Origin of the sequence: Bacillus sp. ISL-57 (assembly GCF_018613135.1) — a bacterium.
Taxonomy (GTDB): Bacteria; Bacillota; Bacilli; order Bacillales; family DSM-1321; genus Peribacillus; species Peribacillus frigoritolerans.
This window is the reverse complement of the sequence record NZ_JAGGQV010000004.1, coordinates 12,642-70,312: the sequence shown is the minus strand read 5'-3', so window position 1 is coordinate 70,312 and position 57,671 is coordinate 12,642. Positions and strand designations below refer to the sequence as shown.

Sequence of the window (57,671 nt, the reverse complement as noted above, 5' to 3'; positions counted from 1 at the left end):
TATCCTTTCCTTCCCTTTTGTATTTATCAGGAGGAAGCTCATCATTCTTTTGGGGGTTGACATTTTTGTGCAGTTGCAAGAATCTATTCAGCTTTTCTTCAAACGTTATTCCGTCAGAGTATTGAAATGTAGCACCCATTCTACCCATCCCATAATTGAGTAATTTGTTTCCTCTTAGGTTTTTTCTTGATTGAATATGGATTTCAGGATTATTTGTATCTTCATAAATATAGGTACCTGGTTCTAAAACGAGCATTTGCATGACATCGATGCCAATTTTATCTTGATTTTTAAGTAAAAATTCCTCAGAACACTTAATTTCATCCTCGGTTTCACCAGGTAAGCCGCCAATTATAGACATTCGCAGCGTAATGTTGGCATTATGTAAATTATCTATTATCTGTTGATAATTATTAGATTGCACTCCTTTATCCAAGGAATCTAAAATTCTTTGAGAATTGGTTTCATAGCCAACAGACATTAAAATACAACCTAAATTACTTAGTTCAAAACAAAATTCAGCGTCTAACAACACATTCTCAAGACGGTTTCGTGTACTGAATGTAATTTCATAACCTCTAGATTTAAGTATTTTGACTGCATGGACGACAAGCCGCAAATTAGTATTCTCATCTATGAAATTAATTCTATTAACCCCGTAATTGTTAATGATATCCTCACACTCGTTTGCTACTTGCCTTGCCGTTTTCTGCTGATAACTTTTTTCTTTTCTTGATCTATTACCATATGAACAAAAAGTACATCGTCCCCAGTAACACCCCACACATGTAATCAAAGACATATGCACTTCTTCATCTAAATAGTTTTTGTACGGTAAATCAGAAAAATCAGGCGGTAAGGCATCCGTGATCCTATATGCAGACTTGGATGGGGCATTTTCACCATTTTTTTCATTAAGCCAAACAATATCCGGCACCTCGCCGATTTGGCAATCGTTTTTCAAATACCTGTCTAACATGAATAATGTTTCTTCACCTGCCGATATTCCTAATGAATCCACAAATTGATTTAATCCATTTAGGCTAAAGAAAGATGATTGACGAATCATGATTTGTTGTCCACCCAGAATAATGTGGGTATTAGGGGAAAGTTCTCTAATCCACTTGCATATTAAAAAGGAAGGTAATATTTGGCTATAGTATGCAATAGAAATCGCGAAGATTTTGGGCTTATCGTTAAGAATTTTTTCTTTGATATTTTCGTATAAAACCTTTGTGGCAATATCACTTTTTTTCCAACCAAAATCCCTTACCAATTCAAGGATTTCTTCCAATGAGGTAATCTCAAGTTTTAAAAACGAATTTACTAGTAATAATTCTATGCCTTGTCTCACCAACCGAACGTCATACTTCAATGAATCAGAAGATCTTTTCTCTATAAATACATTATTGTAAAGTTGCTTTTGTTCTTTGAATAAGTATTTAGCCATTTCGACTTTATATATCAATTTCAAGTCTTTACTTCCGTTTTCATTGATGCTCACATATTCAGCTAAACAATCTTCACTAAAAAGGGTATGGCATAATTCAATATTTAAATCAATTTGGCTTACACCCATTCCCTTGTTCCTCAAAAAACTAGTAATCATAGGTAAACTTAAATATGGAAAGAGCCTGGCTTCAGTTAGAGGCGGAAAAACTATCATAGCATCTGAATTTTCCATCTAAAGAAATTCTCCTTTAATTTATCCAAAGAGAGTGTTAGTTTCATTAAAAGCTAACACTCTCTTTGAATCACCATTATGGATTTAGGATCTAACTTATTTTTCTACATCCGATACTGTACTGAAACGGAATGCATGAAATGCACTGCCCACTTCCAGCTCTTTAGCTTCGATTACTTCAAGGTTTTCCACTAGCTTTTCCGCTTGTGTATTTTCCACTTGCTTCGTCATATGTTTCACCCCTTAACCTTTAAAATGATTGCCTGTATCTGCCCTGATCTATTTTTCTGTGTCCGACACTGTACTGAAACGGAATGCATGAAATGCATTGCCCACTTCCAGCTCTTTAGCTTCGATTACTTCAAGGTTTTCCACTAGCTTTTCCGCTTGTGTATTTTCCACTTGCTTCGTCATATGTTTCACCTCCTTAACCTTTAAAATGATTGCCTGTAACTCTGCCCTAATCTATTTTTCTGTGTCCGACACTGTACTGAAACGGAATGCATGAAATGCACTGCCCACTTCCAGCTCTTTAGCTTCGATTATTTCAAGGTTTTCCACTAGCTTTTCCGCTTGTGTATTTTCCACTTGCTTCGTCATATGTTTCACCTCCTTTCGATCACTTCAAAACTGTTGTATATATCACTTTCAGCTAAACGAGAATTATACTTCTTCTTTCAAAGACAATTTCATATTGCTCTTTAGAAGCCTTTTATCATAAACGACTGTTCCTATAGCTACCAAATATAACCCCATACAAATGAATAACACGTATGAAAAGCCAACTTGGGAAAAGTCACCTTGGTCAGTGCCATAGTCCAATAAAGTGTTGAATATCCCCGCCGCGAAAGCCCCAGTTCCAAACTGTACCATTTGGAACAAACCCATATAAACCCCTGTTTCTTCCTCAGGAACTGCCATCATGGCAATCTTATTTTGTGTGGGCATGGAAATGACACCGGCCAATCCAAAAAGGAGAAACGCAAATATAAAGAAAATTAAGCTGCCATTAAACATTGTCAAAGTGAGGTTCACCATTCCAATTATGGAAATCGAAATAGATAAAAGTAAAAGGTTTCTATTGTCTTTTAAATCTGCAAGTTTACCCGCATACCCAGATAACAAAACCGCCAGTATCGAATCTGCCATAATGATATAGCCAACAATATCCGGTTGAATATTGTGTATATCCCGCATGTAACTTGGAATGTAAAGCACTATTACATTTGTAATGAGGAAGAGAACGAATATTCTAATAATTGAAGAGACAAAAATAGTGTTTTTTATTGCCTTTCTTGGAAGCAAAGAAGTATTTCCGCGGTTAGCCCGTTCATAATAAATAAATAAAATTAAACTCAATATCGTAACCGCAATAGAAAGTGACCGTTCCACTATACTAATTTCATCCTTGAATATGAATTGAAAACTGATTACCATGACGAGTAAAGCCAAACTGTTTTTTAAAGGTAAATGAAGGTTTGCCGTGATTCTTTTTTTTGATTTGGGAGTTACCATTAATACAAGAACTAAAGATATGCAACTTATGATAATCAATACTCCAAATATCATTTGCCAAGAGTAATGCTTTATTACCAAACCACCAGCAGCTGGTCCAATAAGTGTGGCAGTCGCTAAAACTCCGGAAAACCATCCAAAAGCCCACCCTAATTTATTATCCTTAAAACTTTGCCTAATCAATAATACCTGTGCCGGTACTACCATTGCGTCTGCAATTGCCTGAAGTGTCTGATAGACCAAAAACAAATTCCAACTATTTGTGGTTCCACTAAGAGCCGTAGATGCGATAAATAGCGATAGGCCAAATATCAGCAATTTTCTTGCTCCTAATATATCCGCCACTTTACCAAAAAGCGGAATGAGAAATGCGAAAAAAGAAAAGAATAGAATATTTCTAATCTGAAGTGTGGAATAAGAAATATTAAAAAAGTCTACAAGATTAGGGAACGCAATCGTCAACATGGACGTAGACATCACACTAGCTATAACACATGAAGAAATGGTTATAATCAATAATTGATCTTTATTTATTTTCATATAAATAATCCTTTTTTTATTTATTTTATTTAAATTTGCCTTTAGGCTTCCTTTTTTAACATAGGTTCATATTGGTAATTAAATCTTAATGCTGATTCGGCAGATCATTAAATATGGGCCGATCATCTACAGCCAAATTGACGCTTGAATCGAATTGTAAAACCATCGCTAGCGTAAACAGAATGGAGAACCCAGATACTAATATTTTTTTCATATACCCCAACCTCCTGATATTGATCGATACAACTAGTATAAACCATCCAGATATGGTACATTTTTCTTGTACGGCTGCTACAGAGTATTTTTTTTGATATTTTTTTGGTGTTTCCAATGAAATATATAAAAAAATATAAAAGTATTTATATTTTTAGGAGTTGATAAAATGGATGAAAGCATTCCTTTTAAGCTTGGAAATGTACTCTACACTTTAAGAAAAAGGTCAGGCATAACACAAAAAGTCATGGCAGAGGGAATCATTTCTCAAGCACAACTAAGCAATATAGAGAAGGGGAAAGTCATTCCATTAGCGACTACTTTATATGAGCTCTCATTACGTTTAGGTATCAGCATTGAAGATATACTTTTAGAAACTTATTCAGACCGAATGGAATATAGTGAGGAAGTGAAATCACAAGTCAGGGTTTCTATTAGAAATAGAGAGTATCGGCAGGTAAAACGGATTCTCGAAGCAGAAAAATACCATGCAGACTTCCAGTCACCCATCAATAAACAATTCATCCTCTGGCATTTGGGGATCGTAGCATATTATTGTGATAATGATATATTGAAATCCCTGGATTTTTTAAATCAAGCATTGGACCTATCTACTCATTTTCATATTTTTTCCGCTCAAAAAATAGAAATTTTGAATAGCAAAGCCATTATTTATAACGAAATTACTGAATATAAAAAGTCAATTGCCTCTTATAAAGATGCCCTTAAGCAATTTCAACAACTTCCAAAAACCTCAATGAATTATAAAATTAAAGTCCGGATTCATTACGGATTGACAAAATCCTTACATAAGGACGCACAATATTATGAATCTATAAAAATTTGCTCTGATGCTATTCAAATTTTAATCCGGGAAGAATCCATGTACCTTATGGGAGAAGTTTTATATCAGCGTGCCCAATCCCTGCAGTCATTGAACAACATGGAAAGTGCCACAAAAGGGTATGAAGAGGCAAGGAATATATTCTTATTGCAGCAGAATTACGAATTTGAGAAAGTCGTTCAGGAAAGACTGGATGAGATAAAGAAATCGCTTAAAGTTTATAAAGATTGAAGAATTACCTTAGCAAAACATGCTGTACTTTTTTGGTTAGTATAATGACACTGATACATTCTTGGAACGTAAACAGGCTGCCTATTGGAGTTAAGGAAAACGTTTATTCATATTTTCAATTAGTTCAATCACCTGTTAAAAATTCCTGAAAACGACCTTTTCCAAACCATTCAAATAGACGTCATGAACAGGACTAATAAAAGAAACCTAGCTTATTCAAGCTGGAAAGCAAAGGAAAGCATAGGGGGTCCCTATCTATATTCCCCGATGTCATGAATTTTGAAAGGCCCCCTACCCTCCTGGGTCCAGATCCTTTTTGAAACCAACTCCATCATTCTATTTTTTCAAATTCTGTCATCAATGATACAATAACATGGTCTGAAATCAATCCATTCTATAGAACACGCGAGGTATCATATTTTTTATGAAAGCAATACGATTATTAAAGAGTTTTAACTTTTTATATTTTGGACTGCTTGCCATTTTCATTCCGTTTCTCCCAGTCTATCTGGCTGATCAAGGTTTGCGTCCAGCCCAAATCGGATTCATCATCGGTACAGGAGGTTTTGTCACCCTCATTACCCAGCCTTTATGGGGAATGATCAGCGACAAAACAAGGACTATACGAAAAGTCCTGTTATTACTCATCTTTTTCTCGAGCGTAATCGGTTATTTCCTCTATGATTCAAGCAGTTATCTTCAGCTCATCCTGTTTGCCATGCTGCTATATTTCTTTCTGATGCCGATCGATCCCCTGACGGAAAGCCTCAATTTTACGATGGCTGAGAAATCCGGGATCAGCTACGGCTCCATCCGGACATATGGTGCATTGGGTTATGCGGTCATATCGCTGATCACCGGCTATGTTATGTCATATTTCGGAGCGAACAGCCTTGCGTTACTTTTTGCAGGCATAGGTTTGATCAGCTTCATTGTCAGCTGGATGATGCCTGATGCTCCCGTTTCAGGGAAACCTGTCACCTTAAGCAGCCTTAAGCATTTTTTCAGCAATAAAGAGACGCTTCTCTTTCTGTTATTGGTCTTTATCTGTGCTGTTCCAGCAAGGATGAACGATACCTTCCTTGGGGTATATATCAGGGAACTTGGAGGAAGTGCCAAGCTTGTAGGCTTGACCTGGTTCTTGGCGGCGGGAAGTGAAATCGTTGTATTCGCCCTAAGCTTTTGGTGGCTGCGCAAAGGTAAGGAAATCATCATCATTTCGTTTGCAGCAGCGTTTTTCTTTATCCGTTATTTCGTCTCTGCATGGATTACCGATCCACAGCTATTGGCTTATTTGCAAGTCATGCAGCTATTGACTTTCCCGATTTTCTACTCGGCGGCCATCCAATATCTTTACCGGATCGTTCCGGTGGAATGGCGTGCCACAGGCCAGACCGTACTGGCGCTGCTATTCTTCGGGGTTTCGGGAATCATTGCTTCTTATATAGGCGGAGCCATATATGGAGCATATGGCGGGAAGACCCTTTACTTGTTCATTTCCTTCATCTCCTTTATAGGAATGGTATTCGCTTTCTTTCTTTATCGGATATACGGAACGAGGCTCGATACCGCAGAGGAAGCTGTATAAACTAAAAAACGGTATAAAAAAGAGCATGTTTTGATTAAAACATGCTCTTTTTACATTCCGTTAGCGAAATAAAGGGGCAACCGTCAACATTAACACAGACAAGCAAAGCAGAATAGTAGTTGTCCTGTTTGAGAGTTTTACTTGTTTGCCATTTTTATAGAAACCTGAAAATTGAAGCCGGTTTTTATAGAGTACATAAAGTAATGGGAAAATTGCCATACCAACAATCCATCCGCCCGTGGTATTCTCTACGGTTATTCCAAAAATCGCATAGATTGAATGAATGATGAGGCCCATTATCATTCCAATAACGAAAATAATGGTGATTATACGAAATAATTCTAAAATCACTCTTAACATCATTTCACCTGCTTTTTTCCTGTTATCCGTAAAAAAGGCTGCAATCAGCAACCTTGAATGAACTTTACAGGATGGGATATTTCCCTAAATATAACAAACTTTCCTCTATTGGTAAATAGACGCTCTTTACTCTTCTTCTTGAACGAGCGAATGCTTAAATGCGTAAATCACTGCTTGCGTGCGGTCCTGCACGGCAAGCTTGCTTAATATATTGCTGACATGCACTTTGGCGGTTTTCAGGGCTATGTATAGTTCATCGGCAATTTCCTGATTCGTTTTCCCTTGTGTCATCAGCAGTAAAATTTCCATTTCACGGTTTGTCAATTGATCATGAAGCTGGGTGATTTTTGGGCGACGCAGCTTTTCCATCATTTTTCCCGTCACTTCAGGTTCAAGTACGCTTTGACCCTGGAAAGTGGAACGGACGGCTCTCGCAATCTCGCTGGCCTTGGATGTTTTCAGCATATAGCTCGTCGCTCCGGCTTCCAATGCCGGGTACACCTTTTCATCATCCAGGAAGCTTGTCACAATGATGATTTTTGCTTCTGGCCATTTTTCAATGATTCGTTTCGTCGCTTCTATGCCGTCCATTTCCGGCATCACCAAATCCATCAAAATGATATCCGGACGCAATTGCATTGCCAGTTCGACAGCTTTCAAACCATTGTCCGCTTCCCCGACCACTTCGATATCCGACTGTGCGGATAAATAAGCCGATACCCCTATCCTTACCATTTCATGGTCATCGACAAATAATACTTTAATCATGATGATCACCTCCAGCATTCAATAATGGGATTTTCACTTCAAGTTTCGTTCCTTTACTCGGAACACTTACAATTTGCATCGTCCCGCCTAATTCAACAGCCCGTTCATGCATGTTTTGCAGACCATATGATCCCGTTTTCGACTCCTCGACGTTAAAACCGATGCCGTCATCCGTTATTCGTAAAATGATCATTCCATCACGGACGATCAATAGCACTTCAAGCGAATTCGCTTTTGCATGTCTCAGCGTATTGGAAATCGATTCTTGTAAAATCCGAAACAGATGGTCCTCAATCCCCTTATCCAGAGTGACAGGCTCCATCTTCCAATTTATATCCATCGTCACTTTTTGGGCCAATTCCACAAGAAGCTCCTTCATTCCTTCATGTAAAGATTTTCCCTTTAATGCAACAGGCCTCAAGTGAAGCAATAGCGCCCTCATCTCAAGCTGGGATTGATGGATCATTTCTTCCACTACCTTGAATTGTTTCATTTCCGTTTTTTCCATATCGGATTGTGATTCGGTGATGGCCGACATGAACATCGAAGCGGCAAACAATTGCTGGCTCACCGAATCATGCAGCTCCCGCGCTAAACGGTTTCGTTCCTGGGAAACGATTTCCTGGATCTGTTTCTCCTGATCAATGGCCTTTTCATTCGCCATTTTTTGCGATAATTTAGTCTGCTCATTGATTTGCTTATGGATCAGTTGCATCCGTTCCGCCATTTTAGCCATCTCTTGGATTGGATACGTTTCCTGTTGCGAGGGTATGCGGCCCTGTTCAAGGAAATGCAGACCTTCATCCACCCTTTCAAGCTGTCTCTTCCAAAACATCCCCGAAACGACTCCATAAATAAGCCCTACCGTCATGACCAGGCTTGGCAAAAATATGACGAAGGGTAATCCCATGACCACTTTCTCCCATAATAAGCTCCAATCGGATAAAGGAAAGATGAAGAAAACCATCGCCGGCAAAGCAAGGGAAAGAACGAAAGCAACACCAAGGGCAGTCAATATCTGCCGTGTCAGTATGCTCATATCCGCTTCACCTCTAAATCGCCAACTAAGATTGAAGTGATGATATGAACCTTGTGATCCGTTTCATTGAACCCTTCCGTTTGGTAGGAATAAATTTGATTAAAGACCCTGGATTCAGCCTTATTTTCAAAAATCCGCGCTCTGCCTGCAATGACAGAATGATGGACCCTGATTTCGATGCCATACGGTACAAGGACGGTGATATTGCCAATGATATTCCTGATGGAAATGACAGCATCGCCTTTCGGTAAAATCGTTTTGCTTAAATCGATAACCGTATCACCGACCCCGCCCTGAACATTCACGGAATTCCATTCATATACATGTTCGGTCGTTTGTTGATGACCAAACAACTTATTTTTAAATAGATAATCGGTTTTCAGCAGTCGTTCCTTATTGATCTTTTCTTCGTTCGAATCATCATTGGTTAAAATGGGACTGACCCAATCAGGATTCTTTTTGGACTGATAATATAAAAGCAAAAGATAAATGAGGATCGCCATTAGGAAAAATCTAAAGACGAACATATTCAAGACTGTGATGATAAGGGAAATCAGCCCTATAAAAAATAGGATTTTCCCGATTGTCCGTTTTGCGAATTTCCTGCCTAAATAGATGCATCCTATTGAAAAAGCGATGGAAAAAAGGAGACCCCCACCCGTAAATGAAATCTCTAAAAAAAGCAGGACGACTCCGATGAGAAGTATCCATCCCATATAGTCCGTCTTCATCTTGTTCAACATCGGCTCGCCTCCCCTGTATATGATCATGATATTCTTAAAAGGCACAGAAACCCGTGCCTTTTAAGAATACCATGAAATTGTCACGTTCTGACAGCCTGTTTTCCCCCGCCCTCCATTCCAAAAGGCGAGGGGATGACAGCGATGCCTTGAAAAAACTTTACGCTTCTTTCTGTTCCAATTCTTTTTCAAGCTGAACAATCCTGGCATCGATCGTATGCCGATTATAATCTGTATGGACCTGGTGCTCGATGCGATCGATATAATGCTCCATTTCTTCAAACATCGCTACCGGTTTAGCTTCGGAACTGCCTCCGTCCAAAACCCGATTGATCCGGTTGTTTGCCCGGGCAATATTTTCCCTGCCCATCAGTTCCAACCGCTTTAGATGCATATCCTTCAGCTTATGTTTCATTTCTTCATATTTCCGCTCCAGCTCAGCCAACTGAACCTCTGCACTTTTATGCGCCTCTTTCAAACTTTGCGCCCGCTCTTCATAGTGCAGGCTTTCCTTTAAAGCAAATTCCATTAGATCGGTTTCTCCCGACTGCTTGGCAATCTCAGCCTGATGCTTACGTTTTTCAGCTAGATTTTGCGCTTGATTATATTCACGCGTAAACTCTTCTTTCAGAAGATATTGACGTTCAAGCAACTTACCGACCTTTTCCGTCTCCTGCTCACATTGACGTAAATATTGATTTAACATCCCAATTGGATTTTTTTGCTCCTTTTTATCCAACAGATCGTGAAAATCAGCCGAAATCGTTTGTTTCATTCTAGAAAATAAATTACCCATTCCAATTACATCCCTTCTATTAGTTCTTATTCAACTCTTTCCACTCTCTTTCAAAATTTGAGAATGGGTCACTTTCTTTCGATGAAGCACTTTCATCATTTTCATTCCATTTTTTATAAACCAGGTAAAGAACATAAGCTGCCACCAGTCCCAATATTGCCGGGATATGGGAAATAGAAACGATCAGCACGATAATGGAGACTGATCCCCACGCAATCTTCGCCCCTGTCGATTCGGACTTCATGAACTGCTTGAACCCAAAGTATAGGATCGCCAAGCAAATCGCCAGGCTGATCAGTGGGCCAACGTTCGCCAGCAACAGGAAAAGTGCGATCAGTCCTACAATAAATAAACCAAATTTCTTCATTGTTTTCGTCCTCCTTTCTATGTTTATATCTTATCTACTTTTACAAGTTCGTATAATGAGCCTTAGCTATATTTTCTAGTAAGACTTAAGGCGTAGACGCTGTAAGTCCGATGCTAATGAAGCGTTTGGGTTTACTCGTGAGTTTGCATTTACTCCCGAGTTTTCGCACTTTACTCGTGAGTTTTGCTGTTTTACTCGTGAGTTTGCATTTACTCCCGAGTTTTCGCACTTTACTCGTGAGTTTGCGCTATTTACTCGTGAGTTTTCGCACTTTACTCGTGAATTTGGCCACTTTACTCGTGAGTTTGCGCTATTTACTCGTGAGTTTTGCTGTTTTACTCGTGAATTTGCACTTTACTCGCGAATTCCGCGGTTTTACTCGTGAATTTCGGGGCTTTACTCGTGAGTTTTGAAAATAAAAAAATCTTCCGATTGTTTATAACCGGAAGATTGGTGAGCTGCCATTATCATTATACATATAAGCCTTCGACGTAGACTGAGGTGATGGTTTGAGCAATTTCTTCTACTGAACTTTGATGTTCGTTTCGGACGATTTCCCATAGGTACATCTCATTTGTGAAAAACCATCCTCTTGCGACAAGCTCATGGTTAAGTTCAGTTCTTGCCAGCCCATTTTGCTGTGCATAGGCGACGTCCTGTGATATTCGCTGAATGAACTTCATGCGGATCGCTTTCCATTTATCTGAAATAATGGTTGATATCCCAATGGCCTGTTCGAAAACTTGCATCATGTTGCGTTCAGCTTCTGCCATTTTCAAAAATGCATTAGCTTGTCTGTTGATGATATGTTTTGCTTCATCTTTTGATTTCGGAAAGAAAGAGGTCTCGGCAATTTCATAGAATTGCTCCATTACATTTTCCATTAATACAATTAACAGATCCTCTTTCCCTTTAAAATGAACATAGGCCGTCCCGTATCCGATGTTTGCCCTTTTGATCATTTGGGAAATAAGCGCAGCTTGATAACCTTCTTCAAGAAATATTTCCTTTGCAGCTTCCAATAGCTTTTGTCGTGTCATGATCGAGCGTAAATGCCGTTTATCCCCTGTTTTGCCATTCTCCATGCTTATTCCTCCCTTTATCTTCTAGCATAAAGGATTTCCATGAAATAAAAAACATTTGTTGGAATGACAGCTTGAATGTTTATAATTTTCTGAATTAACTTATTGACACTATGTCATATTCTTTGGTACGATTCTCCTAGAATTTAAAAAAACTAATATAGGAGGATGATTATGGTTTCTGAATATACATTGGATCACGCTAAACAAATGGATGAGAATGATACGCTAAAAGGTTTTCGAGAAGAGTTTTATTTAAAGCCGGATTCCATCTATATGGATGGAAACTCATTGGGGCTTCTTTCGAAAAGGGCTGAACGCACTCTTCTGGAGTCTTTGGAAGATTGGAAAGAGCATGGGATTGATGGATGGACGCAAGGGAATCACCCATGGTTTTTCATGGCTGAGAAATTGGGCGCGAAGATGTCCCAATTGGTCGGAGCTTCTCCAGAGGAAGTTATTGTAACCGGCTCCACAACTGTAAATCTGCATCAGCTTGTAGCCACTTTTTATAAGCCTGAAGGAATTCGCAGAAAAATTTTGGCTGATGAATTAACCTTCCCGACTGATATTTATGCTCTTCAAAGTCAGCTGCGTACACATGGATACGATCCGGAAACCGATCTCATCCGCGTGAAAAGCCATGATGGCCGATTTCTTGAAGAGGATGACATCATCGAAGCAATGACCGATGACATCGCTTTGATCATCTTGCCAACGGTCCTGTATCGCAGCGGTCAAATACTGGATATGAAACGATTGACTGATGAAGCTCATAAAAGAGGCATTATAATCGGATTTGACGGATGTCATTCCATCGGTGCCATCCCGCATTCATTCAGCGAATGGGATGTGGATTTTGCGTATTGGTGCAATTATAAACATTTAAATGGCGGCCCTGGCGGTGTTGGCGGTTTATATGTAAATCGAAAACATTTCGGGACGATGCCTGGATTGGCTGGATGGTTCGGCTCCAAAAAAGAGAAACAATTCGATATGGAACATACCTTAACACCAGCTGAATCAGCAGGAGCGTATCAAATTGGCACGCCGCATGTGTTAAGTTGTGCACCTTTGATTGGGTCTTTGGACATTTTTATAGAAGCTGGAATTGAAAATATTCGTGAAAAATCCCTGAAAATCAATCAATATTTAATGGATTTAGTCGAATTTGAATTGGAAGACATGGGATTTTTCATTGGAACTCCAAGAGAAGACATCCGCCGCGGTGGTCATGTAAGCCTCGAGCATAAAGAAGCTGCACGGATATGCAAGGCATTGAAAGCGAACGGTGTCATTCCCGATTTCCGTGCACCTAACATCATTCGCCTCGCCCCGGTTGCACTCTATACTTCTTATGCGGAAGTTTGGGAAGTTGTACAAATACTCAAGAAAATCATGTCAGAAAAACAATATGAAAAATACAAGAATGAGCGTGAAGTGGTCGCATAACCCGGAGTTCCGCCAGACGGGGCTCATCCCTCAAAGGGTTAATTAATTGGGGCAGGATAAAATCTTTTTGATAAAAAGGAGATGAACTATGGAGAAAAACAATACTCAATTGAACTTTAAAGATGAGCCAGAAAAAGGATTGAAGCGAGAGCTGAAAACAAGTCAGCTTTCCATGATCGCGATGGGCTGTGCCATCGGGACGGGGCTATTTCTTGGCAGCGGACTTGCGATTCAAGCGGCAGGGCCAAGTGTATTGCTCAGCTATGCTCTTGGGGCGTTCATTGTCTTACTATTGATGGGCTGTTTAGCCGAAATGACGGTTGCCCACCCTACTTCCGGATCTTTTGGGGCCATTGCGGAAAAGTACATGAGTCCAATGGCAGGCTATCTTGTCCGCTATTCCTATTGGATTGGCAATGTTTTGGCTGTTGGGGTTGAAGTGAGTGCAGTCAGCGTATATATGAATTATTGGTTTCCGAACGTGCCGGGAATCGTATGGATATTGTTGTTTGCAGGTGTCCTGATTTATGTGAATGCTACCAGCGTGAATACATTCGCGACATTTGAGTATTGGTTCTCCTTCATTAAAATAAGTGCCATTGTTGGTTTTATCCTCCTTGGAGCCTATGTACTGTTTGGTTCATCCGAACAGCCGCATATAGGACCGGAAAACTTCGTGAATGAAGGCGGTTTTTTCCCATTTGGTTTGAAGGGGATGTGGATAGCCGTATTTATTTCTTTATTCAGCTTTCTTGGGACTGAATTGATAGCGGTTACATCAGGGGAAGCAAAAGATCCGGATGCTGCTGTCCCAAAAGCATTAAAAGCGACCGTGTTCCGTTTATCCACTTTCTATGTGCTGACAATCGGCATCATGCTGATGATCGTTCCTTGGAAAACGGCTGGGATCGAGGTAAGCCCATTCGTAAAAGTTATGGAAATCCTGAACATTCCAGGTGCATCCGGAATCATGAACTTTATCATTCTAACGGCTGCCATATCTGCCATGAACGCTCAGCTCTATGCTTCAACACGGATGATGTTTTCGTTGGCACGCGGAAAACATGCACCTAGCTTTTTAGGAAAGTTAAACAAAAGCGGTGTCCCTACAAAAGCACTTGCTGTCTCTTCAACGGGGATTTTCATCGCTGCAGGCGTTCATGCGTTACTTCCTGGTTCATCCTATGCTTTCATGATGGGGATTTCCATGTTCGGTGCCATGTTCACATGGCTCATGATCTTCATTTCCCATTTGTTTTTCAGGGTGAAATGGGAGAAAACAGGCGGACGCAAATTACCGGTAAGGATGATCGGTTTCCCCTATTTAACGATACTCGGGGCCGTTCTTCTATTCAGTTTGATGATTACATCATGGTTTACGGATTTCAAGATCATGCTTCAATTCGGGATTCCTTGGTTACTATTTTTAGCTGTAGCTTATTTTATTTCAAAAGGAAGAAATATTAACCATAATGTAATGGAAGAATCTCTGAAAAAGAAGATAGAATAGAATGGCGGAATAAATAGTTTTTTCGAAAAGTGAGGAGATTGCGGAATGAAGAATATAGATAAAAATGAACAAACAATAACGGGTTTGGAGAAAGAAATTCAAACCGACTTTCAAAAATCGATGTCTTACGGAGATTACCTCCACCTTGATAAAATTTTAACCAGTCAGCATAGATGCTCCGATCATCATGATGAAATGCTATTTATCGTTATCCATCAAGCGAGTGAGCTATGGATGAAGCTCATTTTACATGAATTGACAGCAGCAACTGAGTCCATCCGCCAAAACAAGTTGGAACCCTCGTTTAAAATGCTGTCGCGGGTTTCGAGGATTCAGCAGCAATTGATCCAGTCATGGAATGTCCTTTCAACCTTAACGCCGGCTGAATACATGGAGTTCAGGGATAAATTGGGACAATCTTCCGGATTCCAATCTTATCAGAATCGTTTGATTGAATTTGCATTAGGAAACAAGAATGTCCATACGCTATCCGTCTATCAGCACCAAACGGATTTATACGAGCAAATGCAGCAGGCCCTTCATGAGCCAAGTATTTATGACGCGGCGATCAATGCTCTTGTGGCACGCGGATTACCTATTGATCAAGAAGCCCTCAGCAGGGATTGGTCCCAAAGATATGAACCAAATGCCAGTGTAGAAGAGGCATGGCTGACAGTTTACCGCGATGTTGAGCAATATTGGGACTTATATGAGCTGGGCGAGAAGTTAGTGGACATCGGCCATCAACAGCAATTATGGCGTTTTAATCATATGACTACAGTGGAAAGAATTATTGGTAATAAACAAGGAACGGGCGGATCATCAGGTGTAACGTATTTAAAAAGAGCACTGGATCAACACTTTTTCCCAGAACTATGGAGTCTAAGAACGAAGCTATAAGATATACAAGAAACAGCCAGTAGAGACGGAGGTAAATGCATGGGGACATGGATTGATATTTCACAACGTCTGGATGATAAGGTTGCAGTCTGGCCTGGAGATACACCTTTCTCTTATAAAGTCAATTGGAGTAAAGAAGAAAGCGGATCTGTCAATGTAGGTCAAATCAATATGAGTATCCATACCGGTACCCATATTGATGCACCTTTTCATTTTGATGATGATGGAAAAAGAGTGATTGATTTGGATCTCGACTTATATATGGGAAATGCCCGAGTTATCCATTTACCAAACAAGACAAGCATCGGAATCGATGAATTATCCCATATAGATCTACAAGGCGTTACCCGTCTGTTAATTCGCACGGATGCATGGAAGGATCGAAGTGTGTTTCCACAAACCATTCCACATATCCAGCCAGAATTAGCGGCATACCTTTCAGAAAACGGCGTCCGTCTGATTGGACTTGATTTACCATCAGTAGATCCACTGGATAGTAAAGAGCTGTCTGCCCACCATGAACTTGCCGATCATGGCATTCACATTTTGGAAGGACTTGTATTAGACGGTATCGGACCGGGTAATTATGAGTTGGCGGCCCTCCCTCTTCCTTTGGTTGAAGCAGATGGAAGTCCGGTACGTGCTGTGTTGAGAAAGTCGCCCTGACAAAATGTTTTTAAAAAAACACGCCAGATCAAAACTGATTTGGCTTGTTTTTTTTTTGTAATCATTAACTTTCAAATTTATCTCCCTAAACCACTTGCATCTATGTTATAATTTTCAGAATTCATCACCAAGAGTGGAGGTCCGAATATGGAAAACTTTTATCTGTTCATCATCATGTGCATCCTTCTCATCATCTTACCTGGTCCAGATACAGCAATAGCAACAAGGAACACCGTTACCGTGGGGACATCGGGAGGTTTTAAAACGATGTTCGGCACATGCTGTGCCCTGCTCATTCATACATCAGCTGCCGTGTTCGGGCTTTCAGCAATCATTGTGAAATCCGCTTTATTATTTTCCATCTTCAAATATGTCGGTGCCGTTTACTTGGTATATCTAGGCTTCAAGACTCTATGGGGATTAAGGAATAAGCAAGTGGCCGCAGCGGCGGAAACGTCGGTCAAAAGTAAGTACGAAAACCAGTCATGCTTTAAGCAAGGGTTCCTTACCAATCTGCTGAACCCTAAAGTGGCCGTCTTCTTTTTAACGTTTCTGCCTCAGTTCGTGAATCCGGGGAATGATACGTTTTTACCGTTCCTGATCATGGGCATGACGTATACCGTTTTAACTGCGTTGTGGTTTGTATTTTATATCTATCTGCTGAACCAGATCAGTGCTTTCATGAAAAAGCCTAGAACCCAAGCGATATTCGAGGGGATAACCGGGACGGTCTTGATTGGTTTCGGGTTAAAGCTAGCTCTAGAAAAAGCTCATAATTAATTTGAACTGCACCTTTAGACAATTGGAGGTGCATTTTTTTATTGGGGTTCTGGTATAGGTGTATGGATTTAAGTACTTGCTGAGTTATGTTACAATAAAAACCATAATTGGTTTTTATTACAAGGAGAAAAAGAACATGATAACCATTGAAGCTAAGAAAACAAAAGATATCGGATTAGGTTCACTTTCTTTCGTGCTATGTTTATTGGGAATATTGTTTACGTTTGAATTTGGAGATAAATCTTGCATGGGAGATCATATTTTACATACTATCGGACTTAGCCCCTGGTCAAATGGAAATTCAGGTATTCATTATACCGTGTTCTATTCGGCTATATTTTTCATCCCCTCCTTCATTATTGGTCATATATATCCCGATAATAGAGGAGCAAAAGCAGGGAAAATCATATCAGGTATCCTATCAGTTCTTATCGTTTCAGCACTATTAACGTTAATTATCTCTTTTGTATAGGCCTGGGTGTGAGCCCAATAATGCCGAGCTCACACCCCACTTTAGTTCAGTCACTCAACATACCCATTCACGAAAAATCCAATCGTTTCGAGCTCGTCCTCAGTTAAATCCCGCTTTAATCCTTTTGCCAATTCCTGCTCCATTAAAGCCCGGTTTCCCCGATGTTCGACCACCGCTCTGGCACATTCTTTCATTAGCTTAAGCTCCGCTTCCATCTCCAGTCTCGTTCGAGGCTGAACATGATGGGAAAGAATATATGTTTCGGCATCATAGGCTTCAATTTTCTTAAGAAGAAGCAAAGCTTGTTCAGCCGTATAATTCCACTTTTCCGCATAAAGATTGGCATACAGGCAGTCTCCCAGAAATAAGGTCTTTTCCTCCTGTATATAAATGATGCAGGAATCATTGGCATGGTCACCGCCAACATGCTCGATGACACAGGTTATATTGCCGAGATCGATCGTCATCGTTTTCTCAAAGATGATATCGGGCAGGGGGAGGGAAATCTCTCTATTCGTCCCATGTTCCAATTTGATTGCATCGGCACAAAAGGGTATCTCCGTCCCTTCTTCGACCCGTTGATCAAGGGCCCGATCTTCCCATGAAAGATGCTGCATTTCTTTAATGTTCGTGTATGTTTTTTCCTGGCAAATCACCGGAACCCCGATATTCTCCAGTCCGAATACATGGTCCCAATGTGAATGGGTAAGGACGAGGAAATTCCCGCTTATATCATTCCGTTGCAATTCATCCTCAAAGAGCTGCGCATGCCTGACCGAGTTACCGGCATCGATGATGAGTGTTTTCTTGTTTCCCTTCACGGCGGCAAGAACCGGGCGATCCGTTTCCTGAACTGGCGGCAGGTAGACAATATGTTTCGATAGGTGCTGTAATGTTTGCATGTTTCTGTTCTCCTTAATTGTTGTGATTAGCTTGCTCAAGTATAGCAAATTACATATGTATTCATAAGATAATCTCCGCAAAAGGCTAAAAAGACAACAATCACTGAGATTGCTGTCTTTTTAGTCATGTTTCAAATGAACCTATTGAAATATACCGTAATTTTCGATAGGGCATTTAAAAAGGTGGCCTTGAAAAAAGACTCTTCCCTTTTCCGATCTTCCGGCAGTTGTATATATTTTTTATTGTCCGCAATGAGTGTACTATTTTTGATCTTTGAATCGATGGCTCCTATCAACTGCACTGCAAACCTTTCACTATCGATGACCACCATCGATTCTGTATTTAAAAAGGCAGATCGAGAATCCAAATTGTAGGAACCCACTGCACTTAATCGTTGATCATAGACAATCGATTTACCATGCAAAGAATAAGGCTTTGAATATTCATATACCCTTGCCCCCGTCTCAACGACGCTATCCCTAAAAGCCAAGTAACCGGAAAAAGCGATCATGTTCGGGGTTGAGGCAGCTGAGTTGGTAAGTATGGTCCATTCAGCCTTTGAATCCAATTGCATTGGTACATATTTCTTCAAGGCATCCGCAGGGACAATATAGGGGCTTTGGATGTATACCGATTGATTGGCGTTCGCAGCAATACTCATTAAAGATCTCCACACTATAGGGTATTTGTTGAACCGTTCGATCGGGTTATGAATGAAGGACACTTTTTTAGTAGGTGTTGTAGCCTTGCTCCAATCGACGACTGGTTTCACGAAATCGGTTTCAGTGCGCAAAGCTTTGCTGTATTTTTTCGCTAATGCATTTCTTTCGCGTTTTCCTTTTTCCGTTTGCCTTTTTGACAGGTCCGAAAAAACATCGCTCGTAAACGGATGGGTCCATAATTCATTCAAATAGTCCTTCATTTCAACGATTACACTATCTTTCTCTTCTTTAGCATTGAAAATGAGTACATCCCTGTCATAGACAAAATTCCTCGGCGGCTTGCTTGCTAAGTACTTATCGGCAATATTCCTCCCTCCGATGATGCCTAACTTTCCATCTACCGTGATGATCTTGTCATGAAGGCGATTATGCCAGGTCCACGGCTTAAATGGCTTAAAGGTTTCGTAATATCTTAATTCAATGTTTTCATGTGAAGCCAATGCATAACGGGCACTGCTTAATTGACCTCTAAGCCCATGAGCCATTCCATCCAGAAGGATTCGGACTTTCACACCTCTGTCAGCCGCATCAATCAAGGATCCAAGTAAAAGCTCGGTCGATTCACCTTTTCCAAAAGCATAGTAGGCGATATCGATTGAATGCTTTGCTTCCTGGATCATTCGCATTCTTGCGAGTCCAGACTCATAACCGTCTTCGAAAAGCAGGACACGATCCACGGTGGCTTCCTTCTCTCCCATATATTCACTTACCTGTTTAATCGGCCTGTCTTCTTCTTTTTCTGCTTTGGGGAAAAGAACAACAGCCGTCACAACTACATAAAGGAAATATAATAGAAGAACAAGCAATAATCCCTTAATTGCCGTTTTTACAGTCATTGAGCACTCCCCCTTTAAGCGATATTTTATTACTATTCGTAATATGCAAAGACTCTATTCAACATCTGCAGGCTTGATACACATGACGGGGCAGAGAGCGGCGATGAGTGGAACCGGAAGGATTTTTTTCCTTTTAAATGTGACAAAGTGGTGAACATGAAAGCAGTTGCATAATATGATATAGAAGGAGGGATTTCATGCTTAAACAACCTGATAGAATAAGTATCTTCAATTATTGTTTTGCATTAGGGGTATCAGAGGTTTTCTTTTTATCCAGCTTTTATCTTTCCATTCTTGACGTTTCATTATTTGCGATCGCTTTGCCATTTTCCGCTTTATTTCTAATGTTCTCCTTGTACCTATTCCTTCGAACGCACAAAGAAGCAAAGACCTTACCCAACCAGGATGAACGAAGAAGGGAAATACATGCATTCTATCATCAATCTTTCGGGATTTTCACGATCATTTTTTTCACTTTACTTTTTGTTGCTTTAGCCTTCATTCCCTTGCTCGATGACGGAGGGCATTTCTATCTTCTATATTGTTTGCCGATGGCCTTGCTTTGTATGATTCCTGTGATTGTTTCTTATAAAGGAATGAAATCATTCAAATTGGAAAACGGCAGTAATTTAACGAAAATCTAATTGATTTTACTTTTATTCAAGATTTCATCCAGGTTTTTTAGTTGAATGTATAGGGAAAATGAGGATATAATAATAAATATATAAAAAAAAGACACTGGTTAAACCAGCGTCTCAATGAACAGCAAACTGCATAAAGAGCAGCGGCTTTCTGTGGTAAGTCAGTTGCTACTCGATCATGAAAGTAACCCTTTTCCTACATACATCTGGCCGGATGGTATGGAGGGGGTTACTTTTTTAATGTAACCGCGATTACTGCGACGATTAAAGAGGCGAATGAAATCATTAGCATCAGTCCGTCCATAATAGAAATCACCAGCGACACCCCCTTTCTGAAAAGGAGTGACCGCTGCCCACTATACCAAATTGCTGTCCATTTACTATTATATCTGTATTTAATTGTTATTTATAGCCAAAAATAGCTGTATTTAGTCTACTTGATCCTTCACAAAAAAAAATCCCACTTAAAGTGAGAACCATTTTTGCATGTATATCCTTTATTGTTCCACTACACGGCCATCTTTATAAATGTGGAACCACCCAATCGTTCCGGAGCCGCCTTGATCGATCCAATCTTTATTAGCTGCTTTAAAGTTGTAATATGATTTTCCCTTGCCATCTTTCAGCAATCTGCCATCACCGCTGAATATGATGTTGCTACCCAGCTTCTTCTTCCCTAACCCAATCGCGTCTTTCTCCGTGAACTGTCTTCTTTCCACCTTATTTTCATCTAAAGCAGCCCATGTCTTCGGTCCGACGATACCATCTGAAGCTAAGTTATGATCCACTTGGAACTCCCTTACCACATTTTGTGTTTGGGTACCGAAAATCCCATCAACACCTACATGATATTTAACATCTTTAAGGCTTTGCTGTAAGTCTCTTACATAACTTGAACGTGAGCCTTTCTTGAGGGTCGGGCGTGTTTCCGCCTTCGTTTCGATTTTCTGGATTTGACTCCCCTTTGATGCCGCTTCGGTATTTGAAGTCCCCGTTCCTAAAGGGGCCAAGATCAAGGCAACTGTTGGAATCATGACCAATAATTTTTTCTTCAACACATATAACCTCCATTCAAATGATCACTCCTGCAGGTTTCTGACACTTCCCTTAGGAGCCCATTCATTATAACGCAAGGAGTTATTTTATTGGTGTTTCATTACTTTAATTATAAAAAATGGTAAATATGATTCATCGTGTCATTTCCAGAGGTGAGCCTATGATGGAAGTCCCGTTTTTTGGGGGGTTACCTATAATTTCAAAACAAAGTTAATTTGCGAGACTCCTGCGAAAAAGCGCGTCTAGGGAGACCCCGCAGGTACGCCGAGGAGGCTCCCTGACCGCCCGCGGAAAGCGAGTGCCTGGAGCGGAAATCAACGTTCGTTGTACAAGTCCTAGTTAAACTGTAGAAATAAGGATTTCTCCTAAAGTTTAAAAACTAAGTGAAGATTGGAACGAAAGGTGCGAGACTCCTGCGGGAAAAGCGCGTCTAGGGAGACCCCGCAGGCGCAAGCCGAGGAGGTTCCCCGACCGCCCGCGGAAAGCGAGTACCTGTAGTGGAAATCGACGTCCATTGTACAAGTCCTAGTTAAACTGTAGAAATAAGGATTTCTCCTAAAGTTTAAAAACTAAGTGAAGATTGGAACGAAAGGTGCGAGACTCCTGCGGGAAAAGCGCGTCTAGGGAGACCCCGCAGGCACAAGCCGAGGAGGCTCCCCGACCGCCCGCGGAAAGCGAGTGCTTGGAGCGGAAAACAACGTTCAAATTGTACACTCCGCAAAAAAGACTTTAGACAAACTCGCGATTTTCATCGAGATTGTCTAAAGTCTGAAACCATCCCCTATAGGAGATGATTTTGGTTTTTATTGATTTTCTGGCTGTTGTTGATTCTGCCCTGGCATCCCAGTCCCCATTCCCATCAAGTTGGTGGCAAGCGGCACCATATTTTTCATTTTCCCGCCTTTTCCGCTCAACATTTGATAAGTGGCTATACCTACTCCGACAGAAGCGACAACTGGTAAAATTTTATCCAAGTTTGCTCTCATATACATCACCTTATTTTTATAATTTTTGTCCTTTTCCTGAACTCTTATATCTTGTTCAAAAGAACCCTAAAAATTCAATTAGTTCGCTACCAAAACAATTAGTAATAAAAACATGTTATATAGGGAAAATTCTTTCAGGAGGGATATTACACAAGTACTCTTCGAATGATGTGAAATCATGCCAATGTTAGATGGGGACGGTATCAGCTTGCATTATTCTGTTAATCTTCCCACTTTACTGATCTATGGTGAAAAAGATAAACCAATGTATCGCCATGCCCATTTATTGCATGAAAAATTGCCCTATACGGAATTAAGATTCATTGATCAAGTAAAGCCCCAAATCCCTACAAAAGCGGCGAATGATTTAAATGAAAGTATTAAGCATTTTATCCAATCACAATCCGATTGATTTTTCCGATTGCAAATTTCAATCTTTTGCGATGTACATATCATAAATTTATGGAGTGAAAAAATTGGGAAGAGATAAAAGCAGACTGATTCATTTATTATTTCTATTGCTAGTCACTGCAGTTTTTATTTGGTCCGTGATCAAGCCTGAAGGATACTTGATATGGACAATGGAAGTCCTTCCTGCCGTAGTGTTTCTGATTTATGTAATGGCCACATATAATAAATTCCGCCTCACTACATTATCCTATTTCATCATTGCCGTTCTTTCAATTACCATGTTCATCGGTGCCCATTATACATATTCAAAAGTTCCTCTATTTAATTGGATAAAAGATCATTACGAACTAACCCGGAACCACTATGATCGGTTCGGGCATTTCATAAAAGGTTTATTTGCGATTGTGATTAGAGAAATAGTAATACGTAAAACCCCTCTAACAAAAGGACCGTGGTTATTTGCTGTCACAGTAAGTTTTGCGCTTGCCATTGGAGCACTCTATGAAATCATCGAATGGATAGCTGCCATCATTTCAAAAGGCAGAAAAGCTTCAAAGGACTTTTTAGGCACACAAGGTGATATTTGGGACGCCCAATGGGATATGACGTTAACCTTAATCGGCTCTATCCTCGTATTGCTCACCCTTTCCAACCTTCATGACAAGCTGTTGCGAAAAGTGAAAAATCGAATTAAAAAAGAGTGACCTTTATAGATCACTCTTTTTTAATTAGGATTTGATTGTTAATATGATGTTCCATATGTTCCAGATAGTCTTTTATTAGCCACTCCATTGATTTTAGTTGATTATTTCCTATATCACAAAGATTAGATAATCTATCATTTGGTGTATTCGTTATTATATGAACGATTTGCTTATTTAAAGCACAAAAAAGGTTAACGATCTCCTCCAATGGTCGCTCTTGGTAATTCTGGACTAATACCCATTGGTCTTGATTATATGATTGTATAACATATGGGTGTTCTTCGTACTGAATCTTGATGAACCTATTCATATTGTTCAAGGCAGAATCGCATAGATGTCCTAAAATCTCTTTTTTGGACCATTTGTGTGGCATTGGTCGATGATTCAATTCTTTTTCTGTCATCCGGTTGAACTCTTCAGGTATGAAGCCTATCCAATGATTGATTCCATCTATTACATTTTTCAATTTGCACTCCTCCTAAGGTTTACATTAAGGATTTTTATTCGGTAACCAATCGGAAAATACCTCCTTCTTTTGTTGAATATAATCAACATCGTTCAATAACGGAACCAAAAGAAAAAACCGAAATCAAAAAAGGATTTCGGTTCAGACTATAGAGTTTTACATGCAGTTTTTTTCTAAAAGACATGCCAGTGATTTCAGAAATCCGCTCCCTTTCCGCCGACTGTCTGCCAAGCCCTATCAAAGCAAGCCAGTTTTTCTGCAGGAGTTTCTTCCATCCATTAAGGGATTACAGGAAAAAACAAGAAGGATAACCTTGTCTTAAACATGGTTGTAATGAGACGAGCCAGCAGTTTTTTCTTTTAAGTTGATTGGAATGTTCGAGACTCCAGGGGAAAGCGTATCCAAGCCGTGGCCCCCACACGCGCAAAGAACGCCGAGGGCGGATCACCCTTGGAATGCTAGTGACTGGAGCACCGTTCAAATTTTGACCATTCATGATTGTACTTGCTTACTGCCCTTTTTTTCATTGATGGCTTTTTGGTCGATTTTTGTATAGATGCGTTCTACTTCAATTTTGTCATGCAACAGAAGCTCGCGGTTTTCTTTTAGCAGTTCAGTATAAGACTTCCTTCTCCTAGACATTTTTTAATTCACCTCTCAAGTGATTGAATTCCTTCTGTAAAACTACGATCGGAAGCTCGTATAATTGTTTATTATATTTTTTAAAAATCCCGAATTTCAGAAGTTCTTGTATAAGTTCCTCTTTTTTTGCTTCTCCCTTTGTACTTAATTGGGCATTCATCAAGGACCCTCCTTAACAAAAATACAGACTTTTGGTATTTGGGGCTGCCTAGCATCCGATCCCACATGAAGAATCTCCACTTCTTCCTATTGCTTCCCCATATAAGGGCATGCTCTGCAAAATCTTCGCATTTCCTTAATTGTTCGTATGTACTGCTTTCGTGGTGTATTTTCAACACTTGATCATATACATCAAATCCAAATCGCTTCATTTTATCGGAAAGGATACCTATCGCGGCGCAGGGTTTCGAATGGTTCAGATCGCCGGCACCAAAGAATGCAACTTTCACTCCAGCAAAGTCCACTTGGTCAATTTCTTCATAAAACTCGTTTGCTTCATACGGTAAATCTTCAAGATTCCATGTATATAAACCGATAAAGGCCAAATCAAAATCCTTTAAAGCATCAACTTCAACCGTATCCAATCTTTCCATATATACTTCACAGCCGACAGCCTTCATTCTATTCTTAATGTTTATAGCCATTTTCTCGGTATTACCGGATAAACTGACATAACCAATGAATACCTTCATCTATATCACCTTCCTAATTGAGAATTAATTTCATTACACATATCAATATAAATGAAAATGATTCTCATTGTCAATTATTTACCTCCGCTATTATATGTTGATGAATATCAGGAACGTATATTTCAGCTTCACTTTCCCTGTTTCTGTAATGCTGCTGGGACGTTCAAACCATTCCTCAAAAAAAGAGCCCTTTTTACTCATAGAGTAAACGGGCTTTTGATTAATCTAATAATCTATTATCCTAAATCTTTTATCTTATCATTAATAAAATTTCACAATATCTTCGAAAGGCAGGAACGTTTTTTCTCCTGGCTGTTCATTCGGCTCACCAAATGGCATTTGAGCTATCAACGACCATTTCCCTGGAAGTTCCCAAGTCTTCATCACTTCTTCATCAATGATCGGATTATAATGCTGTAAAGATGCCCCTATGCCTTCCGCTGTTAATGTCATCCATATTGCATACTGCAGCATGGCGCTTCCTTGATGGGACCAATATGGAAACTGTTCCTTATAGGAGGGGGCTTTTTCTTGCATTTGTGCTATCGTTTCCTGATTTTCAAAGAATAGAATGGTTCCCACTCCATCACGAAATCCTTGCAATCTTTCCACAGTAGCCGCAAAGCTCTCTTCCGGGACACGGGAACGAAGTGTTCCCTTTACAATATCCCAGAACCTTTCATGCTGGTCATCCATCACAACCACCACTCGTCCGCTTTGCATATTAAATGAAGTTGGTGCATGTAAAGCGATTTCTAACAATTCATTGATTCTTTCTTTCGATATATTATCGTTCTTTTTCACCTTACGGATGGAACGGCGATTGATGATTGCTGCTTTTACATTTGTTGTAGTTGCTGACATTTTGAGTCCTCCAAATTTATGTTTCATTTCATTTTATTTAATAGGAGGCTTTTAGCAATTCCCCTTACCATCACATTGCAAGCCATCAAATTCATTCCGTTTATTTTTGGCTTCTTCCTTCTCGATGACTTGCGCTAACCGTTCTTTGCTAGCTAGTCCTTGAATGACTTCATCACCAATAATAAACGTCGGGACAGCCCTGATATCTGCTTCTTCATAAGCATGTTTGAGTGCTTGTTGGTGCACTTCCCGATACTTTCGTGACACTAACGCTTCTCTAAAGGCATCTACAGGAAGCTCAACTTCACCCGCTAATTTTGTCAATACTTCAATATCTTCAATATTTTGTTCCTCTTGAAAAAATGCGGTAAATACTCTGTTGTGGAATTCATTCCCTTTTCCGTGCTCCTTTGCAAAATGGCAGCCTTCGAATGCCAAATGTGTATATGGATGCGGGGAGACACGGGGTAAACGCATATCAACCCCTAGTTTTTTCGCAACAGGAAGAATGTAGGAATCCCATGAATTCAACTTATCAGGTTCCTTCCATGGATCAATTTTCGTATATGGACTCGGACGCAATTCAAATGGCATCCATTCCACTTCTACATCCTTTTCCTTCACGATTTCGTCCAAAGGCCCTTTACCTAAAAAACAAAATGGACAAATAAAATCAGAATACGCTTTAATTTTCACTGTCATCATATATACCCTCACTTTTCAGTATCAGTTAAACTTGTAACCAAACTAGTTACAATATAGAGCAAAAAAAATCAATATAATTACATGGCATTCAATACCTGTACAGTCGATCGCTTCCTGCGATTGTTTACCACCTGCTGTAATCATTTTAGTTACAGGAAGGAGGAAAGTCAACCATTATTTTAAATAAAAAAAGTTTGTAAAGAAACTGTTGCTTTTCTCTACAAACTTTTTTATTAAAACTTCCTTACATCTCGATTTGTTCGTTAACGGGTTCTCTCTTTTTCCTTCTCTGTTTTTTCGATTTTTTATAGTACAGCAATTCGTATATACATGGAATGACGATCAGTGTGAGCATTGTGGAAACAGCTAGCCCGCCAATGACAACGATCGCCAAGCTTTGTGAAACCAAGCTTCCTGTTTCCGCCTTTTTATATAAAAGCGGCAGCATGGCACAAATCGTTGCTACAGCCGTCATTATGATCGGACGGAATCTTGTGGCTGTCGCTTCGACGATTGCATCACGGATGATCATTTTTTCTTCGTTTTGTTTGACTCGATCCAGAAGCACAATCGCGTTTGTCACAACAATTCCTATTAACATGAGAGCACCCAGCAGTGCTGTAATATCAACTGGAATTCGACTGATGACCAATCCTAAAACCGCTCCAATGGCAGCGAATGGCAAGGAAAATAGAATGGCAATCGGTGCTTTGATCGATTTAAAGGTTATAACCATGATTAAAAAGACAATCCCGATCGATATTAACATTGTAAGGAATAAATCGGAAAAATCATCTGTCTGCTGAGCACTGGCTCCGCCGACTAAAATCTCTACATCATCCGGAATATCAAGGCCTTTATTCTCTTTATCTCCAAATATCTCAAGGTTTATTTTGCTTGCAATATCGGACAGCTTAGCCGGATCGACTGTTGCCGTTAATTGGAGATATGTTTCTCCATCCTTATGGAACTGCGTTGTTGCGCTCTCTTCGCTCTTTAAAGAAGCAACTTTTGACACTGGGGCTAGACCCCCGTCTGTCATGATCGGAATGCTTTTTAAATCCTTTGGTTTTTTAGGGTCCAAGATTGGTTCAAGGACGACAGGTGTTTGCTTATCCTGTAAAGTTATATGGCCGATAGGCGTTTTGTTAAGCATGATACCCAATTGTTGGCCTATTTGTTCTGTATTGCCTTTAGCCGGATCTACCGTGAATGAATAAATGGTTTTCTTTTCATCCTGGTTCGTTGTAATCTCTTCGATTCCTTTAATATCCTGAATTCTTTCTTTGACATTATTGGCCGTCCGTTCCAAATCTTCAGCATTACTGCCGATCACATCTATCGTAATGTTCGTCTTTGATGCTCCCGCCATAAAGGAAGAGGCTTGGGCCGTAAGCTTCGCATCAGGATAGTTTTCTTGTTCCTTTTCCATTTTTTTCAGGATTGCATCTACATTTGCTTTATCCTTTACCAGGATGCCGAAAATCGCTTCTGTAGGTGATGCGACTTCGCCATATTGTGCTGTCTCGGCAGAGTTTCCTAATTGCATGAAAATATTATCCACTTCATTCATACCCTGCATCGTTTCTTCGAGTTCAATCGCTTTTTCCTTTACTGTCTCATAGGGCTGGTCATTTGGATAAGTTAATGTCACGGAGACATAGTCTGCTGAAGAATTATCAATCGCCCCTTTTGGCATGGCAAAATATGTACCAATGGAACCGACAAACAACAGCATCGCAACAATCAGGACAACCCATTTATGGTTTAGTGACCAAGTAACCAGCTTCGTAAAACGCTTGGCCGGTCGATGTTTTGGCAGCTCCGTCCTTTTCAGCAATCCTGCGCTCATTAACGGAACAACTGTCAATGCCACAATTAATGAAGCCAGCAAAGAATAAGTGACAGTCAAAGCAAAAGGAAGAAGAAACTCCTGAAGCCCTCCATTCAATAAAGCAACCGGCAAGAAAACGGCTACAGTCGTAAGGGTTGAAGCTGTGATTGCCACTCCCACTTCTTTTGTTGCATCCATCACCAAATCGACTGAAATCTTCTCCTGCTGCATTTTCCGGAAAATGTTTTCAATAACGACAATACTATCATCCACCAAGCGCCCGATCGCTACAGCGACACCGCCCAGCGTCAAAATATTCAGCGTCACTCCCGACAATGACAGCAAAAATAACGTAAATCCAAGAGATAGCGGTATGGAAACGATTGTAATGAATGTAGATCGTACATTCCGTAAAAAGACCATGATTACAATCGTAGCGAATAGCGCACCCAGCAGAACTTCTTTCACCATCGTCTGAACGGACGTCTCCACCATATCAGCTGTAGATAAATAAATGGTCGATTTCTGGTCACTATACTTTTCATTAATTTCTTTTGCTACTTTTTCAACCTCTTTACTGATTGTGACAGCATTTGATTGACTGTCCTTGATAATGCTTAAATCAATGCTTTCCTTTCCATTAAAACGACTGATGAGGTTGCCATCATTCGCTTCTTTAACTTTTGCTATCTCTCCAAGTGCGACATTAGGAGTGACCTTCAGCGCTTCTAATTTTTCAATACTTGTTAAATCACCAATCACCTTGATGTTACTTGCCTTCCCATCAATCACTCTTTCGCCTACGGCCAGAGCTGCATTCTGACCGTTAAGGACGCTCATGACATCTTGAATGGAGACTTTCTTTTTAGCCAATTCTTCATTATCCACTTTGACTGAAAGAATGGATTGTGAAACCCCGAATGTCTGTACATCCGAAACCCCTTTTATATCTTTATACAAAGGCTCTAATTCTTTCTTGGCAAAGTCTATATTTTCAGCTGTTAACCCATCCTTAAAAGTAACTGATACAAATGAAATGGGAATCATTGATGTATTTAACTGTGAAACAGTAGGCTTTGCCATGCTTTGCGGCAATGCCACACTGCCTAAAGCTTCCTGAACATCCAGTTTCGCTTGTTTCATATCCGATTCGGCTTCAAAGAATAGATCTACTTTTGAAAAACCATCTCCAGTGGTGGAGTATATGGATTTCTTCCCTTTAACTCCCGTAACTGCCCTTTCAATCGGATCTGTAACTTGTGCTTCCATTGTTTTCGAATCGGTGCCCTGCCCCATTGTGATAATCGTAACTTGTGGATTATCGGCAGATGGTAAAAATTCCATCGGCAGTTTAAAATAACTGACAACTCCTATCATCAAAATAAATATGGTTACCAATGAAACGGCAGCCTTGTTCTTGAACGACCACTTAGTAAAAAACTCCACGCACTAATCACCCCTGAATAAAATTTAGAAGAAAATAATTCCATTTCAAATCTTACCATATATTACTAATGTTGGAGTGTTAATTTTTTATTGATTTTTATATTTTTTTATGTCTATCGATGCGGAGAACTTTTTCCACATAAAAAAAGGCTGCACAGCAGCCTCCAGTTTTTAGACAAAAGGGGTTCTAAATTTCAAAACAAAGTTGATTGGAACGTAAGGTACGAGACTCCTGCGGGAAAAACGTGTCCAGGGGAGACCCCGCAGGCGCAAAGGCGCCGAGGAGGCTCCCGGACCGCCCGCGGAAAGCGAGTGCCTGGAGTGGAAATCAACGTTCAAAATGCACAAACCTAAAAAATGAAGAAACTCGATTATTTATACCCTCTGATAAAAAGCATAACGATAGCCAAAACCATTATCCCGATAAGCAATAACGGGCCTATGCCCGAGCTATAAACGAAGTATACCGTGATGTGGCGAAAAAAGAGCACCACAAGAAATAGGAATAACAGGAAACCCAAAATCATGATCAGAGCGGTGTTTTTATTCCGATACAAGTAACCAGCCCCATTTTAATAGCTTTATTTCCACTAAGGAAAAAATTCATGCGAATCCAGGCCCTAACAACAACCTTCCGTTAAGAAACAATATGCAGCCCATGTTTTGTACTATTCTTTATATCAAATAAAAAAGGGCTGCCGCAGCAACCCGATTCTTCGAAAATCCTCTGGACCAAAAACTACATTTCCTGAAGTTCATTGACCGTCACAAACGTATACCCTTCGTTCGTTAACTCTCGTAAGATCCCTTCAATTGCCTGCAGCTCTTTACCCGTATCATCATACATCGGATGCATCAGGATGATCGAACCTGGTTTTATATTTTCCTTCACATACTTCACTTTGTCAGAAGCGGTAGTGTAATAGCTATCTGGTTCCAGATCCCAGGTAATGGTCTCTCTATCATTTTTATTTAAATAATAAGGCAAACCTATGATTTTTTTCCCGTTTGGAGGCCGGACATCAATTTCACCCTTATATCCGGCGTCCTGAATCAATTTATCCGTTTTCTCGATTTCCTCCTTGATATAAGAAGGCGATTTAAACACCATCCGCCTGTGCGAATACGTATGATTCCCAATCTGATGTCCCGCTTCCGCTATTTTCCCAGCTTCCTCCGGATACTTTTCGATTTCGTTACCGATCAGGAAGAATGTAGCTTTCGCATCGTATTTAGCCAACAACGGCAAAATCTCATTTACATTCTTCGATGGGCCATCATCAAAAGTCAAAGCGACCACTTTTTCATTCGTCTCGACATGATCCGTTAATCCACCGAACACCTGATAGATTCTCGAATTCATTAATTTATACGTACCAAGCAACAGCAGGAAAACAACCAGGATTCCCAAGCCAATGAAAATCAGTTTCTTTTTCATGCAAATACCTATCTTTCTATAAGTTTTTTAATCCAATGACCTATTATAGCAAATCACTGAAAGAAAATACTTATTGCTCTATCCGACCGAGCCGTCCACACTCACTTTACATGTATCAATTCAAAACGCTCACACACCAGCAGCATATCTTCTTTAAAGGTGTGGCCGATTTTGTCCAGTTCTTCTTTAAAAAATTTCTCATGGGCATCCCACCAGTAAGTATAGGTACGATCTCCTTCCCCTTCCGCAATCGCAAACTCTTCACTCACTTCATTCATGGGCAATACTTCGACTTTCACTGTTTGTATGATGGCTAAGGGCAAATCCTCACTGCTTAAAATAATGCTGTAATCACCCACGGATGGTAATGGTTCATTTTCCTCTCCGTAAAAAACATACCCAGAGCATGTAGCCGTTTTTATCCCATCCATCACTAATTGAGCCAAATCATCGGGATCGGCCCCGAATTGCCATGCACTGACTGACTGAGGTTTTTCTTCTTTCCCTTGCCAATATTCATTCCAATATAATTCCGCTTTGACATTCATTCTATGATTCTCCATTCTGTTTTGCAGCTCCACTGAGCATCACGAAAGGTTCAATTGGTTCAACTCCAAACAATCTTCAAGCAAAACTCAGTAACTCTACCAAGGCAACTGCTAATTTGATCTGCGGGGCCATTCTATTTCACCCGTTAACAACAAAGTGATGATGATTACCCAAAATATAAAGAATGATGAGGAGAAAACCAATGATATGATGGAAATCATGTTTTTCTCCGTTTTTTTCAAAATTCCCATGACAGAGAGGACGATGCCGGCAACCGTAAGGAAAAGTGTGATATAACCACCAGTCAAGTTTCCGATATTCACCATTCTGATAGGTGTAATAAAAACAGTAAAAAAGCAAATGATTCCAATGATGAATGAAGTAAAACTAATTACACCGTACCTTTTCTGAATACAAGCTTCGTTTTCCATCGAGCTCACCCCTTTCATCAGTTTTTAAAGCCTATATACATCTTACATCTATTAATATCTCACGCATAATTTTAACATATAATGCCAGATGAATTGATCTGCACAGAAAATGGGGACAAAAGACCGTATATTAAAGCTTCATTTTCATGCCTTCATGAGTGGCTTTGAACCCTAACCGTTCATAAAATCGCAGCGCTTCTTCCCGCTTTTTATCGGTCGTGAGCTGAATGATATGGCAGTCCCGCTTCTTTGCACGGTCAATCGCATATTGAATCAACTTGCTGCCAATGCCTTTCCCCCGTTCTGAGGATGCTGTCCGAACTCCTTCGATCGTAGCTCTCCAGCCGCCTTGATGGGTAATATAAGGTGTGAACGTGATTTGCTGCACTCCAACGATTTCCTCACCAAGGCATGCAACGATCAATTCATTATTTTCATCTCCATCAATGGATTCAAATGCTTTTAGATAGCTGTCAGGAAGCGGGTTTTCATATCGCTCCCTCTCCCTCCCCAATGCATCATCCGCAAGCATCCTTACGATTTCACTTAAGTCTTCTGCTGTCGCATTCCTGAATGTGATCATGGTATCCCTCCCCTTATTTGTACTTCCGTATCACCCTGATGAAAATCAATCGTTCATTAATAACTTCTGCCAATAATCCGGCGCTCCTCTTTTCTGGAGTAAAAGTAATGCAACTGTAAAAATTGGACCAGCAAAAAAAAGGACCCCCTATAAAAGGAAGCCCTTCAATTCATTCACTATTAGGTAATTGGCGCAGGATTGAACAGCGCCAAATCATTATGCAGGCCCCAATGCTCTGCCCAGGTTTTCTTTTTACCGCTGGCCACTTCCAGAATAAGGTGAAATATTTCCCACCCGACTTCCTCTATGGTCGCTTCACCAGTAGCGATCGTTCCAGCATTTATATCGATCAGATCTTTCCATTGCTCGGTCAATGTATTTCGGGTAGATACTTTGATGACGGAAGCCATTGCCAGATTATAAGGTGTGCCTCTTCCAGTTGAAAAAACTTGAAGGTGCATGCCGGAAGCTAGCTGAAGCGTTCCGCAAACAAAGTCACTAGCTGGTGTAGCAGCAAAAATCAGCCCTTTTTCCGTTGCTTTTTCCCCTGGAGCCAGTACGCCAGAAATGGGGCTGCCTCCGGATTTGGCAATGGAGCCTAATGATTTTTCCACTACATTGGCCAACCCGCCCTTTTTGTTTCCTGGCGACGGATTGGCGCTTCGGTCGGCATCACCTAAAGCAAGGTAATTATCATACCAATCCATTTCCTTTATTAAAGCTCTCCCCACTTCTTCATTCACTGCACGAGGCGTTAATAGATGAATCGCATCCCGTACTTCTGTGACCTCGGAAAATAGAACGGTTGCCCCTGCCCTGACCAACAGATCTGTGGCATATCCTATGGCAGGGTTAGCTGTGACACCAGAGAATGCATCACTTCCTCCGCACTGGGTACCGATGACTAATTCGGAAACCGGAAATGTCTCGCGCTTCCGGCGGTTCAACTTGATTAAACGTTCCTCGGCCATTTCTATAATGGATTGGACCATTCCCGCAAAACCCTGCTGATCCTGAAGTGAAATGATATCTGAATCGTCCCCGCATGGATTTATTCTCATCGGAGACAGTTTTTCACACCCCAGTCCAACTACCAAGGCTTCCCCGCCGAAATTCGGGTGTTTCGCAAGGTTTTGTATCGTGCGAATGGGAATGACCGCTTCCGGTGCATTGATAGCGACTCCGCATCCATAGTTGTGATTTATGGCGAAAACATCATCAACATTGGGATACTTCGGGAGTAGCTCTTTTTTTATCCGGTTCACGACGAAATCCAGCACGCCCACTACACATTGGACGCTTGTTGTGATGCCCAATATATTCTTGGTTCCAACACTGCCATCTTCATTACGGTACCCTTGGAATGTATACCCTTCAAGCGGGGGTAAAGTTTCCGGAATATCATTTGCTACCGGCAATTCCTTTAAATCCGGAGAAGACGGAAGTATCACCAGTGATTCGTCAATCCAACATCCCTTACTGATTGATTTAGCCGCATAACCGATAACTTCCCCATAGCGTATGATGGCTTCATTCTCGACTATGTCCATTAAAGCCACTTTGTGGCCTTGTGGCACTCTTTCTTTCAATTCAAGTCCACAAGGGAATACGGTTCCTTGATCCAAGCCTCCCGTATTAACCACGATGGCGACATTGTCGATCCCATTCACCTTAATATAAAGCGGTACCTCCGTCAGTTGCGTTTTCGTATCCACTTCACCACTCCTTCATTCTAAAAAAGCAAACAGACATCTCTAAACATAATGCCGTTAATTTTCAGAAATACTGTTTTTTCCCCTTATTTGACAAACACCGTTTTAATGGAAGTAAAAAACTCTTTTGCTGCTTCTCCTTGTTCCCTGGAGTGGGAGCTGGAGTTTTTCATGCCGCCAAATGGCGCCTGTAATTCAACGCCTGCGCTCTCGGCGTTGACCCTGATCAATCCAGCTTCCATATCATTAACAAATGAAAGCAGATGTTTGATATTGGCTGTGAAAATCGAAGCACTAAGGCCATATTCCACGCTGTTCGCAAGTTGCAGGGCTTCTTCAACTGAATCAGCTTTCAATAAGGCAATCACCGGACCAAAAATTTCCTCCTGTACAATTGTCATGTCTGACGTACAATTATCAAAAATAGTCGGTTCTACATAAAAGCCATTTGCTTGAGGGCCTTCTTCAGCGCGCTTCCCGCCAATTAGAAGTGCAGCGCCTTCTTCCACACCTTTTTCGATATAGGAAAGAACCGTATTCAATTGACTCTCGCTGGCACATGGTCCCATCCATGTCCCGCTGTCCAATCCATCCCCGATGGAAATGCCTTTCGTTTCCTTCACCAGCAGCTGCTTGAACTCTTCATAAACTTCAGCTGCAACGATGACACGGCTTGTCGCGGTACATTTTTGCCCAGTTGAACGGAACGCACCTGTAATGACTGCTTCTACAGCCAGGTTAAGATCCGCATCCGCTGCAACGAGCACCGGGTTTTTCCCGCCCATTTCAAGCTGGTATTTCGCTCCGCGTGCTAACGCCGCTTGTCCAATCCTTTTTCCGACGCCGTTTGAGCCGGTAAAGGTAATCCCGTTTATATCTTCGTGATCGGCGATGCCCTGCCCTATGACACTGCCCGGCCCTGTAACCATATTGACAACACCCGCCGGGAAACCGGCCTCTTCAAAACACTCCATGATTTTCGCACAGGTGATGGCCGTCTCGGTGGCTGGCTTCACCACAATCGTATTCCCATATACGAGGGCAGGAGCCATCTTCCAGATTGGGATGGCAATCGGGAAATTCCAAGGTGTAATGACGCCGACAACACCAAGCGGAACGCGCGTCGTGAACATAAGCGCTGAACTGTCGGTGGATGGAATGACATCCCCCACCTTACGCATTCCTTCTCCTGCATAGTATTTCAGGATCGCGATGCCGCGTGCCGTTTCCCCTTTTGTTTCAGCAAATGTCTTGCCCATTTCCCGTGTTGCACATTCTGCGATTTCATCAATCCGCTTTTCAAGAATTTGCGCTGCTTTATACAGATACTCCCCGCGCTCTGAACCAGCTAGTTTGCGCCATTTATCTTTCGCCTTTTTCGCTGCTTCCACTGCCAGGTCCAAGTCTTCCTTGGTGGATTTTTGTACATAACCGACAATTGCCTGTTTATCAGCCGGGTTTAAACTTTTTTCAACTTCATTTGAAATGGAAGCAACCCATTCACCGTTAATATAGTTAAGATACGTTTTTGTTTGGACTGTAGTTATCATATATAATCCCCACCCTTATTAGATTGATTGAATTGGTGTTTCTTTTGGAAAACGATCTAAAGCATTCTCCAATATCGTTTGCATTTCTGCATAATGTTCTTTTTCCACCGGAAGAATCGGTAATCTGACTGTTTGCCCAACCGGCATTCCCATAATCTCCATACCTGCTTTAATGAGAGAAACGGCATACCCTTTTCGCTGACGGCGAATGTTGTTGATCGGCATGATGACCTGCTGGTAAATTTCATTGACCGTTTCTTGATCCCCGCTCAAAATGCCGTTATAGAACTTTCGTGAGATATGCGGGATGTAATTGGATATCGCCGATGAATAGGAATCAAAGCCAAGTGGAACGTATGCAGACATGGTAACTTCCGCAAGCGGCATTCCGTTCAGCCAGCCGAAACGTTTTCCGAAGGTTTGTGTAAGGAGTCCATTCAACTCCATATTGCCCAGACCGTCTTTGACGCCGACTACCTGCGGGACCTCAGCAAGCGCTTCCAAAGTTGAAAGTGAAAATGCCACATTATCACGCTGATATACGATGGAATTCAAGTCTGTACTCTCTGCGATGGCTTTGAAATAAGCCGACAGACCTGCCTGTTCTCCAGTAACGAGATATGGAGGTAATATTAAATAACCATCTGCCCCTTTATCCGCAGATATTCTGGCAAGTTCGAGGGAAGTTTGAATATTCCCGCCTACCCCTGTGTATACAGGTACTTTTCCAGCGGTGACGGATACGGCTACCTCAACCATCGCTTCATATTCCTCTTTACTTAACGATGGATATTCCGCTGCTGCGCATGCCACGAAAATAGCTTCTAGTCCCTCATCTAATAAAAATTGGATATTTTGGGCGAGTGCTTGTTCATCAAGCTTATTACTCGTTGTGAATGGTGCCACGGGAAATCCGAGAATTCCTTTAGGCGCCTTGCGGATCTTATTCATTTTTTATTCCCCCTTGTGTATTATTGTTTTATTGTAAGACAAATACACCATCTGGTCAATTGTATTTTTTTTATTTTCTGAAAAATGAAGCACTACTTCATCCCTCGATAATTTCGCTTCTAATATATACAAAAAAACACGATAATGAAGGAGCTAAAATGAAAAAACTTTTAAGAAAAAAGCCATTGACAAACAATTTTATTTGTCTTACCATTGGACAAAACTAAATATTAAGAATTTTCACGAAGGAGGAAACGGTTAACATTGTAAGCGGTATCAATTAGAAAATATAATAAAATACGATTAAGGAAGTGAGTATATGAACGCTGAAGAAAAAGCTTTTCAACCATCTCCTAAACTGCCAAGTGCCCAGAAAAAAACACGCACACGATGGTTCATTGTCTTTATGCTCTTTTTGGTTACAGCCCTGAATTATGCGGATCGTGCGACGCTATCCATTGCGGGGACGGACATGTCTGGTCAGCTTGGTCTCGATTCAGTCATGATGGGCTATGTTTTCTCCGCTTTCGCTTGGTCTTATGTAGCTGGACAAATTCCGGGCGGATGGCTTTTAGACCGTTTTGGGTCGAAAAAAGTTTACTTTTGGAGTATCACGTTATGGTCTACCTTTACGCTTTTACAAGGGTTTCTCGGTTTTTTCGGTTCTGCGGGAACGGCTGTCATCGTATTGTTCGGACTGCGCTTCTTAGTTGGATTGGCGGAAGCCCCTTCCTTTCCGGCCAACAGCCGCATCGTTGCCACCTGGTTCCCAAGCCATGAACGCGGAACCGCGGCTGCCACTTTCAATTCGGCCCAGTATTTTGCAACCGTTCTCTTTGCACCGATCATGGGTTACATTACGTATAAATTCGGTTGGGAATACGTCTTCTTCTTTATGGGTGCTTTAGGAATCATCGTTGCTTTCATCTGGCTGAAAACGATTTATGGCCCAAAGGAACATCCTCGCATCAACAAAGCTGAGCTTGAATATATCGAAGCGGGCGGCGCTTTGATCAATATGGATCAAACCAGTACAAATAAGGAGGAAAAGAAAGGCGTCAACTGGAATCATATTAAGCAGCTTTTATCAAATCGCATGCTGTTAGGTGTTTATCTCGGACAATATTGCATTACGACGTTAACGTACTTTTTCCTGACATGGTTTCCTGTGTACCTAGTGCAAGAAAGGGGCATGACCATTCTTGAAGTTGGATTCGTCGCTTCCCTTCCGGCCATTTGCGGATTTTTTGGCGGCATTCTCGGAGGGACATTCTCGGATTTCTTGTTACGGAAGGGATTCTCATTGACTGTCGCCCGAAAAGTGCCGATTGTTGTTGGGATGATTCTATCGATGAGCTTGGTGGCAGCAAACTATGTAGATACGGAATGGGTTGTCATTTTCGTTATGGCCCTTGCGTTTTTCGGTAAAGGATTCGGGGCACTCGGCTGGGCGGTAGTGGCCGATACCTCACCAAAGGAAATGTCAGGTGTCAGCGGCGGGCTTTTCAATACATTCGGTAACATTGCCGGCATTACAACACCGATTATCATCGGATATATCATTGCCACGACAGGGTCGTTTAATGGTGCGCTAGTCTTTGTATGTGCCAATGCTCTTGTCGCGATTTTAAGTTATTTATTCCTAGTTGGTGAAATTAAACGTGTAAAATTACAATAAACTAAATATTCTGATATAGGAGGAAAAATCATGAACAATCAATTGCTAAAGGATCATGTAAAAATCGGCACACCGGTAATTTCAGAAATGAGCGTCATTCCAGTTGCGGGCCATGACGGCATGCTTTTGAACTTGAGTGGTGCCCATGCTCCTTATTTCACCAGGAACATCGTCATTCTGAAAGACAATGCGGGTAATACGGGTGTAGGTGAAGTTCCTGGAGGCGAAAAAATCCGCCAGACACTCGAAGATGCTAAAGAACTGGTTGTCGGCCAGTCCATCGGGACATACAACAACATTCTAAATGCCATCCGCAAGCAGTTTGCGGACCGGGATGCTGGAGGGCGCGGCCTTCAGACGTTCGATCTTCGTATTGCCATTCATGCCGTAACAGCATTGGAAGCGGCACTTCTTGATTTAGTTGGCCAACATTTAGGTGTGCCGGTCGCAGCCCTTCTCGGCGAAGGACAGCAGCGTGATAAAGTGGAAATGCTGGGCTACTTATTTTATGTAGGTGACCGCAATAAAACAGATCTTGGTTATTTAAGTGAACCGGAAGCTGAAGATGACTGGCTTCGACTCCGTCATGAGGAAGCGCTGACACCCGAATCGATCGTCCGCTTGGCAGAAGCCGCCCACTCTCGCTATGGATTCAATGATTTTAAATTGAAAGGCGGGGTTTTGCGCGGGGAAGAAGAAATCGAAGCGGTGACGGCACTTGCGGAACGCTTCCCTGAAGCCAGGGTCACCCTTGACCCAAATGGCGGCTGGCTGCTTGAGGATGCGATTAAACTTTGCCGCGATCAACATCATGTTTTGGCTTATGCGGAAGATCCATGCGGAGCGGAAAATGGTTTTTCCGCCCGGGAAATCATGACGGAATTCAGGCGCGCAACTGGCCTTCCAACCGCTACGAATATGATTGCAACGGACTGGAGGCAAATGGGGCACTCCATTCAACTTCAATCCGTGGACATTCCTCTTGCCGATCCGCATTTTTGGACGATGCAAGGCTCTGTCCGTGTCGCTCAAATGTGTAACGACTGGGACCTGACTTGGGGATCACACTCGAATAATCATTTTGACATTTCACTTGCCATGTTTACACACGTTGCTGCAGCCGCGCCTGGAAAAATCACTGCGATCGATACCCACTGGATTTGGCAGGATGGGCAGCGTTTGACGAAAGAACCTTTTAAAATTGTCGGCGGAATGGTCGATGTCCCTTCCAAACCCGGACTTGGAATTGAAGTGGATATGGAACAAATCGAGAAGGCACATCAGCTTTATAAACAAAAAGGACTTGGTGCCCGTGATGATTCAATGGCTATGCAATACTTGGTTTCCGGATGGAAGTTCAATCCGAAATCACCTTGCCTTGTCAGATGATTTTTTACCAACAATGCGTGCGTCTCTCTCTTTAGAGCGGCGCATTTTACTTTTTTTGGACATAGGTCTACATGCAAATAAGTGTATTATATTATATAATTAGTCTTACAGTACAAATACATATAGGATTTAACAGAAAAGGGGTTACACAATGGAAGAATCGTCAAAGAAATTAGGCGTACAATCGGTACACCGCAACACTCTTTCACAACAAGTCGTGGATCAAATTGTGCATCTGCTCGTCACTGGACAAATGAAAGCGGGCGACAAACTGCCTCCTGAAATGGAACTTATGAAAGAACTTGAAGTAAGCCGGCCTGTATTACGTGAGGCGCTCAGTGCCCTTGATACACTAGGGGTCATTACGCGGAAAACTCGTGAAGGAACCTTTTTTAACGATAAAATCGGTACACATCCATTCTCTGTCATGCTTGCGCTGGCTACGGATAATTTACCAGCGATCATCGAAGCGCGAATGGCTTTGGAGTTGGGATTAGTAACAATGGCTGCCGAGAAGATCACAGACGAGCAACTGGAGAAACTGCAGGTTACGATTGATACGATTGCCAATAGTGAAGACAACGATTATGGAGAGGCCGATAAAGAATTCCATAAGATCATCGCTTTAAGTGCGAACAATCCCATCATTGAAGGAATGATCGATTCCTTATTGATCACTCATAATAAAATAAATAGCTTGATTCAATTCAGGGAACGGGAACTGACTGTGAAGTATCATAAAGCCATCTATGCTGCACTTGCAGCACATGATCCACATGAAGCATTCAGCCAAATGTACAAGCACCTTGATTACGTCCGTCAGAAAGTCCTTCAATATTCTCACGCAAATTAATATATTGTTTGCGGGGTATCACAGCGTGCTAATGAATTACTTAATGAACAATTTCATAGGGAAAGTGGATTTTTTCAGGGAACCTATTTTGCTTCCGAGATTTCAGAGTTCAACTTATCTTTTAAATCCATTGATAGCATAATTCTTTTTGAGAAAAACTGGATAGCAGCGGAACTATCCAGCCCCCACTAATCCACTTTCGATTGAAATCACCCGTTGAAGTCAAAACCTTCCTCATGGGAATTGATGCTTACACAATCTCCTCCAATGACCAAGGCCCCACTCAAAAAAACATGCATCCCTGCTTTCTGGCAGGAATGCATGGATTCATGTTTATTCATGGCTTAATATGCACTCCAACCAGCATCTGCCGTGATGACAGTACCATTAACAAAACTGGAATCGTCTGAAGCAAGGAATAATGCCACTTTAGCGATTTCCTCAGGTTTGCCGTTTCGTGGATTGATCGCCATGCCCAGTTGTTGGCGAGAGAAGCCAAACTCATTGATATTCGTCATGCTGGATCCAATATTGGTTTCTACCCCGCCTGGTGCTATAGCATTGCAGCGAATCCCTTTATTGGCATACATGTAGCCCGTGTTTTTCGTGAAACCAACGACTGCATGTTTAGAGGCAGTGTAAGCAGCACCAGCCCGGGCACCGTACAAACCGCCAGCAGAAGCAATATTGATGATGACCCCTTTTTGTTTTTCTAAAAAGATCGGCATCACCTTTCTAGTCGAACGCATGACGCTTGTCGTGTTAATGGCAAAAATCCGATCCCATTTAGAATCTTCAATGTCCCCAGCAGGTTCCATGCCATCCATGATACCCGCGTTATTCACCAAAATATCCACCGTTCCATACATACTGACCGTGGTATCGATCAAATGTTGAATATCTTCCTCCACCGCTACGTTCGTTTTAATGGCAAAGGCCACTCCGCCATTCGCTATTATTTCTTCCACCGTATCGTTCGCACCATCAAGATTTAAATCCGATACGACGACTTTAGCTCCTTCTCGAGCATAATCTATGGCAATTTGTTTCCCCATGCCTGATGCTGCTCCTGTCACTACGGCTACTTTGTTTTGTAATTTCATTTGAACTCCCCCATTCATTCTAGTGAAGCGTTACTTATTGTACAGATGTTCATTATCTACCTTCCTATAGTATAATTAGTTTCAGTAGGCTTATACAATCAGCAAATGCTGTCCTCAATGTTGAATAATGAACAGAAAGTAGTAACTATGTTTATTTAAAGCACAATAACGAACAAAGGATGAAGAAAATGACTGATAATAATACTGGAATTGATAGAAGGATCAGGAAATCCAAAATGGCTTTGAAAGAATCCCTCATTTCTTTAATGCAAAGTAAGGATTTCAGGGAGATATCGATTACTGATATTGTAGAACTCGCCGACCTTAATCGGGGTACATTTTATAAACACTATCAGTACAAAGAGGAACTGCTTGAAGAGGTCATGGAGGATGTGATTGCCGATTTGATCATATCTTACCGGGAACCTTATAAGAACTCCGAAACTTTCACCATCAATGAACTAACGGCTTCGGTCATCAAAATATTTGAACATGTAGCTAACCATGCAAACATTTATACCCTCATCCTAAAGTCGAATGCATGGCCTACATTACTGGAGCGGATTTGTAATGAGTTAAAGAAACTTCCAGTGGAGGACCTGGAAGATTACCGGCCGAACCCTAAGATCAATAAAGAACTTGCCTCCAGTTACCAAGCATATGCGATATTGGGCATGATCATCGAATGGGTCAACACTGGCTTTAAATATAGCGCTGACTATATGGCTGAACAGCTGCTGGAAATCCTTAATAGTAAATCGGTAAATGCCGTCTTTAAAATAAACCATTTAAAGCAGAAATAAGAGGGCTGCACCGGCAACCCTCCTATCGCCTTAAAGCGCCTGTCCTTTGGAAAGAAACCTTTTTACGACAGACAAGAAAGCTGGTAAATCATCTTCATGGACAAAGTGTCCGGCACCCTCTATCGTCACCAATTCGCAATTCGGGATAAGCTCGGAAACCTCCTGCAATTTGTTTTGGGGAATATGGCTGGCCCCGCCCCCTATAACAAGCGTCGGCATCATAATATCGGTGAGTCGCGCCCACCATTCGGGATCGGGTTCATTAAGCTGCTGGAGAATCGAAGGCACTACCTGCCAATCAAATGGCAGTGGGACTGAAGGCCTGGAAGGAACCTCCATTGGTTTATCCGAGAAAGGAGGCGGTGTGTCTTCGACAATCAACCTTTCTATCCTCGAAGGAAAGGTTTGCGAGAAAAGATAGGAAACCGTCCCCCCCATGGAATGCCCCATTAGCGAAAACCTTCCCAAATCAAGCGCATCCGCAAAGTGAAGCAAATCATCACGCATCGATTCAAAAGTATATGTATTCGTTCTAGCACTCCCACCGTGGCCCCGTTGATCTAAAGCTAAAACACGATAACTTTCTCCTAATGCTGCAGCCGCTTGGTCCCATGATTCCGAACTTTTTCCCAGCGCATGAAGAACAATAAGCGGTGGTGCAGAAACATCCCCGCACTCCCGATATTGAAACGTGAATCCATTCAACTCAATTTGATTAACCCGAATTTCCATCTACGTTCACTCCCAGGATCGGATTCGTCATTTTGAACCCCGATCTATTTTTAGAAAACCTCTAAAATACTATGTGCACTATAGGTAAATTATACGTTTTATGCCTTCATCCATTTATTCATCCTGCATCTGTTCATTTCTGCCTTCACACCTTCTATTCCTGCCTTCATCCATTGGCTTCATTCCGCAGCAGCCTGAATTACATTCCGATACGGGCCTTAACGTGAAAGCAGAATAGAAAAAGCCCTATGCTACCTGAACGATTCAGGTGGCATAGGGCCTTTTATTGTTTCATTTAAGCGGTTTGATCTTTTTTCACAGCTGGTTTTTCTTCAGCCGGCCAAGCACGCTTAATGAATAATGCCAGAATCAGCGCCACACCGGCGATGAAGGTAGATATAAAGAAGGAGAAGTTAATTCCATCCAGCATTGCCTGCATCCCGATTTGGGCTTTCATTTGGCCCATCATCTCAGCGGTGGGCTGGCTTGTTAATTTGCTCATCGCTTTCGTCATTAATTCTTCGGCAGTAGAAGCTGCACGGTTAGACATGACCGTAACGAGCAATGCCGTACCGATTGCACCTGAAATTTGGTTAAGTGTGTTATTCATGGCTGTACCGTGCGGGTTCATACGGGCTGGCAGCGAGTTCAAACCATTTGTCATGATCGGCATCATGGACATTGACATCCCGAAGGAACGAACGGAAAACAGGATTACAATTTCTGTATACGTAGTTTCCATTGATAATTTACTTAGCAAATACGTAGTTACCACAGTGATGAGCAAACCGATTGAAGCAAGGATGCGGGCACCGAACTTATCGAAAAGCTTACCGGTGACCGGTGACATGAGGGCCATTAATAACGCACCTGGAAGCATCAATAATCCAGAATCGAATGGTGAAATGCCACGTACTGTTTGTGTGTACATCGGAATTAAGATCATCCCCGAGAACATCGCCATGTTCAGTACGATTGAGATCGTTGCGGATAAAGCGAACATCGGGTGCTTGAAGATATTGAACTCAAGCATTGGTGTTTCCATTTTAAGCTGGCGTGTTATGAAAAGGATCAGGGAGATGGCACCGACAATCAGTGTTCCGTATACCTCAAGGCTATCCCAGCCCTTGCTGCCTGCCGAACTGAATCCGTAAAGCAAACCGCCGAAGCCTAAGCTTGAAAGGATGACCGATATTTTATCAATTGAGATATCGACTTTTTCCTTATGGTCTTTAAGTTTAAAGAAGCCGAAAATAAGCACTAGTAAAGCTAGCGGAGTAATGAAATGGAATAGCATTCTCCAATCATAATGTTCGATGATCCAGCCTGAAAGCGTCGGCCCGATTGCAGGGGCAAACATCATGACCAAACCGAAAAGACCCATTGCCGAGCCCCGTTTTTCAACAGGGAATGAAGTTAAAAGTACGTTCATCAATAATGGCATCATGATTGCCGAACCGGCTGCCTGAACCATACGTGCGCTCAATAATAGCGGGAATACATGCGCTACACCTGCCACGATCGTCCCGATTGAGAATAGGAGCATGGCTGTCAGGAACAGATTACGTACCGAATATTTTCTTATTAAGAAGGCAGTTGTCGGAATCATGATTCCGTTCACGAGCATGTAGCCCGTTGTCAGCCATTGGACTGTGGAAGTCTCGATTCCCAGGTCTATTTGGATTGATGGCAGTGCAATATTTAAAAGGGTTGAATTCAGTATCGCTATGAACGCACCGACCATCAGTATGGCCAAAATGCCATACGAACCCTTTTTCTCATTTATTTGTGCAGTACTCACTTTTTATCTATTCCTCCATTCAAACTATTGGTTCATTTAATTATACGAGCGGTATATTCCAATCTCACAAAATCAATAATATACCCCTAGTTCATTTTTTGCAATAAAAATTTACTGGTTCAAATAAGGGTTTGTGCTGTGATGAAAAATAGAGTACGATTAATTTTATACAAGCAGTATAATGAAAATCAGGTGATATGATGAACAACCGAAGGCAGAATGTCATCGATACGGCTCATAAGCTGTTTATTGACAAAGGCTACCAAGCGACGTCCATTCAGGACATTTTAGACGGCAGCGGAATATCAAAAGGTACATTTTATAATTATTTCCCTTCGAAGGGTGAATTATTTATAGCCATTTTCCGCTCCTTTTATACAAAGATTCGCCATGAACGGGAAAAACTGTTGATTGGTCAAGATTCCGCCGATATTGAAATTTTCATCCGGCAGCTCGAACTGCAATTGATGGTGAACAAGCAAAGCAAATTGCTTATCCTGATCGAAGAAGTCCGTGTTTCCAATGATGAAGAATTAAAACAATTCATCAATAAGACACTATTGTTGAGCTTACGCTGGATGTATAACCGTTTTATCGATATCTTTGGTGAAAGTAAAAAACCCTATCTTTTAGATAGCGTCATCATCTTTCATTCGATGATGACCCACATGAGCCATTTTAGTTACCGTGCTAATCCAGCCGGTACACCGGACATACAAATTATTCGCTATTGCATGAATCGCATTGTCCATTTAGTCAATGAAGTGGCTGAAAGCGGGGAACAGATCATTGACCCTGAATTAATGGATACGTGGTTTCCAAAATTCACAAACCAGCTTGATGCTTGCCATAATGATTTGCTTCATTCCACCACGGAATTGAAAAAAGCGATAAACAAAGCTATTCCTTGCGATGAAGATCGAAGAAGAGCCATTGAATTGGTCGATTTCATCCAAGATGAGCTGATGCAGTCAGACAAACCGCGAGAATTCTTGATAGAAAGTCTGCTGGCCACTCTAAAAACTGGATATGCTTCACAGATCCAAGCATTGGAGACTTTTGAAGAAAGCATCCATTCTTGCTTGAGCCGATGAAGATTGAAGATACGCACCTACCGAAAGCGGCAGGTGTTTTTTTTATGGCTTTTTGAATTGCCCTGATTTTAGGTTTTATAAAAGCGACCTAAGGAAACACTATCCTTATCATAATAAAGGGAGGTCTATCCACTTGAGTGTGAAAGAGAATGCTTTGTCCATATTAGCTCTGGGCGGAGTGAATGAAATCGGCAAAAACATGTATGTGATTCAATATTCTAACGATATCGTCATTATTGATTGTGGTGCAAAGTTTCCTGATGAAAGTTTATTAGGAGTCGATTTGATCATTCCTGATATTTCCTTTCTTCAGGAGAATAAGGAAAAGATCCGCGCTTTGATTGTGACTCATGGGCATGAAGATCATATCGGCGGTATCCCCTATTTCTTGAAAAAATTGAATGTACCCATTTATGCCACACGTTTAACACTTGGTTTGATTGAATTGAAGTTAAAAGAACATAACCTTTTGGGTGATACGGAATTAATCCAGATCAATTCGGATTCAAAGCTGGAATTCGGGGAGATGGTTCTGGACTTTTTCAAAACGAATCATAGTATTCCCGATTGCCTCGGAGTCACCATGCATACGCCGGAAGGCACGGTCGTTCATACAGGGGACTTCAAGTTTGACTTGACCCCGATGAATGATCAGTATCCCGATATTCATAAAATGGCCAAAATCGGGAGTGAAGGTGTCCTCGTTTTACTATCGGAAAGCACGAACGCAGAGCGTCCCGGCTCCAGTCCCTCGGAGCATCTGGTTGGCAGCCATATTGAAGAGGCCTTCATGCAGGCAAAACAGAAGGTCATCCTTTCGACATTCGCTTCAAATGTCAATCGTGTTCAGCAAGTTGTGAACGCTGCACAGAAGACAAACCGGAAACTAGCCCTGATTGGGCGAAGCATGGTGAACGTCGTAACCGTTGCCATTGAACGCGGCTATCTCGAGGTTCCTGATGGGATGCTTATCCAACCACAAGAAGTCGATAGTTATGCTCCGGAAAGGGTTGCGGTCTTATGTACAGGAAGTCAAGGAGAGCCGTTTGCCGCCCTTTCCCGCCTTTCCAGTTCGAATTATCGGGATATGAGCATATTGCCTGACGATACAGTGATCCTTGCCTCCACACCAATACCCGGAAATGAACGGGATGTTTCACGTATCATCGACAACCTGTTTCAACTGGGTGCCAAGGTCATTTACGGTTCTGGGACTGTAACGGGCATGCATGTATCCGGACATGCTTACCAGGAAGAGTTAAAGCTTATGCTTACCCTGATGAAACCTAAGTATTTCATCCCGATTCACGGTGAGTACCGGATGCTGCACCAGCATCGATTGTTAGCAGAGTCTGTCGGGGTGGAAAAGGATCATACTTTCATCATCAATAATGGTGATGTGGTGGATATCGAAAACGCCGTTGCCCGTCAAACAAGAAAGGTGGCTGCCGGCAATACCTTTGTCGACGGTGTTGGTGTCGGGGATGTTGGAGAAATCGTTCTGCGGGACCGTAAGCAGCTTTCCGAAGATGGAATGCTCGTCATCGTCATAACACTAAGCAAGACGGAAAGAAAAATAGTATCAGGACCCGATACCATTTCCCGTGGATTTGTATATGTTCAAAATTCCGAGGATCTCCTTAAAAATGTGAATCGTATTGTCACGAAAACGGTTAACGACTTACAAAGTGAAAAAATATACCGGTGGAACATCATTAAACAAACCATTAAGAAGGAACTGGGGCAATATCTCTTTAATCAAACTAAGAAAAAACCAATGATCCTTCCAATAATCATTGAAATTTAGCGTCAAATCGAAAGGAACTCGACTTTGAATTAGTCGAGTTCCTTTTTTCAATCAAGTCCTGATTTACTCGCTTTTGCGGCCATTGCCTTGTTCTTATTCCATACCTTGAACTTCATGAAAACGGCCGCAAGACCGATGATCACGATGAATAAAAGGCTGATGAAAAATCCTGGACGTATCTCTTTTTCAAGCAGTGTTCCACTTACGGCCGCTAAAATTAAAAGCAGTCCGAAAACGGCCGTAATCTTACTCCACATCTTATTTTCCAGGATTTTGAATGAAGAAAGAATGATGAATGCCCAGTTATACAAAAGCAATATACCAGCGGATGTTGTAATGTATTCATAAATCTTGCCTGGCAGGAGCAAGGCAGTGATGATCGATCCTAAGAGTCCTAAGGCTCCTAGACCCAGTGACGGCAACGGAAGATCTTTGAATTTCTTGATCTTTTGCATGAATAATGCGGGTGCATTCCCATCATTGGATAGCGTTACCAACAGATTGGTTACACCGAATAGTGAAGCGGTCATCGTCGAGAAACCGGCAATGATGATCGCACCATTAAAAACGTGCGGGAAAAATGTCAGGTGATAACTGTCCAATGCCGAAACGAATGGGCTTTCTTTTTCACTGAATGCCCCTAACGAAATCATGGTTACGGCTAATCCCAATGAAACCACATATATGATGGTAAGGACCAAGAGCATGATCGTCCCTGCCTTTGGTGCATCTTCTTTCTTTTTAAGCTGCATCGCCATCAATCCAATGACCTCAATGCCGCCAAACGCATAAAAGGCATAGATAAGGGATGTCCAAAACCCCTTTAACCCTTTTGGGAATAATTCATTGAACGTATTCGGAAATGATGGCGGTTTATCTCCAGCAAGACCGAACCAGCCGCAAACGGCACATATTGCAATGATGATAAACATTACGATTGCTGCTGTCTTAATTACAGCAAGGATGTTTTCCACCCTGTCGAATCCTTTTGTTCCCAGCAATACCACCACGATTGAAACAATGGCAAAACCGGATGCAAATAGCCAAAGCGGCACTTTCGGGAACCAAAATTGAGATAATAGCGAAAGCGCAGTAAGCTGGCTTCCCATGATCAATATATTGGAGGACCAATAATTCCAGCCACAGCTAAAGCCCGCCCATCGTCCAAATGCTTTATTGGCATAATAACAAAAAGAACCTTCTTGAGGATCGGCAGCCGTCATCTTGGCAAGCAGATTATAAACGATATAGGTACCCAGTGCAGCCAATACAAATGAAAATACAATGGATGGCCCAGTCGTCTTAATCCCTATGGTCGATCCGAGGAAATACCCTGTCCCGATCGTACAGCCCACCCCGACCAATGATAGCTGCCACCATTTCATGTCGCCCTGTTGTTCACCCGATGCATTGGAATCTTGGACAGCCTTTCCTTTGGCTGAACTGCAATTGGCTTTTGTTGTCATAACATTACCCCCTTCCATCATTCATAGTGTTGATATTGCCACAATGAATTATGCAAGGAAGAAGTTTTCAAATACGCTATGTAATAACCTGAAGCATTCTCCTTTAAGATAGGATGGCAGAAATGCCTTGATAAGCAAAATAAACCCCAAAGCCGACCAATGATAATCCAGAGATGATTGAAATGGCCATTAAGCTTTTTTCATTTAAGAACCTGCGAAATCCATTCGTTAATGCCGCTACAAAAAAATCCCAGCAGGTAAGACCAAGAAAGATCATCCCGCTATAAATGAAAAGTTGGGATGTCCCATAACTTGAAGCCGTTTTAGCTAAAACAGATCCATAAATCCCCAACCAAAATAAAATGGATAATGGACTGGTCACGGACATGATGAACCCAGTCAAAAAACAGGAAATTAAAGAATCTCTATTCCTGTATTCATTTAATAATATCGTATTAACCCGTAATACACTCTCCACACCGGAATAAATAAGCACAAATCCGCCAAAAAGCCAAAGAAATATCTGGACGATCGGGATTTCTAAAAACCGTACCATTCCTACATATACTAAAATCATGAACAAGGCATCTGCGATCATCGACCCTGCCCCAACGATCCAGGCATGCCAAAACCCGTTCTTGATTCCTTTATCGATACGAGCGGAGTTCACCGGGCCGATCGGTGCTGCAAGGGTAAGTCCTAAGAAAAAGTAACTTAGCAGTAAATGTACACTCAAAAAGCATCACTCCTTCGAGCTAGTTCATGACTTGTACATTTTATGTGACAACCCTCTGCCTATAACCACATGCCAAAAAAATTTCACGATTCACAAAAAAGCCGTGGGAAAACCCGGCTTTTTGGAGATGTATTGAAGCCGATTAGGCAGCAGCTTCTTTTTTGTCTGAACTAATGAATTTCATAACAATCAATACGATGCCTATACCGATGATCCCTGAAATGATATAGGTCAAATTGATATGATTTTTCATGACAAGGGACATGACCGGAGGGCCTGCCGCAACGCCGATGAACCTTGATGACATGTAGAAGGAGGTTATCGTCCCCCGCTGTTCCTTTTCTATATTTTGAGTGATGATTGCGTCGAGTGTCGGCAATAAAGCACCAATTGCTATGCCCACCAAGCTTGTTATTATCAATAGAAGGACGACCCTGTTTTTAGTAAAACCGACAAATACAAGGCTGATTGAAAGGACAGCTAAACTGATCATGATGATCTTTTTCATGATTGGTAATTCCCCCTTGATTTTTTTCCCTGCAACATAAGAAGATACGCAAAGAAAAAATAGCGGGATCGCTATCACTAAACCTTTTTTGATACCATGCAAATCATGGATTTTTTCCAAATTATCAGACAAAAAGAAAAGAACACCGAATAAAACCAACATGACAAAGACACCAATCAGGAAAACCGTATATAACCATTTTCCTTCCTTCTTGAATATTTTTTTCGTATCATGCCAGAAATCTTTGAATTTCTTCGGCTCATCCTTCTCTTTTGGTACCTTTATAAAGAAAAAGACCAAAACAATAGATATTAAACTGAAGAATGAAATCGAGAAGAATGGTAAAAACCAGATAAATGCAGCAAACAGGGAACCCAATATTGGACTAAGCACTTTTCCAAACGTATTCGAGGTTTCTATGATTCCCAAACAAGAACTCGTTTTTTCATCATCATCTTTGTATAAATCCCCCACCAAAGGCAAAATGATTGGTGATGCCCCAGACGCCCCAATCCCTTGCAATACCCTCCCAATGATGATCCATGTATAGGGATTTTCCATTTTCCATGACGCATAACCTGCGATCAAACCACCGATAAGGGCTAGGATCAAGCTTGGCAGGATGACCATTTTCCGTCCGAATCGATCTGATAAATAACCAGCAATGGGAATTAAAAAGATGGATGCAACGGAATAGCTTGTTATCACCATGCTTGATTGAAATGAAGATATCCCCACCTTTTCCTCGAAAATGGGCAAAACCGGGATAAGCATTGAATTTCCAAGTGTCATAACCAATGGAATCGATGCCATACTAATCAAGCACCACACGCTTACATCTTTATTTTGCTTCTCATGACCTTCCATACTTACACTCCTCATCCATTATAAAAGCAACTTATTGCATAAAAGGTAACCATCTGTGAAACCAATTTGTTTTGTCATCATATATTAGATGTCTTAAATTATTATGTTATAGTGCATAAACATTTATTCAGTTGCGCTTCTCCCAAAATTACCCCTATTCCCTTTCAAACAAAAAAACCATACCGTTTAAGAATGGTCCTTCTTTTTCTGCTTGTACAAATTTGAACGTTGATTGGAACGTAGGGCACTCGCTTTCCCGGGCAGTCCGCCCTCGGCGTCCCTTGGACTCGCTATTCCCGCAGGAGTCTCACATACCCGTTTCCAATCAACTATGTTTAAAAATTTGGATAGAACTCCTTTTGCCTACAATCTAACCATTCTAAAATGGGTTTCCTGCTTTCGTCGTTATAAAAGAATAATATTCCTTTTTTCACATTCCTCTATTATTTGGTCATTCCATACCGAAACCTGAACCTCGCCAATATGTGCCTTCTTCAGCAAAAACATGCATAATCTGGATTGACCTATTCCCCCGCCTATTGAATATGGAAGCTTTCCTTCCAATACGGCCTTATGATAATCGAGTTCCTTACGATTTTCGTTTTTGGATAATCTTAATTGTTTTAACAATGACTTTTCATCTACTCGAATGCCCATTGATGAAACCTCAAAAGCACATTCCAAGAGTGGGTTCCATAAAACGATATCTCCATTTAGATCCCAATCATCATAATCCGGTGAACGTCCATCATGCCTTTCCCCCGATTGCAACGCTCCGCCAATTTTCATAATGAAAATTGCACCATATTTCTTCGCTGCCACGTTCTCTCTTTCCTTCGGAGTAAGATCCGGGTATAAATCCTCCAACTCCTGGGTCGTAATGAAGTGAATGTCCTCAGGTAACACCGGCTTAAGCAGATGATGGAATTCAAACATATAACGTTCGGTCGATTTAATGGCACTATATATTTTTTCCACTTCGGATATTAATGTATCCACGTTACGTTGTTCTTTCGTTATGACTTTCTCCCAGTCCCATTGATCCACAAATAACGAGTGTAAATGATCCAGTTTTTCATCACGTCTTATTGCATTCATATTTGTGTAAATGCCTTCATCACAAGCCAAACCATACCTTAAAAGAGTGATTCTTTTCCACTTTGCCAAAGATTGAACCACTTCTATTTGTTTATCCTTAATATCCAGAGCATCAAAGGTAAGAATCCGCTCCACACCATTTAAATTGTCATTGATACCATTACCTTCATGTAAAACGAAAGGGGCTGATACTTTAATAAGGTTTAACGCATTTGAAAATCCTTCTTCAAAATGATCCTTCATTTCATTTATTGCAATATCAGTATGCATGATATCTAGAATTGTTTTGTATTTATTCGGCATCGATAATTCAGGCATAATTCTCCTCCAATTCCGCTTTGAATAGCGCATGCACTAAAATAGGCGTCTTTCCATTTGACTAAATTACATTATGAAGGAGATTTCTGTGTTGCTACAAAAAAACCAGGTCAGACAAGGCGGACTAAACTCAAAAAAAGGACTAAAAAGGTGGTACAAGTCCGAATGTTTGAATACATTCAAATAAGCGAAGTGTAAAACGATGAGGTGATGAATTGGGTGTTTTTTTCAGCTTTGTATTATTAGGTTTATCACTGGCGGCTCCTATCGGTCCCATAAACGCTGCTCAATTGGACAAAGGAATCAAGAAGGGTTTTTGGCATGCCTGGGTATTTGGCTGGGGTGCCATTTTAGCGGATTTTGTTTTTATAGCCCTCGTCTTTTTCGGGGTCGTCCACTTTTTGGACAACTCCTTCATGAAGACATTTTTATGGCTGTTTGGATTTTTCGTCCTGACCTATACCGGAATCGAAAGTCTGCTAAGTGCAGGCAAGATTGAAGTGAATGCACGAAAAGCGAAAGATTCCCTTTTTTCTTCATTCCTGACAGGATTCATCATGTCCCTTTCGAATCCCTTATCCATATTGTTTTGGCTGGGGATTTACGGATCCATTCTCGCGAACTCCGCGTCAAAATATGATATGGATCATTTACTTTTGTACAGCTCAGGAATCCTTATCGGCCTCTTAACCTGGGATTTCGTAATGGCCATCATCGCCAGCACCTTCAGACGCTTTTTATCCAAACCCATTCTAATGGGCATCTCGATCATTTCGGGGATATCCCTTATAGGGATCGGCATATACTTTGCCATCCAGGCAGCAAAGGTTTTATTTACATAAGAAGTTGAGCATTTACTCGGGAATTGCTTTATATAAAATTGACCGCTATTTTATTATCCTTCTTTGTCCATGTCGGACACTTATTCCTCATTGTTCATAGCCTGAAAGGGTAAACACAAAGGGAGGATTTCTTGAATGTATAATTACGGCTATCACTCTTATAATGTTCCATATTATACTGCTCCATATTAATTTGCCTTATTACGATGACAGACTGCCAGTACAAACACAGGTTCCAGGAGCCACTATTCAGAGCCATTTAAACGCAGGCAGGCAAGGTCATAGCTTCAGAGGTTTTTCGGGCAACACCCAGCACACCTTTATTTTAATGGGGATAAATAATACTACTGGAATGGTACAGATACTCGAAGGCGGCATACCAAATGAGGTACATCATACACATATAGTTGGATTACATACCTAGGATTAACCTGCCCAGTCGGTGGCGACGGTCAAGGCGGCCCGGGGGGTAACTGTTTCCAGCAGCTCATTCCTGGTGTTGGCTGGGTATGGATTTGTAGATAAAAAGAAACAGCCGATTTATTCGGCTGTCTTTTTTATTCCATACTTGTGAGTTTCGCGCTTTTACTCGTGAGTTTCGCGCTTTTACTCGTGAGTTTCGCGCTTTTACTCGTGAATTCGGCGCTTTTACTCGTGAGTTCCAAGCTGCGTTCTTGTTAGATGCTGCGTTCTTTTATTTGATGGTCCATTTTCTTGATGAACGCTTCTATTGTGACATTTTCAAATTCTTGTTCCCCGTATTTCCGGACATTCACTTCATTTTCTTTCTCTTCTTTATCTCCAAGGACCAGCATATATGGGATTTTCCCCATCTGTGCTTCCCTGACTTTATACCCCAGCTTTTCATTCCGATCATCGATTTTCACTCTTATGCCTTGTTTCTTCAGTGCTTTTTGAACCTGTAAACAATAATCCAGGTGAACTTGTGAGACGGGGATGATCTGTACTTGCACCGGGGCGAGCCATACCGGAAAAGCACCGGCAAAATGTTCTATCAGGATTCCAAAAAATCGATCGATCGATCCAAAGATGGCACGATGAATGACGACCGGACGGACTTTTTCATTATTTTCATCGATGTAAGTCAGATCAAATTTGTCGGGCATTTGAAAATCAAGTTGGATTGTTGCACATTGGTGGCTTCGTTTTAATGCATCTTTAATATGAAAATCAATTTTCGGTCCATAAAATGCCCCGTCCCCTTCATTTACTTGATATTGTATCCCAATGCTTTCCAGAACATTTTTCAAGGCAGTTTCAGAAGCTTCCCAAAGGGAATCATCGCCCATTGAATCCTCCGGGCGAGTCGAGAGCTCCACGGAATACTCGAACCCAAAAGTGCGATACACCTTATCGATCAGATGAAACACTTGTTTAATTTCACTTTCGATTTGATCCTGCCGTACATAGATGTGGGCATCATCCTGGCAAAATGTACGGACACGCAGCATCCCGTTCAATGCACCGCTATATTCATGACGGTGGACTTGACCGAATTCGGCCATCCGGATGGGTAAATCCCTGTAAGAATAAAGAGTGTTTTTGAATATAAGCATATGACCCGGACAGTTCATTGGCTTCATCGCGAATTTTGTTTGATCCACCTCAGTGAAGTACATATTCTCGTGATAATGATCCCAATGGCCCGATTGTTCCCATAACCGCTGGTTCATCATGAAAGGAGTCCGAACTTCGTCGTAATCAGCTTCAGTCTGAAGCTCCCGCGAGAACTTCTCCAATTCATTTCTAACGATTTGTCCTTTCGATAAATAAAATGGCATTCCAGGGGCTTCCTCTGAAAACATGAATAACTCCAACTGCTTCCCTAATTTACGATGATCGCGTTTGGCCGCTTCTTCCAGGAATTTAAAATGATCCTGTAAGTCCTTATTCTTTCGGAAAGCCACGCCATACACCCTTTGGAGAACTTCATTTTGATTGTCTCCCCGCCAATAGGCACCAGATACACGAGTCAATTTGAATGATTTTACAAATGATGTGGATGGAAGGTGGGGCCCTTTGCAAAGATCGATGAATTCCCCCTGTTGATAGAGCGTTAATTTTTCACCATTGGGGATGTTCTTTGCTATATCCAACTTGAATGACTCCCCTCTCCCCTCGAATAACTTCACAGCTTCTTCATAAGTCACTTCGATCCTTTTAATTTCCAGATTTTCACTTATGATATGTTCCATCTCTTTTTCAATGGCTTGCAGATCTTCTGAGCTCAAAGAGTGGTCTAACTTAAAATCATAGTAAAAACCGTCTTCCACGACTGGTCCCATCCCTAATTCCACATTTTCGTAAATTCTTTTCACAGCCTGTGCCAAAACATGAGCCGCTGTATGTCTTAATACTTGTAATCCTTCATCCGAATCGAGAGTCAAGATCGACAGTTCGCCATCCTTATTAAGCTTATGACTTAGATAAACCAATTGCTTATCCAGTTTTCCAGCTACTGCCTTTTTCCTTAAACTTGGGCTGATTGAGCCTGCCACACCTTCCACTGTGATCCCTTGCGGATACTCCTTTTGCTGCCCATCCGGGAATTGAACTTTAATCATTTTTTCACCCATCACATAAACACTCCTTTTTTAATAATAAAAAAACGCACTCATCCCTATGCAAGGGACGAGTGCGTTTACCCGTGGTTCCACCCAATTTCCCATAAGCAAAAAACGCTCATGGCTCTGGAGCTTGTAACGCAGCTTAGACGATATCAGTTACTTTTGTTCACCGATATAGCTCAAAGGCGGTAAATCAGTTTCCTAAGCCAGGAAGTTCGCAGCTTTCCTTCCCTCTCTGCAGGCCGTAAAAATGATTCATGTCCTCATCTTCGCAATATTTGTATATATAAAAAAAACACACCCATCCCTATGTAAGGGA

At 41.4% G+C, this 57,671-nt stretch carries 58 protein-coding genes and 1 other annotated feature (1 of these 59 only partly in view); of the genes, 19 read left to right on the top strand and 39 right to left on the bottom strand.

Annotated features, from left to right (window positions below; translation table 11 throughout):
• The 6 genes from J7I90_RS08725 to J7I90_RS27710 all read right to left on the bottom strand — a co-directional run.
• On the bottom strand, window positions 1–1,684 hold the 5' portion of the coding sequence (locus tag J7I90_RS08725) for a B12-binding domain-containing radical SAM protein (protein WP_214770635.1). It extends 203 nt beyond the left edge of the window; the window shows 1,684 of its 1,887 coding nt (coding positions 1–1,684); its start codon is at window positions 1,682–1,684; its stop codon lies beyond the left edge, outside the window.
• A 96-nt stretch (window positions 1,685–1,780) separates the two neighbouring features.
• A complete protein-coding gene (locus tag J7I90_RS27725) occupies window positions 1,781–1,915 on the bottom strand; it encodes a hypothetical protein (RefSeq protein ID WP_285289419.1) in 135 nt (44 codons plus the stop codon).
• A 48-nt stretch (window positions 1,916–1,963) separates the two neighbouring features.
• The gene (locus J7I90_RS27720) at window positions 1,964–2,098 is read right to left on the bottom strand and encodes a hypothetical protein (protein ID WP_285289418.1); all 135 of its coding nucleotides are present in this window, start codon (window positions 2,096–2,098) and stop codon (window positions 1,964–1,966) included.
• A 51-nt stretch (window positions 2,099–2,149) separates the two neighbouring features.
• Window positions 2,150–2,284, bottom strand: coding sequence for a hypothetical protein (locus J7I90_RS27715; RefSeq protein ID WP_258831801.1), 135 nt, complete (start codon window positions 2,282–2,284; stop codon window positions 2,150–2,152).
• 63 nt (window positions 2,285–2,347) lie between these two features.
• Window positions 2,348–3,739, bottom strand: a complete 1,392-nt coding sequence (locus J7I90_RS08720; RefSeq protein ID WP_214770632.1) for an MFS transporter — start codon at window positions 3,737–3,739, stop codon at window positions 2,348–2,350.
• An 85-nt stretch (window positions 3,740–3,824) separates the two neighbouring features.
• Complete coding sequence (locus J7I90_RS27710; protein WP_283866295.1) at window positions 3,825–3,953, bottom strand: hypothetical protein; 129 nt, start codon at window positions 3,951–3,953, stop codon at window positions 3,825–3,827.
• Window positions 3,954–4,121: 168 nt separating this feature from the next.
• Between J7I90_RS27710 and J7I90_RS08715 the strand changes: the two genes are divergently transcribed.
• Window positions 4,122–5,027, top strand: coding sequence for a helix-turn-helix domain-containing protein (locus J7I90_RS08715; protein ID WP_214770630.1), 906 nt, complete (start codon window positions 4,122–4,124; stop codon window positions 5,025–5,027).
• A 424-nt stretch (window positions 5,028–5,451) separates the two neighbouring features.
• Window positions 5,452–6,615: an MFS transporter gene (locus tag J7I90_RS08710; protein WP_214770628.1), complete on the top strand. Its 1,164-nt coding sequence runs from the start codon at window positions 5,452–5,454 to the stop codon at window positions 6,613–6,615.
• Between the two features lie 60 nt (window positions 6,616–6,675).
• Here J7I90_RS08710 and J7I90_RS08705 read toward each other — a convergent pair whose 3' ends face one another.
• The 7 genes from J7I90_RS08705 to J7I90_RS08675 form a co-directional block, all read right to left on the bottom strand.
• On the bottom strand, window positions 6,676–7,026 hold the full coding sequence (locus J7I90_RS08705; protein ID WP_251025185.1) for a hypothetical protein: 351 nt from the start codon (window positions 7,024–7,026) through the stop codon (window positions 6,676–6,678).
• Between the two features lie 75 nt (window positions 7,027–7,101).
• Window positions 7,102–7,743, bottom strand: a complete 642-nt coding sequence (locus tag J7I90_RS08700) for a response regulator transcription factor (RefSeq protein WP_214770626.1) — start codon at window positions 7,741–7,743, stop codon at window positions 7,102–7,104.
• Window positions 7,736–8,782 carry a sensor histidine kinase gene (locus J7I90_RS08695; protein WP_214770624.1) on the bottom strand — a complete coding sequence of 349 codons (1,047 nt, stop codon included), beginning with the start codon at window positions 8,780–8,782 and terminating at the stop codon, window positions 7,736–7,738. The genes J7I90_RS08700 and J7I90_RS08695 overlap by 8 nt, the downstream gene beginning before the upstream one ends.
• Window positions 8,779–9,525: a cell wall-active antibiotics response protein LiaF gene (gene liaF, locus J7I90_RS08690; RefSeq protein ID WP_214770622.1), complete on the bottom strand. Its 747-nt coding sequence runs from the start codon at window positions 9,523–9,525 to the stop codon at window positions 8,779–8,781. Before liaF ends, J7I90_RS08695 begins: the two co-directional genes overlap by 4 nt.
• Window positions 9,526–9,682: 157 nt before the next feature.
• Entirely contained in the window at window positions 9,683–10,318 is a 636-nt protein-coding gene (locus J7I90_RS08685; RefSeq protein WP_096338052.1) for a PspA/IM30 family protein, read from the bottom strand.
• A gap of 19 nt (window positions 10,319–10,337) precedes the next feature.
• The gene (locus tag J7I90_RS08680) at window positions 10,338–10,685 is read right to left on the bottom strand and encodes a lmo0954 family membrane protein (RefSeq protein ID WP_034309581.1); all 348 of its coding nucleotides are present in this window, start codon (window positions 10,683–10,685) and stop codon (window positions 10,338–10,340) included.
• Window positions 10,686–11,155: 470 nt separating this feature from the next.
• Window positions 11,156–11,770 (bottom strand): TetR/AcrR family transcriptional regulator, encoded by a 615-nt coding sequence (locus tag J7I90_RS08675; protein WP_053536079.1) that lies wholly within the window; start codon window positions 11,768–11,770, stop codon window positions 11,156–11,158.
• Window positions 11,771–11,941: 171 nt separating this feature from the next.
• Here J7I90_RS08675 and kynU point away from each other — a divergent pair, with 171 nt between their 5' ends.
• The 6 genes from kynU (at window position 11,942) to J7I90_RS08645 (ending at window position 17,547) form a co-directional block, all read left to right on the top strand.
• Window positions 11,942–13,219, top strand: coding sequence for a kynureninase (gene kynU, locus J7I90_RS08670; protein WP_214770620.1), 1,278 nt, complete (start codon window positions 11,942–11,944; stop codon window positions 13,217–13,219).
• 88 nt (window positions 13,220–13,307) lie between these two features.
• Window positions 13,308–14,729, top strand: coding sequence for an amino acid permease (locus J7I90_RS08665; protein ID WP_214770616.1), 1,422 nt, complete (start codon window positions 13,308–13,310; stop codon window positions 14,727–14,729).
• A gap of 45 nt (window positions 14,730–14,774) precedes the next feature.
• The gene (gene kynA / locus J7I90_RS08660; protein WP_214770613.1) at window positions 14,775–15,629 is read left to right on the top strand and encodes a tryptophan 2,3-dioxygenase; all 855 of its coding nucleotides are present in this window, start codon (window positions 14,775–14,777) and stop codon (window positions 15,627–15,629) included.
• Window positions 15,630–15,668: 39 nt separating this feature from the next.
• The gene (kynB, locus tag J7I90_RS08655; RefSeq protein ID WP_214770610.1) at window positions 15,669–16,295 is read left to right on the top strand and encodes an arylformamidase; all 627 of its coding nucleotides are present in this window, start codon (window positions 15,669–15,671) and stop codon (window positions 16,293–16,295) included.
• Window positions 16,296–16,442: 147 nt separating this feature from the next.
• On the top strand, window positions 16,443–17,075 hold the full coding sequence (locus J7I90_RS08650) for a LysE family translocator (protein WP_214770607.1): 633 nt from the start codon (window positions 16,443–16,445) through the stop codon (window positions 17,073–17,075).
• A 136-nt stretch (window positions 17,076–17,211) separates the two neighbouring features.
• Complete coding sequence (locus J7I90_RS08645) at window positions 17,212–17,547, top strand: hypothetical protein (RefSeq protein WP_214770604.1); 336 nt, start codon at window positions 17,212–17,214, stop codon at window positions 17,545–17,547.
• A gap of 50 nt (window positions 17,548–17,597) precedes the next feature.
• On the opposite strand, the gene J7I90_RS08640 is transcribed toward J7I90_RS08645, so the two are convergent.
• Both J7I90_RS08640 and J7I90_RS08635 read right to left on the bottom strand, forming a co-directional pair.
• Window positions 17,598–18,449, bottom strand: a complete 852-nt coding sequence (locus tag J7I90_RS08640; RefSeq protein ID WP_214770601.1) for an MBL fold metallo-hydrolase — start codon at window positions 18,447–18,449, stop codon at window positions 17,598–17,600.
• Window positions 18,450–18,580: 131 nt separating this feature from the next.
• Complete coding sequence (locus J7I90_RS08635) at window positions 18,581–20,008, bottom strand: phospholipase D-like domain-containing protein (protein ID WP_214770598.1); 1,428 nt, start codon at window positions 20,006–20,008, stop codon at window positions 18,581–18,583.
• A 197-nt stretch (window positions 20,009–20,205) separates the two neighbouring features.
• Between J7I90_RS08635 and J7I90_RS08630 the strand changes: the two genes are divergently transcribed.
• Window positions 20,206–20,652 (top strand): hypothetical protein, encoded by a 447-nt coding sequence (locus tag J7I90_RS08630; protein WP_214770593.1) that lies wholly within the window; start codon window positions 20,206–20,208, stop codon window positions 20,650–20,652.
• Between the two features lie 494 nt (window positions 20,653–21,146).
• Here J7I90_RS08630 and J7I90_RS08625 read toward each other — a convergent pair whose 3' ends face one another.
• Both J7I90_RS08625 and J7I90_RS08620 read right to left on the bottom strand, forming a co-directional pair.
• Window positions 21,147–21,707 carry a peptidoglycan-binding domain-containing protein gene (locus J7I90_RS08625; protein WP_214770589.1) on the bottom strand — a complete coding sequence of 187 codons (561 nt, stop codon included), beginning with the start codon at window positions 21,705–21,707 and terminating at the stop codon, window positions 21,147–21,149.
• An 801-nt stretch (window positions 21,708–22,508) separates the two neighbouring features.
• Window positions 22,509–22,691: a hypothetical protein gene (locus J7I90_RS08620; RefSeq protein ID WP_214770586.1), complete on the bottom strand. Its 183-nt coding sequence runs from the start codon at window positions 22,689–22,691 to the stop codon at window positions 22,509–22,511.
• A 178-nt stretch (window positions 22,692–22,869) separates the two neighbouring features.
• Between J7I90_RS08620 and J7I90_RS08615 the strand changes: the two genes are divergently transcribed.
• Window positions 22,870–23,103 (top strand): hypothetical protein, encoded by a 234-nt coding sequence (locus J7I90_RS08615; protein WP_214770583.1) that lies wholly within the window; start codon window positions 22,870–22,872, stop codon window positions 23,101–23,103.
• Between the two features lie 55 nt (window positions 23,104–23,158).
• On the top strand, window positions 23,159–23,806 hold the full coding sequence (locus J7I90_RS08610) for a DUF2238 domain-containing protein (protein ID WP_396020418.1): 648 nt from the start codon (window positions 23,159–23,161) through the stop codon (window positions 23,804–23,806).
• 10 nt (window positions 23,807–23,816) lie between these two features.
• Here J7I90_RS08610 and J7I90_RS08605 read toward each other — a convergent pair whose 3' ends face one another.
• The 14 genes from J7I90_RS08605 to kdgD all read right to left on the bottom strand — a co-directional run bounded on the left by J7I90_RS08605 (window position 23,817) and on the right by kdgD (window position 37,669).
• Window positions 23,817–24,272, bottom strand: a complete 456-nt coding sequence (locus J7I90_RS08605) for a DinB family protein (protein WP_214770577.1) — start codon at window positions 24,270–24,272, stop codon at window positions 23,817–23,819.
• A 492-nt stretch (window positions 24,273–24,764) separates the two neighbouring features.
• Window positions 24,765–24,914: an FbpB family small basic protein gene (locus tag J7I90_RS08600; RefSeq protein WP_095393069.1), complete on the bottom strand. Its 150-nt coding sequence runs from the start codon at window positions 24,912–24,914 to the stop codon at window positions 24,765–24,767.
• Window positions 24,907–25,074 (bottom strand): Fur-regulated basic protein FbpA, encoded by a 168-nt coding sequence (locus J7I90_RS08595; RefSeq protein ID WP_214770574.1) that lies wholly within the window; start codon window positions 25,072–25,074, stop codon window positions 24,907–24,909. The genes J7I90_RS08600 and J7I90_RS08595 overlap by 8 nt, the downstream gene beginning before the upstream one ends.
• Window positions 24,995–25,606 (bottom strand): flavodoxin domain-containing protein, encoded by a 612-nt coding sequence (locus tag J7I90_RS08590; RefSeq protein ID WP_214770571.1) that lies wholly within the window; start codon window positions 25,604–25,606, stop codon window positions 24,995–24,997. Before J7I90_RS08590 ends, J7I90_RS08595 begins: the two co-directional genes overlap by 80 nt.
• Window positions 25,607–25,867: 261 nt before the next feature.
• Complete coding sequence (locus J7I90_RS08585) at window positions 25,868–26,470, bottom strand: nitroreductase family protein (protein ID WP_214770568.1); 603 nt, start codon at window positions 26,468–26,470, stop codon at window positions 25,868–25,870.
• Window positions 26,471–26,521: 51 nt separating this feature from the next.
• Window positions 26,522–27,172: a DsbA family oxidoreductase gene (locus tag J7I90_RS08580; protein ID WP_214770565.1), complete on the bottom strand. Its 651-nt coding sequence runs from the start codon at window positions 27,170–27,172 to the stop codon at window positions 26,522–26,524.
• Between the two features lie 247 nt (window positions 27,173–27,419).
• Window positions 27,420–30,455: an efflux RND transporter permease subunit gene (locus J7I90_RS08575; protein ID WP_214770562.1), complete on the bottom strand. Its 3,036-nt coding sequence runs from the start codon at window positions 30,453–30,455 to the stop codon at window positions 27,420–27,422.
• Window positions 30,456–31,194: 739 nt separating this feature from the next.
• Window positions 31,195–31,893, bottom strand: coding sequence for a polysaccharide deacetylase family protein (locus J7I90_RS08570; protein ID WP_214770559.1), 699 nt, complete (start codon window positions 31,891–31,893; stop codon window positions 31,195–31,197).
• A 101-nt stretch (window positions 31,894–31,994) separates the two neighbouring features.
• Window positions 31,995–32,441: an ASCH domain-containing protein gene (locus tag J7I90_RS08565; RefSeq protein WP_214770556.1), complete on the bottom strand. Its 447-nt coding sequence runs from the start codon at window positions 32,439–32,441 to the stop codon at window positions 31,995–31,997.
• Window positions 32,442–32,552: 111 nt separating this feature from the next.
• Window positions 32,553–32,873, bottom strand: coding sequence for a hypothetical protein (locus J7I90_RS08560; RefSeq protein WP_214770553.1), 321 nt, complete (start codon window positions 32,871–32,873; stop codon window positions 32,553–32,555).
• Between the two features lie 130 nt (window positions 32,874–33,003).
• Window positions 33,004–33,456, bottom strand: a complete 453-nt coding sequence (locus J7I90_RS08555) for a GNAT family N-acetyltransferase (RefSeq protein WP_214770549.1) — start codon at window positions 33,454–33,456, stop codon at window positions 33,004–33,006.
• 179 nt (window positions 33,457–33,635) lie between these two features.
• On the bottom strand, window positions 33,636–35,171 hold the full coding sequence (garD, locus tag J7I90_RS08550; RefSeq protein WP_214770547.1) for a galactarate dehydratase: 1,536 nt from the start codon (window positions 35,169–35,171) through the stop codon (window positions 33,636–33,638).
• An 83-nt stretch (window positions 35,172–35,254) separates the two neighbouring features.
• The gene (gucD, locus tag J7I90_RS08545) at window positions 35,255–36,718 is read right to left on the bottom strand and encodes an alpha-ketoglutaric semialdehyde dehydrogenase GucD (RefSeq protein WP_214770545.1); all 1,464 of its coding nucleotides are present in this window, start codon (window positions 36,716–36,718) and stop codon (window positions 35,255–35,257) included.
• Between the two features lie 18 nt (window positions 36,719–36,736).
• The gene (gene kdgD, locus J7I90_RS08540) at window positions 36,737–37,669 is read right to left on the bottom strand and encodes a 5-dehydro-4-deoxyglucarate dehydratase (RefSeq protein ID WP_034309652.1); all 933 of its coding nucleotides are present in this window, start codon (window positions 37,667–37,669) and stop codon (window positions 36,737–36,739) included.
• Window positions 37,670–37,988: 319 nt separating this feature from the next.
• On the opposite strand from kdgD, the gene J7I90_RS08535 reads away from it, so the two are divergent.
• The 3 genes from J7I90_RS08535 to J7I90_RS08525 all read left to right on the top strand — a co-directional run bounded on the left by J7I90_RS08535 (window position 37,989) and on the right by J7I90_RS08525 (window position 41,589).
• Window positions 37,989–39,347, top strand: a complete 1,359-nt coding sequence (locus tag J7I90_RS08535) for an MFS transporter (protein ID WP_214770543.1) — start codon at window positions 37,989–37,991, stop codon at window positions 39,345–39,347.
• Window positions 39,348–39,377: 30 nt separating this feature from the next.
• Window positions 39,378–40,736, top strand: a complete 1,359-nt coding sequence (gene gudD, locus J7I90_RS08530; RefSeq protein WP_214770542.1) for a glucarate dehydratase — start codon at window positions 39,378–39,380, stop codon at window positions 40,734–40,736.
• A 151-nt stretch (window positions 40,737–40,887) separates the two neighbouring features.
• On the top strand, window positions 40,888–41,589 hold the full coding sequence (locus J7I90_RS08525) for a FadR/GntR family transcriptional regulator (RefSeq protein WP_214770540.1): 702 nt from the start codon (window positions 40,888–40,890) through the stop codon (window positions 41,587–41,589).
• A 344-nt stretch (window positions 41,590–41,933) separates the two neighbouring features.
• On the opposite strand, the gene J7I90_RS08520 is transcribed toward J7I90_RS08525, so the two are convergent.
• Window positions 41,934–42,692, bottom strand: a complete 759-nt coding sequence (locus J7I90_RS08520; protein ID WP_214770537.1) for an SDR family oxidoreductase — start codon at window positions 42,690–42,692, stop codon at window positions 41,934–41,936.
• A 188-nt stretch (window positions 42,693–42,880) separates the two neighbouring features.
• Here J7I90_RS08520 and J7I90_RS08515 point away from each other — a divergent pair, with 188 nt between their 5' ends.
• Window positions 42,881–43,495, top strand: coding sequence for a TetR/AcrR family transcriptional regulator (locus J7I90_RS08515; RefSeq protein WP_214770535.1), 615 nt, complete (start codon window positions 42,881–42,883; stop codon window positions 43,493–43,495).
• A 30-nt stretch (window positions 43,496–43,525) separates the two neighbouring features.
• Here J7I90_RS08515 and J7I90_RS08510 read toward each other — a convergent pair whose 3' ends face one another.
• Both J7I90_RS08510 and J7I90_RS08505 read right to left on the bottom strand, forming a co-directional pair.
• Window positions 43,526–44,227 (bottom strand): alpha/beta fold hydrolase, encoded by a 702-nt coding sequence (locus J7I90_RS08510; protein WP_214770532.1) that lies wholly within the window; start codon window positions 44,225–44,227, stop codon window positions 43,526–43,528.
• 295 nt (window positions 44,228–44,522) lie between these two features.
• On the bottom strand, window positions 44,523–45,971 hold the full coding sequence (locus tag J7I90_RS08505; RefSeq protein ID WP_214771289.1) for a DHA2 family efflux MFS transporter permease subunit: 1,449 nt from the start codon (window positions 45,969–45,971) through the stop codon (window positions 44,523–44,525).
• 254 nt (window positions 45,972–46,225) lie between these two features.
• Here J7I90_RS08505 and J7I90_RS08500 point away from each other — a divergent pair, with 254 nt between their 5' ends.
• Window positions 46,226–47,122, top strand: coding sequence for a TetR/AcrR family transcriptional regulator (locus J7I90_RS08500; protein WP_251025183.1), 897 nt, complete (start codon window positions 46,226–46,228; stop codon window positions 47,120–47,122).
• 133 nt (window positions 47,123–47,255) lie between these two features.
• Complete coding sequence (locus tag J7I90_RS08495) at window positions 47,256–48,929, top strand: ribonuclease J (protein ID WP_214770529.1); 1,674 nt, start codon at window positions 47,256–47,258, stop codon at window positions 48,927–48,929.
• A 47-nt stretch (window positions 48,930–48,976) separates the two neighbouring features.
• Here the strand turns inward: J7I90_RS08495 and J7I90_RS08490 are convergent, their stop codons facing one another.
• From J7I90_RS08490 to asnA, 4 genes are all read right to left on the bottom strand, one after another.
• The gene (locus J7I90_RS08490) at window positions 48,977–50,395 is read right to left on the bottom strand and encodes an amino acid permease (RefSeq protein ID WP_214770527.1); all 1,419 of its coding nucleotides are present in this window, start codon (window positions 50,393–50,395) and stop codon (window positions 48,977–48,979) included.
• Between the two features lie 103 nt (window positions 50,396–50,498).
• Window positions 50,499–51,131 carry a LysE family transporter gene (locus tag J7I90_RS08485; protein WP_134783484.1) on the bottom strand — a complete coding sequence of 211 codons (633 nt, stop codon included), beginning with the start codon at window positions 51,129–51,131 and terminating at the stop codon, window positions 50,499–50,501.
• A gap of 142 nt (window positions 51,132–51,273) precedes the next feature.
• Window positions 51,274–52,506, bottom strand: a complete 1,233-nt coding sequence (locus J7I90_RS08480; RefSeq protein WP_250160984.1) for an MFS transporter — start codon at window positions 52,504–52,506, stop codon at window positions 51,274–51,276.
• A 405-nt stretch (window positions 52,507–52,911) separates the two neighbouring features.
• Window positions 52,912–53,907 (bottom strand): aspartate--ammonia ligase, encoded by a 996-nt coding sequence (asnA, locus tag J7I90_RS08475; RefSeq protein WP_251025203.1) that lies wholly within the window; start codon window positions 53,905–53,907, stop codon window positions 52,912–52,914.
• Between the two features lie 230 nt (window positions 53,908–54,137).
• Between asnA and J7I90_RS08470 the strand changes: the two genes are divergently transcribed.
• Both J7I90_RS08470 and J7I90_RS08465 read left to right on the top strand, forming a co-directional pair.
• Window positions 54,138–54,764: a LysE family transporter gene (locus J7I90_RS08470; protein ID WP_214770525.1), complete on the top strand. Its 627-nt coding sequence runs from the start codon at window positions 54,138–54,140 to the stop codon at window positions 54,762–54,764.
• A gap of 163 nt (window positions 54,765–54,927) precedes the next feature.
• Complete coding sequence (locus J7I90_RS08465) at window positions 54,928–55,188, top strand: hypothetical protein (protein WP_214770523.1); 261 nt, start codon at window positions 54,928–54,930, stop codon at window positions 55,186–55,188.
• 253 nt (window positions 55,189–55,441) lie between these two features.
• Here J7I90_RS08465 and thrS read toward each other — a convergent pair whose 3' ends face one another.
• On the bottom strand, window positions 55,442–57,349 hold the full coding sequence (gene thrS / locus J7I90_RS08460) for a threonine--tRNA ligase (RefSeq protein WP_396020153.1): 1,908 nt from the start codon (window positions 57,347–57,349) through the stop codon (window positions 55,442–55,444).
• Window positions 57,350–57,409: 60 nt separating this feature from the next.
• Window positions 57,410–57,631, bottom strand: a binding site (T-box leader).
• Window positions 57,632–57,671: the final 40 nt, after the last annotated feature.

Bases quoted from the DNA above. Each gene is read 5' to 3' on its own strand.
- J7I90_RS27725 (WP_285289419.1), bottom strand. From the start codon at position 1,915: ATGACGAAGCAAGTGGAAAATACACAAGCGGAAAAGCTAGTGGAAAAC.
- J7I90_RS27720 (WP_285289418.1), bottom strand. From the start codon at position 2,098: ATGACGAAGCAAGTGGAAAATACACAAGCGGAAAAGCTAGTGGAAAAC.
- J7I90_RS27715 (WP_258831801.1), bottom strand. From the start codon at position 2,284: ATGACGAAGCAAGTGGAAAATACACAAGCGGAAAAGCTAGTGGAAAAC.
- J7I90_RS08720 (WP_214770632.1), bottom strand. From the start codon at position 3,739: ATGAAAATAAATAAAGATCAATTATTGATTATAACCATTTCTTCATGT.
- J7I90_RS27710 (WP_283866295.1), bottom strand. From the start codon at position 3,953: ATGAAAAAAATATTAGTATCTGGGTTCTCCATTCTGTTTACGCTAGCG.
- J7I90_RS08715 (WP_214770630.1), top strand. From the start codon at position 4,122: ATGGATGAAAGCATTCCTTTTAAGCTTGGAAATGTACTCTACACTTTA.
- J7I90_RS08710 (WP_214770628.1), top strand. From the start codon at position 5,452: ATGAAAGCAATACGATTATTAAAGAGTTTTAACTTTTTATATTTTGGA.
- J7I90_RS08700 (WP_214770626.1), bottom strand. From the start codon at position 7,743: ATGATTAAAGTATTATTTGTCGATGACCATGAAATGGTAAGGATAGGG.
- J7I90_RS08695 (WP_214770624.1), bottom strand. From the start codon at position 8,782: ATGAGCATACTGACACGGCAGATATTGACTGCCCTTGGTGTTGCTTTC.
- liaF (WP_214770622.1), bottom strand. From the start codon at position 9,525: ATGTTGAACAAGATGAAGACGGACTATATGGGATGGATACTTCTCATC.
- J7I90_RS08685 (WP_096338052.1), bottom strand. From the start codon at position 10,318: ATGGGTAATTTATTTTCTAGAATGAAACAAACGATTTCGGCTGATTTT.
- J7I90_RS08680 (WP_034309581.1), bottom strand. From the start codon at position 10,685: ATGAAGAAATTTGGTTTATTTATTGTAGGACTGATCGCACTTTTCCTG.
- J7I90_RS08675 (WP_053536079.1), bottom strand. From the start codon at position 11,770: ATGGAGAATGGCAAAACAGGGGATAAACGGCATTTACGCTCGATCATG.
- kynU (WP_214770620.1), top strand. From the start codon at position 11,942: ATGGTTTCTGAATATACATTGGATCACGCTAAACAAATGGATGAGAAT.
- J7I90_RS08665 (WP_214770616.1), top strand. From the start codon at position 13,308: ATGGAGAAAAACAATACTCAATTGAACTTTAAAGATGAGCCAGAAAAA.
- kynA (WP_214770613.1), top strand. From the start codon at position 14,775: ATGAAGAATATAGATAAAAATGAACAAACAATAACGGGTTTGGAGAAA.
- kynB (WP_214770610.1), top strand. From the start codon at position 15,669: ATGGGGACATGGATTGATATTTCACAACGTCTGGATGATAAGGTTGCA.
- J7I90_RS08650 (WP_214770607.1), top strand. From the start codon at position 16,443: ATGGAAAACTTTTATCTGTTCATCATCATGTGCATCCTTCTCATCATC.
- J7I90_RS08645 (WP_214770604.1), top strand. From the start codon at position 17,212: ATGATAACCATTGAAGCTAAGAAAACAAAAGATATCGGATTAGGTTCA.
- J7I90_RS08640 (WP_214770601.1), bottom strand. From the start codon at position 18,449: ATGCAAACATTACAGCACCTATCGAAACATATTGTCTACCTGCCGCCA.
- J7I90_RS08635 (WP_214770598.1), bottom strand. From the start codon at position 20,008: ATGACTGTAAAAACGGCAATTAAGGGATTATTGCTTGTTCTTCTATTA.
- J7I90_RS08630 (WP_214770593.1), top strand. From the start codon at position 20,206: ATGCTTAAACAACCTGATAGAATAAGTATCTTCAATTATTGTTTTGCA.
- J7I90_RS08620 (WP_214770586.1), bottom strand. From the start codon at position 22,691: ATGAGAGCAAACTTGGATAAAATTTTACCAGTTGTCGCTTCTGTCGGA.
- J7I90_RS08615 (WP_214770583.1), top strand. From the start codon at position 22,870: ATGCCAATGTTAGATGGGGACGGTATCAGCTTGCATTATTCTGTTAAT.
- J7I90_RS08600 (WP_095393069.1), bottom strand. From the start codon at position 24,914: ATGTCTAGGAGAAGGAAGTCTTATACTGAACTGCTAAAAGAAAACCGC.
- J7I90_RS08595 (WP_214770574.1), bottom strand. From the start codon at position 25,074: ATGAATGCCCAATTAAGTACAAAGGGAGAAGCAAAAAAAGAGGAACTT.
- J7I90_RS08590 (WP_214770571.1), bottom strand. From the start codon at position 25,606: ATGAAGGTATTCATTGGTTATGTCAGTTTATCCGGTAATACCGAGAAA.
- J7I90_RS08585 (WP_214770568.1), bottom strand. From the start codon at position 26,470: ATGTCAGCAACTACAACAAATGTAAAAGCAGCAATCATCAATCGCCGT.
- J7I90_RS08580 (WP_214770565.1), bottom strand. From the start codon at position 27,172: ATGACAGTGAAAATTAAAGCGTATTCTGATTTTATTTGTCCATTTTGT.
- J7I90_RS08570 (WP_214770559.1), bottom strand. From the start codon at position 31,893: ATGAAAAAGAAACTGATTTTCATTGGCTTGGGAATCCTGGTTGTTTTC.
- J7I90_RS08565 (WP_214770556.1), bottom strand. From the start codon at position 32,441: ATGAATGTCAAAGCGGAATTATATTGGAATGAATATTGGCAAGGGAAA.
- J7I90_RS08560 (WP_214770553.1), bottom strand. From the start codon at position 32,873: ATGGAAAACGAAGCTTGTATTCAGAAAAGGTACGGTGTAATTAGTTTT.
- J7I90_RS08555 (WP_214770549.1), bottom strand. From the start codon at position 33,456: ATGATCACATTCAGGAATGCGACAGCAGAAGACTTAAGTGAAATCGTA.
- gucD (WP_214770545.1), bottom strand. From the start codon at position 36,718: ATGATAACTACAGTCCAAACAAAAACGTATCTTAACTATATTAACGGT.
- kdgD (WP_034309652.1), bottom strand. From the start codon at position 37,669: ATGAATAAGATCCGCAAGGCGCCTAAAGGAATTCTCGGATTTCCCGTG.
- J7I90_RS08535 (WP_214770543.1), top strand. From the start codon at position 37,989: ATGAACGCTGAAGAAAAAGCTTTTCAACCATCTCCTAAACTGCCAAGT.
- gudD (WP_214770542.1), top strand. From the start codon at position 39,378: ATGAACAATCAATTGCTAAAGGATCATGTAAAAATCGGCACACCGGTA.
- J7I90_RS08525 (WP_214770540.1), top strand. From the start codon at position 40,888: ATGGAAGAATCGTCAAAGAAATTAGGCGTACAATCGGTACACCGCAAC.
- J7I90_RS08520 (WP_214770537.1), bottom strand. From the start codon at position 42,692: ATGAAATTACAAAACAAAGTAGCCGTAGTGACAGGAGCAGCATCAGGC.
- J7I90_RS08515 (WP_214770535.1), top strand. From the start codon at position 42,881: ATGACTGATAATAATACTGGAATTGATAGAAGGATCAGGAAATCCAAA.
- J7I90_RS08510 (WP_214770532.1), bottom strand. From the start codon at position 44,227: ATGGAAATTCGGGTTAATCAAATTGAGTTGAATGGATTCACGTTTCAA.
- J7I90_RS08505 (WP_214771289.1), bottom strand. From the start codon at position 45,971: ATGGTCGGTGCGTTCATAGCGATACTGAATTCAACCCTTTTAAATATT.
- J7I90_RS08500 (WP_251025183.1), top strand. From the start codon at position 46,226: ATGATGAACAACCGAAGGCAGAATGTCATCGATACGGCTCATAAGCTG.
- J7I90_RS08490 (WP_214770527.1), bottom strand. From the start codon at position 50,395: ATGACAACAAAAGCCAATTGCAGTTCAGCCAAAGGAAAGGCTGTCCAA.
- J7I90_RS08480 (WP_250160984.1), bottom strand. From the start codon at position 52,506: ATGGAAGGTCATGAGAAGCAAAATAAAGATGTAAGCGTGTGGTGCTTG.
- asnA (WP_251025203.1), bottom strand. From the start codon at position 53,907: ATGCCGAATAAATACAAAACAATTCTAGATATCATGCATACTGATATT.
- J7I90_RS08465 (WP_214770523.1), top strand. From the start codon at position 54,928: ATGTTCCATATTATACTGCTCCATATTAATTTGCCTTATTACGATGAC.
- thrS (WP_396020153.1), bottom strand. From the start codon at position 57,349: ATGATTAAAGTTCAATTCCCGGATGGGCAGCAAAAGGAGTATCCGCAA.